Annotated in this window: 42 protein-coding genes, 8 tRNA genes and 2 pseudogenes (1 of these 52 running past the window's edge); 33 read left to right on the top strand and 19 right to left on the bottom strand. The window is 39.9% G+C overall.

Translation table 11 applies throughout. The features are described 5' to 3' along the window. Both E0H79_RS15305 and E0H79_RS15300 read left to right on the top strand, forming a co-directional pair. Positions 1-158: the 3' portion of a hypothetical protein gene (locus E0H79_RS15305; protein WP_165492534.1), read on the top strand. The gene continues 13 nt to the left of window position 1, outside the view; 158 of the gene's 171 nt are visible here — the last part of the coding sequence; its start codon lies off the left edge, out of view; the stop codon is at positions 156-158. Positions 159-326: 168 nt separating this feature from the next. Beyond that, a complete protein-coding gene (locus E0H79_RS15300; protein WP_004975492.1) occupies positions 327-494 on the top strand; it encodes a hypothetical protein in 168 nt (55 codons plus the stop codon). 183 nt (positions 495-677) lie between these two features. On the opposite strand, the gene E0H79_RS09935 is transcribed toward E0H79_RS15300, so the two are convergent. The 5 genes and pseudogenes from E0H79_RS09935 to E0H79_RS09920 form a co-directional block, all read right to left on the bottom strand. Next, on the bottom strand, positions 678-1,874 hold the full coding sequence (locus E0H79_RS09935) for an NAD(P)/FAD-dependent oxidoreductase (RefSeq protein ID WP_131261523.1): 1,197 nt from the start codon (positions 1,872-1,874) through the stop codon (positions 678-680). Between the two features lie 53 nt (positions 1,875-1,927). Beyond that, a complete protein-coding gene (locus tag E0H79_RS09930) occupies positions 1,928-2,800 on the bottom strand; it encodes a 1-aminocyclopropane-1-carboxylate deaminase/D-cysteine desulfhydrase (RefSeq protein WP_131261522.1) in 873 nt (290 codons plus the stop codon). Positions 2,801-2,867: 67 nt separating this feature from the next. Next, positions 2,868-3,060, bottom strand: a pseudogene (locus E0H79_RS15295) (HlyD family secretion protein); the annotation flags it as partial. Then, positions 3,055-3,440 (bottom strand): annotated as a pseudogene (locus tag E0H79_RS09925) (IS4 family transposase); the annotation flags it as partial. The pseudogenes E0H79_RS09925 and E0H79_RS15295, both read right to left, overlap by 6 nt. Positions 3,441-3,575: 135 nt before the next feature. Continuing rightward, a complete protein-coding gene (locus E0H79_RS09920; protein ID WP_131261521.1) occupies positions 3,576-5,198 on the bottom strand; it encodes an oleate hydratase in 1,623 nt (540 codons plus the stop codon). Positions 5,199-5,554: 356 nt separating this feature from the next. On the opposite strand from E0H79_RS09920, the gene E0H79_RS09915 reads away from it, so the two are divergent. Then, a complete protein-coding gene (locus tag E0H79_RS09915) occupies positions 5,555-6,178 on the top strand; it encodes a LysE family translocator (protein ID WP_131261520.1) in 624 nt (207 codons plus the stop codon). 61 nt (positions 6,179-6,239) lie between these two features. On the opposite strand, the gene E0H79_RS09910 is transcribed toward E0H79_RS09915, so the two are convergent. After that, complete coding sequence (locus E0H79_RS09910) at positions 6,240-7,217, bottom strand: MBL fold metallo-hydrolase (protein WP_131261519.1); 978 nt, start codon at positions 7,215-7,217, stop codon at positions 6,240-6,242. A 126-nt stretch (positions 7,218-7,343) separates the two neighbouring features. Here E0H79_RS09910 and E0H79_RS09905 point away from each other — a divergent pair, with 126 nt between their 5' ends. Both E0H79_RS09905 and E0H79_RS09900 read left to right on the top strand, forming a co-directional pair. Beyond that, complete coding sequence (locus tag E0H79_RS09905; protein ID WP_131261518.1) at positions 7,344-9,053, top strand: ATP-binding protein; 1,710 nt, start codon at positions 7,344-7,346, stop codon at positions 9,051-9,053. Beyond that, complete coding sequence (locus E0H79_RS09900; RefSeq protein ID WP_131261517.1) at positions 9,043-9,891, top strand: hypothetical protein; 849 nt, start codon at positions 9,043-9,045, stop codon at positions 9,889-9,891. Before E0H79_RS09905 ends, E0H79_RS09900 begins: the two co-directional genes overlap by 11 nt. 34 nt (positions 9,892-9,925) lie before the next feature. Here E0H79_RS09900 and metG read toward each other — a convergent pair whose 3' ends face one another. Then, positions 9,926-11,983, bottom strand: a complete 2,058-nt coding sequence (gene metG / locus E0H79_RS09895; RefSeq protein WP_131261516.1) for a methionine--tRNA ligase — start codon at positions 11,981-11,983, stop codon at positions 9,926-9,928. 278 nt (positions 11,984-12,261) lie between these two features. On the opposite strand from metG, the gene apbC reads away from it, so the two are divergent. From apbC to E0H79_RS09860, 7 genes are all read left to right on the top strand, one after another. After that, positions 12,262-13,515: an iron-sulfur cluster carrier protein ApbC gene (apbC, locus tag E0H79_RS09890; RefSeq protein WP_131261515.1), complete on the top strand. Its 1,254-nt coding sequence runs from the start codon at positions 12,262-12,264 to the stop codon at positions 13,513-13,515. Between the two features lie 372 nt (positions 13,516-13,887). After that, positions 13,888-14,481, top strand: coding sequence for a LysE family translocator (locus E0H79_RS09885; protein ID WP_004975506.1), 594 nt, complete (start codon positions 13,888-13,890; stop codon positions 14,479-14,481). A 134-nt stretch (positions 14,482-14,615) separates the two neighbouring features. Next, positions 14,616-15,185 carry a dCTP deaminase gene (gene dcd / locus E0H79_RS09880; RefSeq protein ID WP_004975507.1) on the top strand — a complete coding sequence of 190 codons (570 nt, stop codon included), beginning with the start codon at positions 14,616-14,618 and terminating at the stop codon, positions 15,183-15,185. Between the two features lie 243 nt (positions 15,186-15,428). Further along, positions 15,429-17,501, top strand: a complete 2,073-nt coding sequence (locus E0H79_RS09875) for a hypothetical protein (protein WP_131261514.1) — start codon at positions 15,429-15,431, stop codon at positions 17,499-17,501. A 13-nt stretch (positions 17,502-17,514) separates the two neighbouring features. Continuing rightward, positions 17,515-18,231: a hypothetical protein gene (locus E0H79_RS09870; RefSeq protein ID WP_004975509.1), complete on the top strand. Its 717-nt coding sequence runs from the start codon at positions 17,515-17,517 to the stop codon at positions 18,229-18,231. 33 nt (positions 18,232-18,264) lie between these two features. After that, positions 18,265-20,511 carry a DUF6160 family protein gene (locus E0H79_RS09865; protein WP_131261513.1) on the top strand — a complete coding sequence of 749 codons (2,247 nt, stop codon included), beginning with the start codon at positions 18,265-18,267 and terminating at the stop codon, positions 20,509-20,511. 14 nt (positions 20,512-20,525) lie between these two features. Continuing rightward, the gene (locus tag E0H79_RS09860) at positions 20,526-21,932 is read left to right on the top strand and encodes a hypothetical protein (RefSeq protein ID WP_131261512.1); all 1,407 of its coding nucleotides are present in this window, start codon (positions 20,526-20,528) and stop codon (positions 21,930-21,932) included. A gap of 57 nt (positions 21,933-21,989) precedes the next feature. On the opposite strand, the gene E0H79_RS09855 is transcribed toward E0H79_RS09860, so the two are convergent. From E0H79_RS09855 to E0H79_RS09840, 4 genes are all read right to left on the bottom strand, one after another. Beyond that, complete coding sequence (locus E0H79_RS09855) at positions 21,990-23,705, bottom strand: proline--tRNA ligase (protein ID WP_131261511.1); 1,716 nt, start codon at positions 23,703-23,705, stop codon at positions 21,990-21,992. A 123-nt stretch (positions 23,706-23,828) separates the two neighbouring features. Next, positions 23,829-26,933, bottom strand: a complete 3,105-nt coding sequence (locus tag E0H79_RS09850; protein ID WP_131261510.1) for an efflux RND transporter permease subunit — start codon at positions 26,931-26,933, stop codon at positions 23,829-23,831. Between the two features lie 63 nt (positions 26,934-26,996). Further along, the gene (locus E0H79_RS09845; protein WP_131261509.1) at positions 26,997-28,130 is read right to left on the bottom strand and encodes an efflux RND transporter periplasmic adaptor subunit; all 1,134 of its coding nucleotides are present in this window, start codon (positions 28,128-28,130) and stop codon (positions 26,997-26,999) included. Between the two features lie 49 nt (positions 28,131-28,179). Then, complete coding sequence (locus E0H79_RS09840; protein WP_131261508.1) at positions 28,180-28,824, bottom strand: hypothetical protein; 645 nt, start codon at positions 28,822-28,824, stop codon at positions 28,180-28,182. A gap of 276 nt (positions 28,825-29,100) precedes the next feature. Between E0H79_RS09840 and pilG the strand changes: the two genes are divergently transcribed. The 6 genes from pilG to E0H79_RS09810 all read left to right on the top strand — a co-directional run bounded on the left by pilG (position 29,101) and on the right by E0H79_RS09810 (position 37,753). Further along, positions 29,101-29,484 (top strand): twitching motility response regulator PilG, encoded by a 384-nt coding sequence (gene pilG, locus E0H79_RS09835; RefSeq protein WP_004975524.1) that lies wholly within the window; start codon positions 29,101-29,103, stop codon positions 29,482-29,484. Positions 29,485-29,516: 32 nt separating this feature from the next. Next, positions 29,517-29,885: a response regulator gene (locus E0H79_RS09830; protein WP_004975526.1), complete on the top strand. Its 369-nt coding sequence runs from the start codon at positions 29,517-29,519 to the stop codon at positions 29,883-29,885. A gap of 3 nt (positions 29,886-29,888) precedes the next feature. Beyond that, positions 29,889-30,425 carry a chemotaxis protein CheW gene (locus E0H79_RS09825; RefSeq protein ID WP_004975527.1) on the top strand — a complete coding sequence of 179 codons (537 nt, stop codon included), beginning with the start codon at positions 29,889-29,891 and terminating at the stop codon, positions 30,423-30,425. Positions 30,426-30,471: 46 nt separating this feature from the next. Then, on the top strand, positions 30,472-32,547 hold the full coding sequence (locus tag E0H79_RS09820) for a methyl-accepting chemotaxis protein (RefSeq protein WP_131261507.1): 2,076 nt from the start codon (positions 30,472-30,474) through the stop codon (positions 32,545-32,547). Positions 32,548-32,716: 169 nt separating this feature from the next. Beyond that, positions 32,717-37,291: an Hpt domain-containing protein gene (locus E0H79_RS09815; RefSeq protein WP_131261506.1), complete on the top strand. Its 4,575-nt coding sequence runs from the start codon at positions 32,717-32,719 to the stop codon at positions 37,289-37,291. A gap of 3 nt (positions 37,292-37,294) precedes the next feature. Further along, positions 37,295-37,753 (top strand): hypothetical protein, encoded by a 459-nt coding sequence (locus tag E0H79_RS09810; RefSeq protein WP_131261505.1) that lies wholly within the window; start codon positions 37,295-37,297, stop codon positions 37,751-37,753. Between the two features lie 81 nt (positions 37,754-37,834). Here E0H79_RS09810 and dapE read toward each other — a convergent pair whose 3' ends face one another. The 3 genes from dapE to E0H79_RS09795 all read right to left on the bottom strand — a co-directional run bounded on the left by dapE (position 37,835) and on the right by E0H79_RS09795 (position 40,262). Next, entirely contained in the window at positions 37,835-38,968 is a 1,134-nt protein-coding gene (dapE, locus tag E0H79_RS09805; protein WP_131261504.1) for a succinyl-diaminopimelate desuccinylase, read from the bottom strand. A 142-nt stretch (positions 38,969-39,110) separates the two neighbouring features. After that, a complete protein-coding gene (locus E0H79_RS09800) occupies positions 39,111-39,257 on the bottom strand; it encodes an entericidin A/B family lipoprotein (RefSeq protein ID WP_131261503.1) in 147 nt (48 codons plus the stop codon). Between the two features lie 120 nt (positions 39,258-39,377). Further along, positions 39,378-40,262 carry a DUF1853 family protein gene (locus E0H79_RS09795; RefSeq protein ID WP_131261502.1) on the bottom strand — a complete coding sequence of 295 codons (885 nt, stop codon included), beginning with the start codon at positions 40,260-40,262 and terminating at the stop codon, positions 39,378-39,380. 87 nt (positions 40,263-40,349) lie between these two features. Between E0H79_RS09795 and E0H79_RS09790 the strand changes: the two genes are divergently transcribed. The 11 genes from E0H79_RS09790 (at position 40,350) to E0H79_RS09740 (ending at position 43,083) form a co-directional block, all read left to right on the top strand. Beyond that, entirely contained in the window at positions 40,350-40,730 is a 381-nt protein-coding gene (locus tag E0H79_RS09790) for a YbaN family protein (protein WP_004968265.1), read from the top strand. Between the two features lie 9 nt (positions 40,731-40,739). Beyond that, positions 40,740-41,264 (top strand): cell wall-recycling L,D-carboxypeptidase ElsL, encoded by a 525-nt coding sequence (gene elsL / locus E0H79_RS09785; protein WP_131261501.1) that lies wholly within the window; start codon positions 40,740-40,742, stop codon positions 41,262-41,264. A gap of 273 nt (positions 41,265-41,537) precedes the next feature. After that, positions 41,538-41,613, top strand: a tRNA-Val gene (locus E0H79_RS09780). Positions 41,614-41,639: 26 nt separating this feature from the next. After that, positions 41,640-41,716: transfer RNA gene (locus E0H79_RS09775), tRNA-Asp, on the top strand. A gap of 51 nt (positions 41,717-41,767) precedes the next feature. Then, positions 41,768-41,844, top strand: a tRNA-Asp gene (locus tag E0H79_RS09770). A 20-nt stretch (positions 41,845-41,864) separates the two neighbouring features. Further along, positions 41,865-41,940, top strand: a tRNA-Val gene (locus E0H79_RS09765). A 14-nt stretch (positions 41,941-41,954) separates the two neighbouring features. Beyond that, a tRNA-Asp gene (locus E0H79_RS09760) sits at positions 41,955-42,031 on the top strand. A gap of 101 nt (positions 42,032-42,132) precedes the next feature. Continuing rightward, a tRNA-Val gene (locus tag E0H79_RS09755) sits at positions 42,133-42,208 on the top strand. Between the two features lie 65 nt (positions 42,209-42,273). Beyond that, positions 42,274-42,350 (top strand) — tRNA-Asp (locus tag E0H79_RS09750). A 101-nt stretch (positions 42,351-42,451) separates the two neighbouring features. Further along, positions 42,452-42,527, top strand: a tRNA-Val gene (locus E0H79_RS09745). A 94-nt stretch (positions 42,528-42,621) separates the two neighbouring features. Next, a complete protein-coding gene (locus tag E0H79_RS09740) occupies positions 42,622-43,083 on the top strand; it encodes a DUF2750 domain-containing protein (RefSeq protein WP_004977378.1) in 462 nt (153 codons plus the stop codon). Positions 43,084-43,108: 25 nt separating this feature from the next. On the opposite strand, the gene E0H79_RS09735 is transcribed toward E0H79_RS09740, so the two are convergent. The 4 genes from E0H79_RS09735 to yccS all read right to left on the bottom strand — a co-directional run bounded on the left by E0H79_RS09735 (position 43,109) and on the right by yccS (position 49,751). Then, on the bottom strand, positions 43,109-43,927 hold the full coding sequence (locus E0H79_RS09735; RefSeq protein ID WP_131261500.1) for a YdcF family protein: 819 nt from the start codon (positions 43,925-43,927) through the stop codon (positions 43,109-43,111). A 167-nt stretch (positions 43,928-44,094) separates the two neighbouring features. After that, a complete protein-coding gene (locus E0H79_RS09730; protein ID WP_131261499.1) occupies positions 44,095-46,713 on the bottom strand; it encodes a PepSY domain-containing protein in 2,619 nt (872 codons plus the stop codon). 155 nt (positions 46,714-46,868) lie between these two features. Further along, the gene (locus E0H79_RS09725; RefSeq protein WP_131261498.1) at positions 46,869-47,429 is read right to left on the bottom strand and encodes a YcxB family protein; all 561 of its coding nucleotides are present in this window, start codon (positions 47,427-47,429) and stop codon (positions 46,869-46,871) included. 147 nt (positions 47,430-47,576) lie between these two features. Then, the gene (yccS, locus tag E0H79_RS09720) at positions 47,577-49,751 is read right to left on the bottom strand and encodes a YccS family putative transporter (protein ID WP_131261543.1); all 2,175 of its coding nucleotides are present in this window, start codon (positions 49,749-49,751) and stop codon (positions 47,577-47,579) included. Positions 49,752-50,002: 251 nt separating this feature from the next. On the opposite strand from yccS, the gene E0H79_RS09715 reads away from it, so the two are divergent. The 3 genes from E0H79_RS09715 (at position 50,003) to gltS (ending at position 54,692) form a co-directional block, all read left to right on the top strand. Continuing rightward, on the top strand, positions 50,003-51,187 hold the full coding sequence (locus E0H79_RS09715) for a multidrug effflux MFS transporter (RefSeq protein WP_131261542.1): 1,185 nt from the start codon (positions 50,003-50,005) through the stop codon (positions 51,185-51,187). A 391-nt stretch (positions 51,188-51,578) separates the two neighbouring features. Continuing rightward, positions 51,579-52,835 carry a DcaP family trimeric outer membrane transporter gene (locus tag E0H79_RS09710; RefSeq protein ID WP_131261497.1) on the top strand — a complete coding sequence of 419 codons (1,257 nt, stop codon included), beginning with the start codon at positions 51,579-51,581 and terminating at the stop codon, positions 52,833-52,835. Between the two features lie 615 nt (positions 52,836-53,450). Continuing rightward, positions 53,451-54,692, top strand: a complete 1,242-nt coding sequence (gene gltS, locus E0H79_RS09705) for a sodium/glutamate symporter (RefSeq protein WP_131261496.1) — start codon at positions 53,451-53,453, stop codon at positions 54,690-54,692. A gap of 91 nt (positions 54,693-54,783) precedes the next feature. Here the strand turns inward: gltS and chrA are convergent, their stop codons facing one another. Then, entirely contained in the window at positions 54,784-56,010 is a 1,227-nt protein-coding gene (gene chrA, locus E0H79_RS09700; protein WP_131261495.1) for a chromate efflux transporter, read from the bottom strand. A gap of 269 nt (positions 56,011-56,279) precedes the next feature. Between chrA and E0H79_RS09695 the strand changes: the two genes are divergently transcribed. Further along, positions 56,280-57,254, top strand: coding sequence for a patatin-like phospholipase family protein (locus E0H79_RS09695; RefSeq protein ID WP_165492535.1), 975 nt, complete (start codon positions 56,280-56,282; stop codon positions 57,252-57,254). Positions 57,255-57,671: the final 417 nt, after the last annotated feature.

Below are 57,671 nucleotides of genomic sequence, written 5' to 3'. Positions count from 1 at the left end.
CACCTAATAAATTCTTTGCACCGATTGTGATTGCAGGTATTACCATAGGCTTTTTTGTTGCAGCCTATAAATTTGTTTTTGCCAAGCCAGAAGCCACCGCAAAACCAACTGAAAATGTTGAGAAAAATCATCCAAAAGAGGATAGACCAAGTTCTTAAATTATGTTAAAAATTAATCAACTTTGGCAGGAATGAGCCAAAGACTGATTTGGATAAATCAGATTAATCGCTTGGAAAGCTTGATGAGGGTTTAAGGGAAAAATAAAAACTTGGGTTTTAACCAAGCTGAAATATTTGAGTCTTAAAATTCGCGCAAGGATGACAATAATGAGAGAAATCAATATGCTAAACAAATTACGTATCAGTTTAAAAGTTCAAGTGGCAAATTCGTTACCTATGCATCAACAAAATGCGGTGCTTAAAATGCAGCAAACTGAATCACGTTTGGCAAATACGCCAAAATTGGTATTATTTCGTACCGATTATTTAGAATAAAATAACAGGATTCACGTATTGCTAAGTCTTTATAGTACGTGACGGTGTTAAAGAAAAAGCCAGTTTAGAAAAAACTGGCTTTTGTCATTTTGCAATTTGATCGGCAAGATCAATATTATTCTGTTTAGACTAGAATCATTTTTATCACATTCATTTGTTTGCATGTTTCATCTAAAAGCAAACTTAAACATACTCCGATGCTGCATGTGCAGATGACCACGCCCATTGGAAATTATAGCCGCCCAAATGTCCCGTTACATCTAAAACTTCCCCAACAAAATACAAGCCTTTTTGTTTTTTACTTTCCATAGTTTTAGAGGAAACTTCTTGGGTATCGACTCCGCCTAAAGTGACTTCGGCAGTACGATAACCTTCTGTGCCTGATGGTTTGACTTCAAAGGCATTTAAACGTGCTGCAATCTGTTCTAGCTTTTCATCACTGATATTGCCAATTGCCGTTTCAGAGAGTGCAGGCCAAATCAGTTGCTGTAATTCAGCCACTACACTTTTTGGCAGATGCTCGCTGAGTAAGGTGCGCAGTAAAACTTTAGGACTGCTTTGCTTTTTATTTTTAAAAAAGTCATAGAGTTCTAAGTAAGGTAAAAAGTTAATTTTAAAACTTTGTCCGACATCCCAATAATTAGAAAGCTGTAAGGCACTCGGCCCACTCAAACCGCGATGGGTGAATAGCAATGCTTCGGTAAAACTAGTCAATGAATTTGATAAAGTCGCATCCACCGCATTACCGCTTAAACGTGTAGTGACTTCTTTAAAGCTGTCTGAGAAGGTAAAAGGCACTAAACCTGCACGGGTCGGGTAAACACGATGACCAAATTGTTTGGCAATTTCATAGCCAATTCCAGAGCCACCTAAAGTTGGAATAGATAAACCGCCAGTTGCTACGACCACAGCGCTTGCTTGGAAATAACCCAAAGTCGTTGCAATTTGAAAACCTTGATCATCTACCGCATTCACGGCTTTGACTTCACAATTGGTTTGAATATCGACCAATTTGGTTTTTTCACATTCGGCTAAGAGCATGGCTAAAATTTCTTTAGCGCCGTTTAAAGTGAATAATTGTCCGTGTTTGCGTTCTTCATATTCAATGCCGTATTCGCAGACTAAACCAATAAAATCCCAATTGGTATAACGGGTGAGTGCAGAAATGACAAAGTGTGGATTATGTGAAATATAATGGTTTGGCTCGACTTCTAAGTTGGTAAAGTTACATTTACCACCACCCGACATCAGAATTTTTTTGCCCACTTTATTGGCTTTTTCTAGCACCAATACTTTACGACCACGTTGTGCTGCCATGTAAGCAGTCATCAGCCCCGATGCACCCGCACCTAAAACAACAACATCAACCTGATGAACCATGAGTATTACTCGGTAGACGAAAAGCGAACAATTATAAAAGATTTGTGGGGGTTTTAATATGCTTTAAGCTTTCCTTGCAAGCCACCTGTATGAATGGCCAGGATTCGAGTGTGGGCAGGGAAATGATTGTGCTGGATTAAATCAAGAAGTCCCATCATCATTTTACCTGTATAAATGTGTTCGAGTGGAATTTGATATTTTTGCTCAAAATTTTGAATAAATTTCAATAATTCAGGTGTAGTTTTGGCATAGCCGCCACCACAATAGGCATCGGTTAAAGACCAATTGCTTTTATCGGTCCATTGTTGAATGTCCTGTTTGAGAAAATCACCTTTCAAGGCTGAAAATCCTAAAACTTGCTGTTGTTCCGAGCTACTTTCAATGATGCCCACAATTGTTCCACCAGTACCCACAGCACAACAAATTACGTCATAATTTTCTAAATCATCAGGGGAGAGGATTTCCTGTGTCCCTTGAATGGCAAGGGAATTGCTTCCACCCTCTGGAATAATAAAGGCTTGAGGATATTGCTGTTGAAGTTGTTGTAAATATTCCACTTCATGGCGCAGACGATATTCGGCTCGGCTAACAAAATGCAGTTGCATGCCAAAATCTTGCGCTGTTTGTAGGGTAGGATTTAAGTCTTGGGTCGCAAGTTCTTGACCACGAATGATGCCAATACTTTGAAAGCCAAAGCGTTGAGCTGCATAAGCCGTTGCTGCAATATGATTGGAAAATGCACCGCCAAAAGTGAGGACTTGAGAAAAACCTTGCTGTTGTGCTGCCAAGAGGTTGTATTTAAGTTTAAAAAACTTGTTGCCCGAAATCTGGGGATGAATCTGATCAAGGCGTTTGATGGTTAGTTGAACAGGCTGGGGAAGTTCTAATGTTTGATAAGGGGTAGGAAAAGCAATGTGATCAAACATTTTTTGCGAACGAGAAATGAATTTGACCACATTGTAAATGTATTTGATTGAGAATGTCAGTGTAGGTTTATGAGTCGGTATCCACCGACGTGATCACCGACATACCAGGGCGTAGATTTTCGATCCCTTTTTGATTCGGATCAATGGTGATACGTACCGCTATACGTTGAACGACTTTGGTAAAATTTCCTGTGGGATTGTCAGGTTTAAGTACACTGAACTCTGAACCCGCAGCGGGGGGAAATCTGTTCCACATGGCCTGGCTCATTGAGCAATGTCCAAACAATAGGTATCGCTATTCCACGATAGACGATAGCTAACATCAAGATATTGATAACTCGTTTTCCCCATTTCCAGTTGGTTCTATCCAAAGTTAATTGGACTTTATCGAATAAAATATATTGAAAATTAACTGAGAAATTTGACGATAATCGAAATACTGATCTGCAAAGAAGCGTTGTATACGTCGATAAAATGATTGTGGTAAGCACGTGATGGGTAAGGCTTTAGATGCAGAAGAAAGATTACATTTCTGTTTTACAATTAATGCAAGCATAATCAGTGTAAAACATTTTACATGTGACTTGTTTCACTTTAGATATTTGTTTAAGATGAGATGTAACTCATTGAAATGTGTCATCATATTCGTCGTTAGAAAACAAGTATTATGCCATTATTTCAATGAGTTATCTTTTTTTGTCGTGTACAAAGATCGTTTTATCAAAATAAGTTGAATAACCATAGGGCAGCAATTTACCCTATGGCTTTTTAAAATTTAATGAAAAACTGCTTCCAAAGCATTTAAGCCAACTTTAGGATCGAGTAAACCATTGTAAATCTCTGGAATTTCACGTTCGACACCTAAGAGCTGATAAATGGCAATCATGGCACAACGTACGGAATATTCCACAGTGAAAACCACATCATCTTCAAGCTCTACGAATTGACCTAAGAAAGCAAAGTTGACCGCATTTTCTGGAATGACCAATGGACGATCACCTGCTTTACGACATGCAAATAGGGCAGAAGCATAAGGCATCATTACTGTGGTAATGTCGGTATGTGCCAACACATGATCCAAGATGTCATCGAAACCAAGTTGATGAATCAACTCAATTAAAATCTCTTGACCCGTCGCTTCACTCATCGGTTTTTTAATGTAATCGCCAATATGGTCAATTTCAAAACCATAACCCCATAAGGTGAATTTACCTTCTGGTAAGTCAGCAAAATGCGGTTGAGCTGGAACGACCACAGATAGATGCCAACCAGATTCAAACCAAGTCATGAGTGCACCAGTACCCGGTTCATTTCCTGTGTAATCAATAATCCGTTTTAGCAGCACATCATCATGCATGGTGAGCGTAAAGGATTTCCATTTATGCTCATCAATGTTGCCATAGAAGGTCATTGGACGACCAAAATCAGGAGCTTTTTGAGCCAATGTTTCCCACAAACGCCAGCCATGATCTTGTCGATCACGAATCAGCTCAGGAACATCGAATTTATCGCCATAACGTGAATCAGCCGTAATCGAACCTAAAGTAAAGAGCGCTAGATCATGTTCGCCCAGTTGAATTTGTTCAGTGCCTTCTGGAATGTTGACATAAAGTTGGGTTGCCTTACGTTCCTTCGTTTGGTCATCTTCGACAAAGTCTGCATCTGTGACATAACTACCGAAACGAACATCAACGCCTTGTTCCACCAACCAGCGTTGTAGAGGATGAATCATTGAATCATATTGATTGTATTTAGTTCGTTTCACACCTGCTAAGGTATGGATGCGTGGTAATTCTTGAATGAAACGTAGAAAATAACGGCGTAATTCCGCTGCGCTATGCCATTTTTGAAAGGCAAACGTGGTTCGCCACATCCGCCAAAAATTACTTTGGAAAAATGCATCATCAAAAAATTCATCAATACGGCGACTACCGATACGATCTTCTTTTAATGCCAGTAGACGTAACATTTGAGCACGGTTGAGCGTTGATAATCCCAATTTTTGAGCTTCTGCAATAATATGATTTGAGTCGATCAAACGTGCTTGAGCATTGGTTTTAACTTGTTCGTTAAATTCACGACATTCTTCACGAACAGAAATGTCTGGATTTTCTAAAGATGGGATGCTTGAAAATAAATCCCAAGTACACAAATAAGTTTCATCAGTTAGCATACGTCCACCACGTGTGACCCATGCTTGGTTCGGATTAAGTGGATTATGTCCACCATCCATCGAACCACCAGAAACATTCAATTCTTCTAAAATATGGATATGTTCAGCTGGCACTTTAGCATCACGAATCGCAAAAGCAGCAGCAGCCATACCAGCTATGCCTCCACCTACAATCCAAAGATGTGATTTAGAGTGGTCTAATGTTTTCAGTCTTTTATTTTGCATCTGATGTGCCTCGATTGTAATTCTAAAGAAAATTAAAGCCGTAATTTTATTATGGGATTATGTGTTTTAAAAATATATGAAAGTTCTGCTAAAAATCGATGATAAATTATTATCAGAAAAAAACTTTAATAGAAAAAATGGATGCACAATAAAATTTTACTGTTCATATGCTATGTTTTAACTGTTTGATATTAAAATTAAATTGAGTTTTTACTCTATTTTTGGTTTTTTACTAAATATCAAATTGCTTGAAAAATCCTTAAATTTATAAACATAAATCAAAAAAATTATATCTTCTATTATGGTTTTTTAAGTAAAATAAATAGTTGAAAATTATTCTAATCTTGAGGTCTATCTTGGAATCATTATTGATTTTAGGCTCTATTGCTTTGGCATTAATGTTGGGGGCAATTAGTCCTGGGCCTACCTTTATTTATGTGGCAAAAAATTCGATAGCCATTTCACGTAAGCATGGTTTATTTACGGCTTTAGGCACGGGTATGGGTGCCGCAATTTTTGGTTTATTGGCGGTGATGGGGTTGCAGGCTATTTTATTGGCTGTGCCTTCGGCATATTTGCTGCTTAAAATTTGCGGTGGTTTATATCTGTTATTTTTGGCTTATAAAATTGTGAAGCATGCCAAAGAGCCTATTCAAACTAATCTTGCAGATGGACAGCAAATGTCACTGCGCCGTGCGTTTACCACAGGTTTAATTACACAGTTATCTAACCCTAAAATTGCAATTGTCTTGGCGAGTATTTTTACAGCTTTGTTGCCTAAAGAAATTCCGAACTATTTTTATGTGGTGCTGCCAATTCTGTGTTTTTTTATTGATGCAGGTTGGTGTTCATTGGTTGCTGTGGCTTTGTCTTCAGAAAAACCACGTCAGGCTTATATTAAGTTTAAGGTAGTTTTTGACCGTGCAGCAGGGGCGGTAATGACCTTGCTGGGATTAAAACTGATCTTTGGAATGAAATGATGCAGAAAAAAAAAGCGACCGAGAAGGTCGCTTTTTATTGCCTAGAATCAGCTTGTTCAGCTTAATCTTTAAAATGTACAGGAATCCATTGATAGCTTTTTTCATCCGCAGAGTAAATATGTCCAATGCCGGGGAACGGTAAATGTGGAGCGGCAATGGTTTGTCCATTTTTAGCGAAATTAGTAAATTGCTTTAAACGTGTTTGAACCGCTTTTTTCGGGTCTATGTCGTATTCAATTGCCGTTTCAGGTTTATCAAATTGCACAGTATGTGAATGTACGATATCTCCAATAAAGACCACATTTTCACCTTTGGTTTTTAGTGCATAACTAAAATGTCCCGGTGTATGTCCCGCCGTGTTAATGACTTTAAAGCCCTGAATGTCATCTCCGAGTTTATACGTTTTAAAGCGTTGCTTGGTTTGGTAAGGCGCAATCGCTTGTTTAATTTTTTCCACTGTTCCTTGATAGTTAGCTTGCTTGTCTTTTGGAAGTTTCGCTGCTTGTTTGGGATCTAGCCAATATTTTGCTTCATCATCAGATACATAGACTGTCGCATTAGGGAAATTGGCAACGCCATCTTTACTGATTCCACAGACATGATCGGGATGTAGATGTGTGAGTAGAATGGTATCGACTTGTTCAGGTTGATAGCCTGATGCTTTTAGGTTCGTTAAAACTGAACCTAAATGAGCACCAAAACAACTCGCTGCACCGCTATCCACTAATACTAGAGATTTTCCTGTATTAACGAGGAAGGCATTGACGGAGGTTTGTACGCCTTTCTCTTGATCTGCATAGTATTTCTTTAAAATCTCGTGAACTTCTTGTTGTGGAATGTCTTTAAACAAGCTTGGTGACATAAAGTTTGTACCATCGAGCAGGGCTGTGATTTGTACATCACCTGCTTGGTATTGGTAATAGCCAGAGACTTGTTTTTGTTGTTCAATGACTGGTAGGGTTTTGCTAGTTTCTGCGTGGGCGAGTAAAGGAACGCTGCTCAAGAATGAGATGGAAAGGAGTAGTGCTGTTTTTATCATGGCGGTACTTATAAATTTCAAGATGATTATTGTTTTAACATTTTAAGGTCAAATTATCATTCAAAATGATGAAAAAAGTATATACAAATATTATGATGTAGAAAAATTCTGTCTAAAGTTTTTTCTATGATTTTAATAAAGTATATTCCAAAACAGTATTGGAGAAATCATCCATCAAAGGTGGATGGTTATAAAAACCAAATCCTCTTAAGTAGTAATAATTGGGATGACTATGGCTCAAAAACCTCATTTAATATGCTTGTTGTATTGAATGAAAAAGAGTATAGAGAGTGGTCTGTTAGAATTAAGATAGAGAATCAAGGTTATAGCGCAGAGTATTTAGATGGTTTATGTGATAAAGGATGGAGTGGTGAATTCCCAATACCAAATGAAGAATATATTAGTCAATTTTCGGATTTAGATTTTTATAAGACCTTAATTGGTAGTGTGGGAATTACAGAAACTAGAGAAGTTCTAAAGATTTTCAATGATGCTGGCTATATGAAAAACATAGAAAAAATACCAAAATTTCAAGATTTGAGTAAGGATATTATTTTTACTAATTCACTTATTAGAGATACAGGAGCACATAAAGCTTATGAAGAAGCTTGGAAATTATTCGAAGATAGAGTGGAAAATGAAATTAAAGATTTTGTGTTAAACTATTTTGATAAAGATAATCGAGTTCAGAGCATAAAATTTAATTTTTTTGATAATATTTTGCCAACTGATATTAATGTTTTAATCGGCTCAAATGGAATTGGAAAAAGCTATACATTGAAAATAATAACAGACTATATACTTAAAATTGGATTAGGGGATATTAGAGACTTAGAGAGAAAAGAAATTTTACCATTTGATATGAGGCCAAATTTTTCTAACTTAATTCTAGTGTCATATAGTGTTTTTGAGGAATTTTATGTTGATGTATTGGATAAAAGTGTAAAAAATAAAGATAGTTATAAGTATTTTGGTTTGCGAGAAAGAAGATCAAAAGATGAGAACATAGATGATTTTCATAAAATAAGTATAGGTAAGCAAATTCCTAGAATTGACGCTACTAAAGCAATTTTTAAAATGCTGTATGAAAATTATCAGTTTGGAGATCAAGTTTGGTGGGTTAACAAATTTTTGCTGGCGCAAGAAACTTTAAAGAAGGCTTTTCAGTTTGAGTATATCGCTATTGAAAAACCTCAAATTGAAATTGAAGGAGACTATGATATATTAGAAATAAACAATAAAAATTATATTTTAATAAATAAAAAATTAGAACGATCTTATAATCTTAGTAACTTGGATTTTATTAATGATAAGTGCACTATTGAGTTCATTAAAGAAAATAAAATTATCGAGTTGAGTTCGGGGCAGAAACTATTTTCATATATTGTTCTAAATATTTTAGGGGAACTTAAAAAAGAAAGTCTCATTTTAATTGATGAGCCGGAGTTATTTTTACATCCAAATTTAGAAATTGAATTTATTGGGTTGCTTAAATCAATTTTGAAACCATTTAATTCAAAAGCTATTTTAGCCACTCACTCTTTATCGATAGTGAGAGAGATACCTTCTAGGTGTGTTCATATTTATAAAGATAGTAATGAATGGGGGCTGCAAATTTCAAATCCACCATTCCAAACTTTCGGTGCAGATATGCAAAGAATTTCTACTTATGTTTTTGGTGATAAGTCTTTAACAAAACCATTTGAAGAGTGGTTAGAAGCCTACTTTCAGAAGGAAGATGTAAGTGCAGAATATTTTCTTGAGCATCTTAAAGGGCAAATAAACGAAGAAATGATTATGGATATTTTGAGATTAGGTAAAAAGTATGGTTACTAAAATATCATTACCATATTATGATTCTATTGCTGTAGTTTCGGACGTTGTTGATGAAAGAGAGAGGTATAAGCCTTTCTATGCATTACTGAAACCCCAATTAATTAACCATTTGAGAAATTATATAAAATATAAAGGTAATCCAGAATTTATTAATCCATTGGAATTATCAATGTTTACAACAGATGTTGATAGTAGAAAAAAATCGTTAATTAATTTATATAAACCTAAAGAAGATCAAATTCTTTATCAAATTTTAAGAAATATGAGATCAAATCATGGTCTCAACTTTTGTCCTTCATGCGGTGAAGAAGGAGCCCCTGACACTTTAGATCATTATTTACCTAAAGATTCATTTCCTGAATTATCTTTCTCACCCATAAATTTAGTGCCAATGTGTAGTAAATGTCAAACTAAAAAGGGAGAAGATTATTTATCAGTAAATAAATCTAAAGTTTTTCTACATCCCTATTATGATGACTGTAAAAATACCGTATTTAAGATTGAATTTATAGGTGATCCTAGAAACCCTTATTTTGAGTTGGATGTAACTAAGGATATTGATAGAGAGTTAAGAGATATTATTATTGCTCATACTATAAGTCTAAATTTGGTCGAGAGAATGCAAAGTAAGTTTAAGGACTTACATATAAGTTTAATGAGGACAATAGCTAGAAATAGACAAGCAACAGATCCTTGTAGTGCTAGACAAATACTACGTTTGTTTATTGATAACCAAAATCATGATAATTCTTGGTTAAAAATTTATTATTTATCAGTGTTAGAAGATGCCGTGATGATAGATTTTCTTGAAAATGGACAGTTACCAAACAATATATGAGCCTTAATTTAAGGCTCATATATTTCTAAAAGATTTAAGACACTTTATCGCCTGCTTTAGCGCCTGATTCAGGTGAAATCACCCAAACACCTTCGCCATTACCCGCTGCAAGTACCATACCGTTAGAAATACCAAAACGCATTTTACGTGGTGCAAGGTTAGCCACCATTACTACCAATTTGCCTTTTAAGTCTTCTGGCTGATAAAACTCACGAATACCACTAAACACATTACGTGGTTCAGCTTCACCCACATTTAAGGTCAATTGAAGCAGCTTGTCAGAACCCTCAACGGTTGCAGCCTCTAAAACTTCTGCAACACGTAAATCAATTTTGACAAAGTCATCAATCGTGATAATTTCCGCTTCGCCCACTTTAGGTTCTGCTTTTTTCTCTTTGGCTTTTTCTTTTTTCTTTTCCACTTTTGGTGCTTCAGCAGGGGCGGCTAAAGAATCTTTAGATGCATCCACCATTGCAGCTACCGCTTTGGGATCAACACGTTGCATGAGTGGTTGGAACAACGCAATTTCATGACCGACCAGAATTGTTTCACGAGAAGCGAAATCGAAAGCATCTAACTGTAAGAACGCTTGGACCTGTTCAGCCAAAGTCGGCAATACAGGAGCCAAGTAAACCGCCAATTGACGGAACAGGTTAATCCCCACAGAACATACATCGTGAACCTGTTGTTCTTCACCTTCAATTTTGGCTAAAGCCCAAGGCTTTTTCTCATCAATAAATTGGTTGGCTTTGTCGGCAAGCGCCATGATTTCACGAATCGCCGCAGAGAATTCACGCGCTTCATACTGAGATGCAATTGAGGCACCCGCATCAATAAAGCTTTGCACCAGTTCAGGCTCTGCACAGGTTGCAGATAATTTGTTGTCAAACTTGGTGTTGATAAATTTCGCACAGCGGCTGGCAATGTTGACCACTTTACCGACCAGGTCAGAGTTTACTTTCTGAACGAAATCATCAAGATTCAAGTCAGAATCTTCAACTTTATCCGAAAGTTTTGAGGCAAAGTAATAGCGTAAATATTCAGGGTTTAAATGCTGTAAATATGTTTCTGCTTTAATAAATGTGCCGCGAGATTTCGACATTTTTTGACCATTTACAGTCAAGAAGCCATTTACAAATAAACCTGTAGGTGTGCGATAACCCGCACCATCTAACATCGCAGGCCAGAATAAAGCGTGGAAATAGACGATGTCTTTACCAATGAAGTGATAGACTTCTTTGTCTGAATCTTTTTTCCAATAATCGTCAAAATTCAGGTCGGGGCGTTTGTTTTTTACGTAGTTTTCAAAACTCGACATATAACCAATTGGCGCATCAACCCAGACATAAAAATATTTATTTGGTGCATCTGGAATTTCAAAACCAAAATATGGTGCATCACGTGAAATATCCCAGTCATTTAAACCGTTTTCAAACCATTCATCCAATTTGTTGGCAATTGAAACTGGCAAACGACCTTCATCGCGCGTCCATTTTTGTAAATATTCACCAAAATTAGGCAATTTAAAGAAGTAATGATCTGATGATTTTTCTACAGGTGTTGCGCCGCTCAAAGTCGATTTTGGATTAATCAGCTCAGTCGCATTATAGGTTGTGCCGCAAACTTCGCAAGAATCGCCATATTGATCTTCCGCTTTACATTTTGGGCAAGTGCCTTTAATAAAACGATCTGATAAGAACATGCCTTTTTCAGGGTCAAATAATTGCGTAACAGGACGCACGGCAATATTGCCTGCATCTCGATTTTTGACATAAATTTCACTGGCACGTGCGCGGTTGGTGTCGCTATGCGTTGAATCATAATGATCAAAATGCACGCCAAAACCGTCAAAATCACGAATGTGTTCTTGTTGCACATTGGCAATTTGCTGTTCAGGGCTAATTCCATTGGCTTCGGCACGCAGCATGATTGCTGTACCATGCGCATCATCCGCACAGACATAAGTCACGTCATGTCCCATTGCACGCATGGCGCGAACCCAGATATCTGCCTGGATATAACCGAGTAAGTGACCCATATGGATCGGACCATTGGCGTATGGTAGGGCGTTAGTGACTAAAATTTGACGCACGGATATAACTCTCTCAAATAGGGACGATGCAATTCGGGCAATTTTACCTTAGATAGCACATAGATGCACAAGGGATTCCATGAATTCTTTTCAAATCCGCCTAGAAGGCTAAATACAATATCTAAACAAGGAGTTGGTCTGCATTTGACGATAAATCATATCAAAAACCAAGCAATACACTCAGAATTAAGTATTTCGGTGAAAGCACGACTTAACCTTATACTGAATTATCGTTACACTATCAAAATCGCGGTATTTCCAAACTTTGGAGTAAATCTATGTCTTGGCTTTCTTCACTTAAATCAGTTTTTTCACCTTCGCATACGGTGAATGAGGAAGCTATTCAGCACGTACTACAAAGTTATGTCTTGCCTGAATCTGAACATGCCTTAAAAGATCGTATTTCTCAAGTGAATGTGCAAGGTGATATTCTGCAAATCACCATCAATACTTATCCTGAAGAAAAATCACATTTACAACAAATTCATGATGAACTGGCAGATGCTTTAGAAAAATGCGGCATTAAAGAACTGAATATGCATGTGATTCAGCAGAAAACGGGACAGAAAAAAGAAAGTTGTGGGCATCAACATGCTGAAGGTGAAAGCTGCTCAACATCGACCACACAGACCGTAGCATCTCATTTACCGCCAGTAGTCGATGCTGCAGGTCAAAGTTCAATGCAAGAAGCCGATCCGAATAATCCACCGATTCAAAAAGCTGCGCCACAACAGCGCGATGTGCCGAAACATCCGCGTATTCAAAACGTAATTTTGGTATCTTCAGGCAAAGGCGGGGTTGGAAAATCTACCACTACTGTAAATTTGGCTTTGGCATTACAAAAGCTAGGCTTAAAAGTTGGCGTATTAGATGCTGATATTTATGGTCCAAGTATTCCGACCATGCTCGGCAATGCTGGCAAAACTCCTATGATTGAAGCCGAGCAGTTTGTACCGTTGGATGCTTTTGGGATGCCTGTGTTATCCATCGGACATTTAACAGGTGACCACAATACACCTGTAGCGTGGCGTGGACCAAAAGCCACAGGTGCATTAATGCAGCTCTTTAATCAAACCTTATGGCCAGATTTAGATGTGTTGATGATTGATATGCCACCAGGAACGGGGGATATTCAACTGACCCTTGCACAGCGTATTCCTGTAACGGGAGCGGTGATTGTGACTACACCACAAAATGTTGCCTTAATGGATGCTGTGAAAGGCATCGAGCTGTTTAATCGTGTGCAAATTCCTGTGATGGGCGTAATTGAGAATATGTCGACGCATATCTGCTCAAACTGCGGCTACGAAGAACAAATTTTTGGTCAAGGTGGTGGCGATAAACTGGCAGAACAATATGACATTCCGTTACTTGGGCGTTTACCATTGAATGTCAGTATTCGTGAAAATGTCGATGCAGGTACGCCGTCAGTGATTGCAGGCGATGATGCTGCCGATAGTTACATTGCGATTGCTCAGCAAATTGCAAAAAAACTGCCTAAAGCTGAAAAAGATCAGAATCGTATTTTCTAGTGAGGGATCTCAGCTTGGAATGATCGCGGTTTTCGTCATTCAGTTGTTGTTCTTCAAATTTTGAGTGATTCATCTTTAAAAGCTAAGTCACAATATTTTGAAAATTTGGCTCACTTCGGTGAGCTATTTTTTTTGATTAAAAAATACACAAGCATCTGATTTAATGGTGTTTAATCTCTAAATACCTTAAAAATGTTAAGATAAAATGACTTATAAGTTACCATTTAATTAAAAAATATTTTTTATATAAGTGATTGAATAAAATAATAAATTTAAAATGTTAAACTGATCAAGAATTTGTCTTACAAAATACTTTTTGCCAATTGCAATGAACTATTTTAATCTGCGCTCATTCAGTAGTGAGGTCAATGCATGATTTCATGGTTTTTTATCGGTTTGGTGATCACAATTTTATTGACACCAGGGCCAACCAATACCTTGCTTGCATCATCAGGTATTCAGGTTGGTATCCGCAAATCTTTCCGATTAATTCCAGCAGAAGCATTGGGTTATTTGATTTCTATTACACTTTGGGGCGCCTTAATTGGTACGGTGTCTACTCATCTCCCGTTGTTGCCCACCATTCTAAAATTATTCAGTGCAGGCTATATTATTTTCTTGGCGATTAAATTATGGCGCACGGCTAAAGTCGAGCAAAGCTTTAATCAACCTACGATCCGTGCGAGTGAGCTATTTTTAGCGACTTTACTGAATCCTAAAGCATTGTTGTTTGCCTCTGCAATTTTCCCAACGATTGCATGGGTAAAAGCAGACTATTATGTGGCACACATGTTGGCATTTTTATGTTTAATCGTGCCGATTGCTTTTTTCTGGACATTTATTGGTTCGGTGCTCGCTAAAAATAAAATTAGCTGGCTCAATCAGTGCAATCTACAAAAAACAGCTTCTATTGTGTTGCTGAGCTTTTCAATTCCTTTAAGTTATTCGGCTTTGTTGAGTCTATAAAGCCAAAGTTGTGTCCACCACAAATAATCATTGCACTTAAAAAAGCGATGTGAGGGAAACGGCTGGTTTTCATTAACTTAGATTTCAGTTAAAGTACAGCACAGTTAAACATTCATATTTTGGATAGAAAATAAATGGCAATTAAGTCTGATCGTTGGATTCGCGAAATGAGCGAAAAACACGGCATGATTGAACCGTATGCAGAAAACCAAGTTCGCTTTGATGAAAATGGCGAAAAACTCATTTCTTATGGTGTTTCTAGCTATGGTTATGACGTACGTTGTGCACGTGAATTTAAAGTCTTTACCAATGTTCACTCAGCAATTGTCGATCCAAAAAACTTTGATGAAAAAAGTTTTATCGATATTGAGTCAGATGTGTGCATCATTCCGCCAAACTCGTTTGCCTTGGCGCGTACCGTTGAATATTTCCGTATTCCGCGCAATGTATTGACAGTATGCTTAGGTAAATCGACCTATGCGCGTTGCGGTATTATTGTGAATGTCACGCCACTGGAACCCGAGTGGGAAGGTCATGTAACTTTAGAGTTTTCTAATACCACGAACTTACCTGCGCGTATTTATGCGGGTGAAGGTGTGGCACAAATGCTGTTCTTTGAATCAGATGAAGTCTGTGAAACTTCGTACAAAGACCGTGGTGGAAAATATCAAGGGCAGACAGGCGTGACTTTGCCTAAAGCATAAGCAATAACTATCTATCATATTTTTCTGTTGAAGAAGCGAGCCAATCTGCTCGCTTTTTTTCATTCATCGGAAAGCTGTGCAGTTTAGCCAGTTTGTTTTGCATTTGCATAAATATTCAGCATAATTAAATATGAGAATGCTTTGGCATAATCACGTTTTTAAGGATAAAAACACTCAAATAAATAGCCAAGCTATAGATAAATAAAAGAAAGATGCGGAGCATCAGATAAAAGGAAGGTCGAGATGACTGAACACGCAATTACTTACCCTTTTCGTAAGCATTGCTTAGCCACTGCTATAGGCTTACTTTTGGCGAATCCGAGTTATGCTTTACAAGCACTCTCCGATGACTCTTTGTCAAATACCACAGGCGAAGGGGTTGCTTTAGTCCTTGATGACTTCAAAATGGTGTTTCAGCAACCGAATGATCTATCTACAGGGTCGAGCTATACACGTGGGTTAGAAAACCCTAGTCAATATGATACCGGCTTTATTCGTATTATCCCGACGGGGGAGAATTATGTGCAGTTGGCAGAAAGTGCATACCATACGGTTTATAACAATACTTATAATCAAAGTGTTTTAAAAGGTAAGGCTGAGCATAAATATAACGAAACTTACCGTTCAACTTATGAACAAACCTATACAAATCAATATTCAACTTTGTATCAAGAATATACTAAAAATATTGAAGCTGATGTTGACGCGAAAAAAGAAACATTTACATTTGATGTTCGTGAAGGTTTTTTTAATAATGAGACGCTCAAGAATTATTACAATCAGCGTCTTGCGGATTATATGGATGGTACTTGGGGAAAGATTGGAGCTAGTTTAGCAAAAGATGGGACAACAGCATATGATATGAATGCTTTTTTTGTGAATGAGAAAAAAGCAAAAGAATATGCTATTACAAACACTTATGAGATGCTTGATCTTTTATATGGAAGACGGTCGGCAGAAGCTAATAATGATTTATTGAATTCTGATTTTTATAAAGGGCTTGGCAACTTTACTCGAGCAGACCAAGTTGGCTCACAAGTAGACACATTAATACAGGCTGAAATAATCAAAGAAACAGCATCGGCTGATATTCGGGCTAAATATAATGCGAGTCAACTTGCAGAAGATACAGCCAAGTCTGCTGTGGCAGAAATTTATGCTCAAATTATACAATCGGCTGAACAGGCAGCGGCAATTGCTGCATCGGGTTCTCCTGTGCAATCATTAAGAACCAAAGCAGATGTCTTTATTTATGGTTTAGCCTTATCTAAAAGTGATAACTCATTAAGCAGTCGTTATAGCAATCAAGGCTTTAACTGGGGTTCAGCAGATAACCCATGGTTATTCCGTGCAGGCACAGAAAAAGTTAAACAATTTAAAAATGTAGAAAAAGATGTCGGTTATTTGGCACTAGAGGCACCACTCGCAACTACTACGCCAACTGAAAGTGATAATAATATTAAACTGGGCTTTTGGACTGATATTTTTTCACGTCAGTTGAACTCAAGTGCAGAGGTGGATCCAAGCACTGGGGCGCCAAAATCTGGTTTAGATAAAGAGCACCGTTTACGTACTCAGTTTGTTGCCAATGGTTTAAGCCTAAATGGTTCACAGACCCGAATATTTCAGACTTTAGACTCGGATAACCCAAATCATCATCAAACCTTGGGTATGGCAAGTGTATTGCGTTTAAATACCAATGATAATCCTGCGAATTTAAGTTTCACAGATTCAAACTTAGACAGTAAAGGGATCCGCATTAGTACAGCAGCGAAATCAGATACTTTGGATGGAACGGCGGTCACACCAGCAATAGATGGTTCATTGGCACCAGTTTTTCATGATACAGAGGGTTTGTATTTATACAGTCCGAATATCAATTTAGTTTTAGGGAATATGTATCAGCCTTTTGTGGTTGGTTCTGAGGGCAATAATATTGTGCTAGAAGTAACACGTATTCCGAATGTTCCTGAAATTTACAATAAAATTTATCAAAATTATGAAGATGGAAAGGGTGGGTATTTAGGTTCTACAGCATTTACAGGTTCTACCTGTAATGTGGTGAGTTGTGGCACACCGCTAAAAGCCAATGTCAATGACAGTGCTGCGATGTATCAAGGACGTAATGCGACGCATAGTAGTATTGCAATTGGTACTGTAGAACGCTTGCCAAATAATATGTTGCGTGCCAAAGATCATACGGATGCCACAGGTGTTGTATTTAAGGGTGTAGATGGTACTGCTAAGAATCTAGGTTCAGTTGCAATAGATGGTGTGCTGATTCAGCACCTTAAATTTAAAACAACAGGTCTATAAAAGGAGAATCATCATGTTGAAAAAACTGTCTTGTATTGCATTGATGTGTAGTCCTTTGACCCATGCCAATTTAATTGCACTGGAAAATCATGAATTAACGCAGGCTACTGGTCAAGGTGGAGCAGACCTCAGTTGGACGTTATCGTTAAACCATGAATATGCCGAAAATTTAGAACTCAGCAATATTTCTAAATTTAATGGTGGGACTAAACCTACAGAAGTTTATTATCGCTATAGTAAAAATTGTGCTGACAATAATGTGCTTTGTCGTTTAGCCATTGCACCCAATAACCATGAAGATAATAACGGCAATAAAAAATGGCTGGTATTTAAACAAATTCAGGGCACCATACAAATAGATAAATTTTCTTTAGATGGCACGACTATTATTAATCATAAAAATGACCCACAAACGGCAATGCAGCTTAAGTTTTATGATGATAAGCCATTAAAAATAAGAAATTTGGGTTTTGCAACCATGGCGATCGAAACAGGTACAGGGCAGGGAGCAAATGAAGGTTATGCAAATTCAGAGGTATATACCAAATTTCAAGGAAGAAATTATCAACAAGATGGTAGTTATAACTTAGTTCAGCAAGATGTACCTTTGTTTGATCAGGGCGCTGAAAAAGGATTTATGGGCTTAAATATTCACGGCAATATGCACATGTCTGGCAATGTGAAAATATTTAGCTACAACTGTACAGGTTCAGCAGCAAGTCGTTGTTGAATATAGGATTAAGTACAGTATAGGGAAATAACAATGAAAAAAATAATGCAGTTGAATTTATTAACATTGAGCGTACTTTGTGCGCAACAAGTGTATGCTTTAGAGCTGATTGCAGACCAGCATTTGTCTGATGTAAGTGGGCAAGATGGTATTGTAATCACCCATGAAATGTCTAAAGCCACGATTAATCAAGTCAATTGGTATGATCCTGATTTAGTGGCTGGAACTCAACAGGGTTTAGGCTTACATAATGTAGAAATTAAAGGACAGAATAACCAGCCTATTATCAGTAAGCTTGCTTTAGATGTGGGGAAAACTGATGTTGGCGCAGGTGTGCGTATCGATGCGAGTATTGATGCTTTTCAATCGACTGCAGATTTAAACTTGGTCAAAAAAAACTGTGTCGGAAATAGTTGTACTAAAGAAACACAAAGCTTGGGTCAGTTCGGCTTAGAAACTAAATCACCTTTAAAAGTTTTATTAGAAACCAAAGCAGGTTTATTCAATCAAAATGAAACGGCACATTTAAACTTCCAGTTACAGAATGCCAAAATTAGTCATGGTTTAGGTAAGCATGAATTATCTATGCATGATTTTAACTTTAATTTTGCGACTGACGGCTATATGTACATTGATGCCGATGAGGGATTGGTCTTTACCACTAAAAATGGCACCACCGACCATTTTGTGAATCTTGGACGAGTGAAAGACCTGAGTGATGTTGCTAGTAGCCGACAAAATGCAACTAACCCTGGGGTCAATATTGACTTGCGTTATGATGATAAAAATTTAATTCGCTTTGGTGCATCAGGTGCGGTAAGCAATGCGAAATTGTTTTTTAATGGGCATCAAAAAAATGTTGCCAATTTTGACGTTTCGAATAAGGTCAATGGTGTAATTGAAACTAAAAATACCGCAGTTACAGGCTACGATACTGTGGTGGGGCAAGGTGGTTTGCATTTGGGCTTATCTGCTGATTTTACCAATCAAAATACGGCAGGCTTGGCTGCAGGGCAATTACCAACAACCTTAGAAATTGGGCACACAGGAAAAGGCAGTTATGCGGTTGAGTTTTCGAATTTAAGACCGCTAACCACACGTGATGCACAAGGTAATTTACACAATAAAAATGCCTCTATCGATTTTGGCGATATTTATATTAATACCGTACAAGCGAAAAACCTCAATTTTTTAGTCAATGAAAATATTAAAAATACCATTGGTGCAACCAGTCCTATTTTAAACCAGTTGCTATCGAGTAAGCTTGAAGGTGACCAGTTCTCACTGATCGCTGTTCGTGGTATGGACTTTCAGTCTATTGCAGCCAAAGCTAGAATTATTTCTGACAACTCTTTAAATGAATTGACAGGAGATGGTGGTTCTTGGGGTATTGGGATTCCAATTTATAATTTAAATGCCAATGTGGCCTTGTCGGGTAAACAATATCTGTCACCTTATGATGGAACGAACAAAACTGGAATTGGTTATAACGCTATTGTTTCTACCGAAGGTTATGGCATTGATTCAAAAACAGGCTTACCAAGTACCACTTCTATTATCTTAATTGACGGGCAAGACAGCCTGCATGCTGGTGAAGCTGTCAACTATTATGCTGGTTTAAGAAATATTGATGCATTAATTCAGTCCGACGGTGTGATTGGTTATGAAGATGAAGGGATTTATATTCGTGCAGATCATTTATTAGTTGCAGCAAAAGCAGAGTTAGCGATTGGACAATTACCAGGTTCGAAATACAACTGCGTCACAGGATCAACTAAATGCGGTGGCTTTGTACCTTACGATAATTTCTCTAAGAAAGATGATGTGTTGACCACAATTGCTTTTAAATTAGATGGCAATGGTGAATTGTTGGTAATTCCTGGAGTGGATCCTACCGATACTAATCCGAACTCAAACTTTTTGTCTTTTGATGCGAACTTTAAGTTTAGAAGTTTAGATAGCACAGAAAAGTCGAATCCGAAGAACTTAGGTAGTTATTTTAGTTTAATTAATGAAGATCAAGTGAATAATGAAACTGTTCAAACTTCTTCAACAAACTTGAATCGAATGGAAGGTCATTTAGGTGTTAAAGGAAAAGTTGTTGTCAGTGCAGATACGGTCACTTTAGACAATCAAGTTAAATTTAATTATAAAAATGATATTGCTCAACCCTTTAAAACAGACTTTGCAATGTCTACCAATGGCAATATGCAGAAAATCGCATCTGTCGTGCTTACAGGTGGAACCATGCGCAGCACATTGGGCATTACGCCACGCTAAAGGATAGAAATAAAATGAAAAAAACAATTTTAGTTGCATCTATTTTAAGTACAGCTTTTTCATTCAATTCTGCTCAAGCGATGCAGGCTTTAAATGATGATCAGTTATCTCATGTACAAGGTCAGGCACTTTTGAACCTGATGACTGCGACAGATCAATCACAAGGGTTGAACTTTTATAAGCTGAGTGTTGATGCACTCATGGAGCTTAATGCCAACATTAAAACGCTACAATTAGGTTGTGGCGGTGTAAATAATGCGATTGGTGGTAAAGCGGGATGTGATATTGATATTTCTAATATTTCGTTAAGTGGTTTGAATGAATCCTATGATTCAACAGGTAGTCCCAAGTTTAATGGTGAACGTGCGGGTACCAGTGCACAAATTACCAATCCATTTATTGAATTTGCGATTAGTGGAAATAGTGCGTCAACACGTGAAGTGGTTGGTTTTCGCTTAGGTGCAGAAGAAATTTTAGGTCTACTGACTTTGGGTACAGATAACGTGCAAAACCCAAATGACGGGATTAAAAGTTTCAGTGGTTATATGAAAATGGCACAAACGCAAGGGCATTCATTTACTAAAGAAGCTAAATTTGGTAATGCCTCTGACCAAAAAATTAGTGGGATACTGACTGCGTTGGGGCAGGATCGTGTCTATACAAGTAAACCTGGCGCAGAAGGACATACTGGGATTACCGTTCCATCGATGCGAGCTGATTTTACGATGCCTGAAACAGTAGTGACTGGTCAGCGTATGGAGTCCGCTATAGTTACGGGTATCCGTTCAACATTAGCTTCTATTCCGCTAGCGGCAACAGAGTCTGGGACATATACTGGTGATGTAAATGGAACACCTGACTTTTCAAAAGACCAGTTATATGTCACATTTCCTCCTTTATTGTTTGGTTCTGTTGGTGATCACTCATTCTTTAAAATGAGTAAGGGTTCTACATTAGAAAATTTGAATATGGATATTACTTTTGTCCAAGCCCTAAATATGATTCACAATATTCCTCTGACAGGAACAGGTGGATATTTATCTTTACAAAGCAAGCCAGTGCAGTGGATGGGTGCAGATGAAAAAGATATTGCACAACAAGGTTGGTGGATGTCGTTTAAGGAACCAGTGCAATTAGGTTATTTGGCAACTGCGGATTTGGTAGATGTTTCTGCAGTACTACCACAGGTCGCAAAAGCATTAACTTCTGAGTTAATGCAAGATAAGCATAATGTAGATGTAAGTTTGTTAGAAGCATTAGGTTCATTGGCTGGTACACCAATCGAGCGTAAAATGAATATCGATGTTGGTAGTTACACAGGATATTACACGGGTCAACCGGCCAGATTAACACTTAATAATCAGGTTTTACAAAACCAAAATGTTACCCCTAACTGTTATGGCGGTATGAAATTCTGTTAATCCCAAATGAAAAAAATCCCGCAACTTGTGCGGGATTTTTTTACTCAGTCTTCAATCTTATTTGGCAATTTTGATGAGTAATTCTTCTTTCGTTAGGTTGCTAGATTCAGCATCACGACGACCTTTATATTCAAAAGTACCTGCATCTAAACCTTTCTCACCAATCACAATACGGTGCGGAATACCTGTAAGCTCAAGGTCAGAGAATTTCACCCCAGGACGTTCATTACGGTCATCCAGTAATACATCATAACCCGCAGCTTGAAGTTCAGCATAAAGTGCTTCTGCTGCTTCTAATGTGCGAGGTGATTTATGTGCGTTCATTGGTACAATCGCAATTTCAAATGGTGCGATGGCTGCAGGCCAAATAATCCCTTTATCATCAAAATTTTGTTCAATGGCAGAGGCAACGACACGTGTGACTCCAATCCCATAGCATCCCATGGTAACAGTAAACGGTTTGCCATCTTCACCTAATACTTTGCAGCCCAGCGCTTCAGAGTATTTAGTACCGAGTTGGAAGATATGACCGACTTCAATACCGCGTTTAATTTGTAGAGTTCCTTTGCCATCTGGAGATGGATCGCCCTCAACGACGTTACGTAAATCGTAAACTTCAGTATATTGTGCATCGCGTTCCCAGTTCACACCTGTTGCGTGTTGATCAACTTGGTTTGCACCTGCAACGAAGTCAGACAATATCGATGCAGCACGGTCTACAATCACTGTTATGCCTTTTTCAACCAAACCTTGTGGACCAACAAAGCCAGCAGTTAAACCTAACGCTGCAATTTGTGCATCGGTTGCAAAAGTAAGTGGTGCTGCAATCTGTGGATGCTTTTCTGCTTTAATTTCATTAAGTTCATGGTCACCGCGCAGGAATAATGCAATCACAGGCACTTGACCTGTTTCATCTGCAACACCTTGAACCAAGAGCGCTTTGACTGATTGGTTACTATTTGTGCCTAAAAATGCAGAAACTTCCGCAATGGTTTTTTGGTTTGGTGTATCCACAATTTTGAGTTCTTGCGTTGCAGCAGCACGTTCACCCACCAAAATAGCTTCAGCCATTTCAATATTGGCTGCATAATCAGATTCGGTAGAGAAGGCGATATCATCTTCACCACTTGAAGCTAGAACGTGGAATTCATGTGAACCTGAACCACCAATAGAACCTGTATCTGCCTGTACTGGGCGGAAGTCTAAACCTAAGCGCGAGAAAATACGGCAGTAGGTGTCGTACATCACATCATAGGTTTCTTGTAAAGAAGCTTGATCGGTATGGAAAGAATAAGCATCTTTCATAATAAATTCGCGTGAACGCATTACCCCAAAACGTGGGCGAATTTCGTCACGGAATTTGGTTTGAATTTGATAGAAGTTGATTGGTAATTGCTTATAGCTTTTTAATTCATTACGCGCCAAATCGGTAATGACTTCTTCATGTGTTGGGCCAAGTACAAAAGGATTGTCGTGGCGGTCTTTAAAGCGCAGTAATTCAGGACCGTATTGCACATAACGACCTGATTCTTCCCAAAGTGAGGCAGGCTGAGTGACAGGCATAAATGTTTCTAAAGCACCTGCGCGATTCATTTCTTCACGAACAATGGCTTCAACTTTATTTAGCACACGTACACCCATTGGCAGCCAAGTATATAAACCTGAAGCCAATTTACGAATCATACCCGCACGTAACATCAGCTGGTGAGAAATCACCTCGGCATCGTTTGGGGTTTCTCTTAACGTAGCAAATAAAAAGCGACTCGCGCGCATGGAAACTGTCCTAAAAAATGAAGCGTTAAATGGATTTTTTTCAAAGCCAGATTATACAATAAAAATCGGGCTAAACTTGTGTTAAAATTTAGCCCGAGCGATTGTGTGATTTTACGTGAGATTTTAAGAAATGAGTTTACGTGTTTGGCGTAACATAAAATTCTTAAAATCGTCTAAATAAGTGAAAATGACAGGTACGACCACCAAGGTGAGTAGGGTAGATGTAATTACACCGCCAATGACTGCATGTGCCATAGGCGCACTTTGTTCGCCGCCTTCACCCAAGCCAAGTGCGAGTGGCACCATCCCCATCACCATTGCACTGGTGGTCATTAAAATAGGGCGTAAACGGGTTTTCCCTGCAGCTATAATTGCATCATAACGTGAATCGCCCTGATCCATGGCTTTTTTAATAAAATCAATTAGTAAAATCGCATTTTTGGTGACCAATCCCATCAGCATAATAATACCGATAATAGAAAACAGGTTCATGGTCGAGTTAAAAATAAACAGTGCCAAGAATACTCCAATCAACGATAAAGGTAGGGAAGCCATAATTGCTGCGGGGTGAATGAAACTGTTGAATTGCGAACCTAAAACAATATAAATAAACACAATAGACAGGGTAATTGCAGTCAGTGCATAACCTGCAGATTCAGCCATGTCAGCATTGGCGCCTTGAGTGTCGAAGCTATAACCTGCGGGTAATTTAAAGTTATCCTGAATTTTTTGAATGTCGGCACCAATGTCCCCTGCAGGACGTCCAGCAGTGTTAGCTTCGACCAAAACTTCACGGGCCAAATCACGGCGGTTGATTTGCGCTGCACCTAAACTTTCTTCAAACTTCGCCACACTTGCTAGAGGCACTAAAATATTTTGTCCATTGGCATCGGTTTTTTGTGAAGTTAAATACATATTTTGCACATCGCTCGGCAAGCTGCGATGGTTTTCTGTAAGGCGAACATTGACATCGTAGGTTTCGCCACGTTCATCTTGCCAAGTGGTGACATCATCCCCCGCAATCAGTGGGCGGATAATATTGGCAATTTGATTTACCGATAGCCCTAAATCGCTGGCAAGGACACGGTTAATATGAACACCTAATGTAGGTTTAGGAGCTTTTAGCGAGCTTTCTAAATCGACAATACCATTCACCTGAGCAATTTCGGTCATAAAGCGGTCAGAGATTTTTTGTAATTCTGCTAAATCAGGGCCTTTAATAGACACCATCACAGGTTTTTGCCCACCAGAAACCGTTTCATCGGCAGATGCGACAGAGGTAATGGTGATGCCTGCAATACTTTGTAGACGCTGGCGAAATTCGTTATTGAGTTCGGTCAGCGTTTGTTGACGTTCATTACGCGGGCTGACAGTTACACGCAAGTTAACATGATTTTTCCCGCGATCTGTCACGCTGTTAATGGCTCCGTAAGTCGCGCGAACTTCAGGGTGTTGACGGATGATTTGATCTACTTGTTTTAATTTTGCTTGTGAATATTCAAGTGAGGCATCCACAGGTGTTTCAAATTTAATCCGAATCTCACCTTTGTCGGGTACAGGTACAAACTCCGTACCAATCAGTTTGGATAATCCGAGTGCTGCAAATAATGAGCCCACTGCAATCAATAAGGTGATAACGCGAAATCGTAGTGCTAATTTTAAAAGTTTTTCATAATGATGGCTTAAATTGTCGAGTTTGTTAGAAATCCAGTTTAAGAAGCGTTTTACCCGTCCAGTTTTTTTATTCGGATTTGCTTTTTCTGCCCAGTGTGCAGAAAGCATTGGATCCAGCGTAAAACTGACAAACATGGAAATCAGTACGGCAGTACTGACTGTGACACCAAATTGATAGAAAAAGCGTCCGATAATTCCGCCCATAAATGCCACAGGTAAAAATACCGCCACAATGGTTAGGGTGGTTGCTAAAACTGCCAAGCCAATTTCTTTAGTACCATCCAAAGCAGCCCTGACATGGTCTTTGCCCATATCGGCATGACGCACAATATTTTCACGAACCACAATTGCATCATCAATCAATAAGCCAATACTGAGCGAGAGTGCCAGTAAGGTCATCATGTTGATGGTAAAGCCAAATGCCCAAATAAAGGTGAGTGTGCCGAGTAGGGCGATTGGCAGGGTCAATCCTGTAATAGCGGTAGAACGGAATGAACCAAGAAACAACAGTACAATCAGGACTGCCAGAATCGCACCCTCAATAATGGTGCGCGCTACATCACGGATACTGCCACGAATCCCTTTAGAAGAATCCACCACGACCTTTGCAGTCATGCCTACAGGTAGTTGGGTCTGAATACGTTCTAAGGTTTTGTAGGTGTTATCAACCACTTCAATAACATTAGAGTCTGAACTACGCAAGATATCGACAGCAACCGCAGTTTGCCCATTTAAAAATGCACTGGTTTCCAGCTCTGCCTGACTGTCTTGAATTGTGGCAACTTGTTTTAAAAAGATTGGCGCACCATTTTTATTGGCAATAATTAAATCGCCAAAAGCCAGAGGATGAATGACTTTGGATTGGATTTCGACCACCAATTCACTATTGGCTTGTTTGAGTGTGCCGCCAGGTACTTCAATATTTTCAGCTTTGAGCGTGTTGATGACCTGATCCACACCCAGTCCAAAACTCATTAACTTTTGTGGATCTACCTCAATCCGAATTTGTCGCTGTGCATCACCCAATAAATTAACAGTTCCGACACCAGACACAGTGCGCAGTTGCGGTACAACTTGTTGATCTAAATAGGAACTTAAATCACGCAAAGACATTTGTGAGGATTCAAACACAATCGACATGACTGCATTGGCAGTTGGGTCGTAGCGCTCCACCACAGGGTCTTGAATTTCATCTCGAAAGCCTGCACTGACAGACGAAATTTTATCGCGTACATCTTGTGCCGCCACTGCCGAAGGAACATCTAAATTAAACTCGGCAATAATAGTAGATAACCCTTCACTGGATTGTGAAACCAGTTGTTTGAGTCCAGAAATGGTGTTGATCTGATCTTCCATTTTCTTGGTGATTTCAGATTCAACTGTTTCAGGTGATGCACCCGGATAACTGGTATAAACCACTACAAACGGAAAATCGACGTCAGGAAATTCTTCCACGCCCATACGTTGCCATGAAGCCAAGCCAAGCACCATTAGACAAAACATCATCATGATGGTAAAAACGGGATACTTGACGCTAACTCGGGTAAACCACATAACAACGATCCTGATTTTTTATTTATTGGACATCTGCACTACTGCATTGAGATGAAATTCAATTTATTGAGGGTTATTTTGAATGATTACCTGCTGCTGAATTTGATCGGGGTTGAACACCACTCGACTGACTAGATCACTGCTCTGTAAGCCTTGAATCACAGCAGTATTGTCACTATAGCGCTGTTCTAAAACTGTGATATCCACGCGGGCAATTTTTTGATCTCGAATCACCCAAACATAAGGTTTGTTTTGGATATCGTGAATGGTATTGAGTGGGATGATTTGCCCTGAAATTGTCGTGTTCGCTAAAATATAACCATCCACAAATGCCCCAATACTTAAAGAGGGAAGACGATCAAGCGGGGTTGCAAAAAACTCAATTTGACGACTGGCTAAATCTGCCACTGGGGAAACGCGGCTAATTTGTGCATTAAATGTGTTTGCTTGCCCTTGGAGTTGATATTCAATTTTTTGACCAATTTTGAGTGCGGCTTGTAAGTCGCTTGGTAATTTCGCTTGAATTTCTAATTGGTTCGGATCGACGACTTCAAATAAGGTTTGTCCTGCAGCCACAGTTTGCCCAGGCTCAACTTGACGTTGGGTAATGACACCATGAATTGGACTGGTAATCGTGCCATCTTGATCGGCTTTTAGTGCAATATCGACATTGGCTTGTTGGGCGCGTACATTTTCCATTTGCGCACGATAATCTAACTGACTTTGCTCATATTCCACTTGTGAAATAAAACCCTGATCGAGCAAACGTTTTTTTCGTTGCATCATGTTGCGGGCTTGGTTGGCTTGCGCTTGCGTTGCAGCTAAATTGGCGCGAGCTTGTGCTAAACGCGCAGCATTATCCTGATTATTTAAGCGTAGCAAGGTTTGACCACGTTGTACGCTATCTCCCACTTTGACATAGACTGAGGTTGCTGTGGCAGTCACCTGTGCTTGAATACTGCTTTGATTCACAGCACGCACTGTGCCTGTAAAGGCAGTTTTACTGATTGCGCTGCCTTGTTGTGGTGTCACTAAATCTTGCTGAATGAGTTCAATTTTTTCTGATACTGTTGTTTTATTTTCAGTTTCTGTTTTTTGGCAGGCACTCAGCAAAATACATAAACCGATTGCACCGATACGAAAAATGGGTAAATGCTGCCGATTAAACCTAACTGCGATACGCTGTGCAATGTGCATGCATATTTGTCCTTATTGATTGCCAAAATGACAAGGTAATTCAAATCAACTATTCAAGTGCTTTTAAGCGAGTAATAATTCTGTCGTATTCTGCTTGTGTATTTCGATAGCTTGTTTGTAAAGATTGAATCATATCTTTTTTAAGCTCGATGTTTTTTAAGTTATTGTCCAAATTGGTTTTTAGTTGTGCAGGCACAGGTTTGACCTTGCGTAAATATTCCATTTCTTGACGTTTAAAAGTAATACGGTCGTTTTGCAACTGTTTGAGTTGTTCTTGTTGGAAAATAATTTGCTTTTTAATATGCGCTAAAGCGTTATTACGTTTGGTGATTGCAGTTTGACTATTGGTATAGGCGTTTTTCAAACGCTGATCAGATTCCATTTGATACGCTTGAGCAGCACGTTGTGGGGCTTTTTTAATATCCGTTTCGGTGTTGTATGGACGTGCGCGCTGAATTACTTGCATGTTACGGTCTAATGCTTCATAACCATGACGAATATGATTAGGTGTCACATTACTACTAATATTTGCAACGCCATGTTGATCATAATAGCGATACCACACCGCTTTGTTCTGGCTGTCAGCCATGAGTGGGGCAGAGGGCAATAGCAGTAACGCAAGCATGCCCAATTTGAGTGACTGCTTATTTTGTTTTAATTTTACAGCGAGTGATTTTGCAAAAAAAGTGCTCACGTTGTCCCCCACAATAAAGTTGACTAAATTACTTAAATTACACGTAATAATAGTGTTATATTAGATCAAAATTAGGAATTAAAAAAATACAACCGATAAAAAAATATCAATGGTCACACGAAAGTGTGAGCGGTTTGGTGATAATGGTGTAAAAGTGTAGCTTTACACTAAATATGTTCATTGAAACTACAAGTAAAGATATGTTAAAAATACGACCAATGTGTAAAATTTTTCTACTCAGTTGCTTGTACAAACAAAAATGGGAAGGGTCATTGAATGGACGATAAATTCCAAAATCTAAAAGTCATGGTGATTGATGATTCAAAAACCATTCGCCGTACAGCTGAAACACTTCTACAGCGTGAAGGTTGTGAAGTGGTTACCGCAGTTGATGGATTTGAAGCTTTATCCAAAATTGCAGAATCAAATCCAGATATCGTATTCGTAGATATTATGATGCCACGCCTAGATGGTTACCAAACGTGTGCCTTAATTAAAAACTCGCAAAACTACCAAAACATTCCTGTCATTATGCTATCAAGTAAAGATGGTTTATTTGACCAAGCTAAAGGACGTGTCGTGGGTTCTGATGAGTATCTGACTAAACCATTTAGTAAAGATGAATTATTAAACGCCATTCGTAACCACGTGACAGCATAATTATTAGTTAGTTAGATTTATTGGGGAAAATAATGGCTCGTATTCTTATTGTAGATGATTCACCTACAGAAACATTCCGCTTCAGAGAAATCTTGACCAAGCATGGTTTTGAAGTCATTGAAGCAGCGAATGGTGCAGATGGCGTGACCATGGCGCAAGCTGAATTACCAGATTTAGTATTAATGGATGTGGTTATGCCAGGCGTGAATGGCTTTCAGGCAACACGTCAAATTTCGCGTGGTGACACCACCAAACACATTCCAATTGTAATTGTGAGTACCAAAGATCAGGCAACTGATCGTGTTTGGGGAAAACGCCAAGGTGCAAGCGATTACTTAACTAAGCCTGTTGACGAAAAACAATTAATTGATGTGATTAATCAACACCTTAATGCAGGATAAGCTATGGCTGCAAATGGTTTTATTGAATTGCTTCGGTTATCTAAACGTGGAAACAAAAACTACGTTAGTACCGAAAATGAGGTAAACCGCTGGTCAGGCATTGCTTTTGAGATGATGGGGCAATATTTCGTTGCTCCATTAGGAGAAGTTTCTGAGGTTATTTATCCACCGAAATATACGCCAGTGCCAAATACCCAACCTTGGGTAGTAGGTTTAGCGAATATTCGCGGAAGATTACTTTCAGTTTCAGATTTGGCACATTATGTTTCTGGGCAAAGCAGCCAATATTCACCTACTCAAAAAGTAATGTGTATTAGTCATAATGACCATTATGTCGGTTTAGTTGTAGATCAAGTTTTGGGTATACAGCACTTTAATAAGAAAAGTTTCTTTTCTAAACACAATGATTTAGATAGTAATTTACAAGAATATTGTCAGGGGTATTTTCACCAACATAACCAACAATGGCATGTTTTCTTATTTAGTCGTTTATTGCAAAACCCAAAATACATGAACGCATCTATAAAATTTATAAATTAACTGTCGCGCACCTAAAAAATGAAGGCGTCAATCGGGGAGAAGCTGCATGGGCTTTAAACTTAAAAAGAAAAATTCAGGCGAAGAAACCGTCCGTAAAGCAAGTGGTCCAGGTTTTTTTGCAAAATTACAGGCGCGAACAGAAGAGTTTGCGAGTGTATTTGGCGAAACAGAAAAATCTAAGCCACTTATTTTAGGCGCAGCTTTTTGTATCATCTTATCGCTTTTCCTGTTGTTATACCTTTTTTATAGCGTGCCGCGTAATAACGATTTTACCCGTAGTTTGGGTGATTTACGTCTGTTGTCACAAACCATTTCACGTCAAGCAACCGAAGCGACTGCATCAGGTACGCCTGAATCTATTAAAAACTTAACAGATTCACAAAAAGCCTTTGCTGCAAACTTAGAAACAGTGAAGGATATTCATGCCAGCACAGATACACTGCGTGAAGTGGAAACACAGTGGAAATCGGTTTCTGAAAATATTGATTTGATTGCTTCGCAACAAAAAATCATTAACCAACTCTATGACACCAACATTGCAATTGGTGAAACCATTCCGGGTATTCAGGCTGAATATAACTTGATGGTTGACCAAATGGCACGTCAAGACATGCCAAGTAGCCAGGTGGTTATTGCAAAGAACCAAGTATTCATTGCAGAACGTATTTTACGTTCAATCAGTTCTGTATTAACAGGTACAGACAGTTCACGTGAATCTGCAGATGACTTTAGTGCCGATACCGAAACGTTTGGTGCTTACTTGGCAGCACAGTTAAATGGTAGTGTGGAACTTGGTGTACAACGTATTACTCAAGAAGATTTACGTAGTTCATTAGAAGGTATTCAAGCAGAATATGAAGATGTATTGAAATCTGCTGCTGCAACAGTTTTAAATAACTCAACACAAATTGTAAAAGTACGTCAGGCATCATCTTCTATTTTTGATCAGTCAGATAAGCTTTTAACCAATTTAAATAAATTGTCTAGCGGTTCAGGTTGGTCTATTGCAATTCCTGCAATTGGCTTAATTGCAGCATTACTTGCGTTCTTATTCTGTGTATTCAAACTCTTGAACTTACGTGGTGAAGCCGATAAAACTCGCGTGGTTCGTCTACAAGATGAATATGACCGTAACCAGAACGCGATTTTACGTTTACTTGATGAGATTGCCGACCTTGCGGATGGTGACTTACGTTCATACGCAACAGTATCGGAAGACTTCACGGGTGCCATTGCCGACTCGATTAACTTCGCAATTGACCAATTACGTGACCTTGTATCGCGTATTCACGAAACATCGCACGAAGTTGCACAATATACGGCAACCACACAGAACATTACCAACCAGCTTGCTGAAGCATCTGAGCATCAGGCGCAAGAAATTGCAGGTGCATCTGCCGCAATTAACGAAATGGCAATGTCAATTGACCAAGTATCTGCCAACGCTGAAGAATCAGCAGCGGTAGCAGAACGTTCAGTACATATTGCATCGAATGGTGCAGACGTTGTAAACCGTTCAATTGAAGGTATGGATATCATTCGTGAGCAGATTCAAGAAACCTCTAAGCGTATTAAGCGTTTGGGTGAATCTTCACAAGAGATTGGTAACATCGTTGCCTTGATTAACGATATTGCCGACCAAACTAACATTTTGGCATTAAACGCAGCAATTCAGGCGTCTATGGCGGGTGAAGCAGGTCGTGGTTTCGCAGTCGTAGCCGACGAGGTACAGCGTCTAGCGGAACGTTCAGCATCTGCAACTAAACAGATTGAAACACTGGTTAAAACCATTCAGACTGATACCAACGAAGCCGTAATTTCGATGGAACAAACCACATCGGAAGTTGTACGTGGTGCGAACTTATCTAAGGATGCGGGTGTTGCACTGGATGAAATTCAAACGGTATCAACCAACCTTGCGAAATTGATTTCTAACATTTCGGACGCTGCAAAACTTCAGTCTGCTTCTGCAGGTCACATTGCAACCACGATGAACGTTGTACAGGAAATTACCTCGCAAACGACCAGTGCAACTTTCGATACTGCACGTTCGGTATCTGAGTTGGCCAACATGGCAGAATCATTACGTGAATCTGTAACTGACTTTAAACTACCTGAATAAGCGGGATTCCAGCTTGAGGAAAGGTGTACCTATACACTGTTATGGGTACACCATCATTCAGAGATAAAGCATCGCAAAGATGAACTTAACTTTTGGGTTAGGGGCATTCAGGATGGTTACAATTAAGTTGAAGTGCCTTTTGGTGCTGAAAACGTAAGAAGCCTTAGCTATGAAAGAAATATTAAAAAATTTAGTCGAAACAATGACGCTTCCTGAAGATAGTTATCTTGAGCAAGATGCGGAAATTCTTGAAATTTTTGTCGAAGAAATTGAAGAAATCTTCGAAGAATTAAATCCATTATTTACAACTTGGTTTGCGAACCCAACAGATCAAGAAACTTTAGTAACTATTCGTCGTCACTTTCACACTTTAAAAGGCTCGGGTCGCATGGTGGGTGCGAAGTCTGCGGGCGAGTTGGCATGGACGGTTGAAGATACTTTAAACCGTGTGCTTTCGGGTGCGGTAACACTCAATACTGATATTCAAAAATACGCAAAAACTGTTTTAAATATTTATCAATACAAGCTTTATCCAATTTTTAAGCAAGTCGGTTTAATTGATCTTGATTTACGCCCATTGGTGCTTTTAGGACAACAATTACAGCAAAACCAAAGTCCTGAACCTGCACTGGAAGAGTTGCTAGTTCTAGCGGATCAACTGACTGCAACTGATATACTGACAGGGCTAGAATTGGCGGATGCTGCAGTTGAAACAGCAGCTGTCGCAGCAGTTGAATCATCTGAAGATGTAATAACTGCTGAAGAAATGCCGCAGACAGAAGTTGCACAAGAAGAGGCTGCTGATGCAAGCCTATTGGCTGAAACTCTGGCTATTTTTGTGGAAGAAGCTGAAGAGCATTTAGCAACAATTGATCAGTTCTTGGCGCAAGATCAGATTCACTCACATGACTATAATGGCTTAATTCGTGCTTTACATACACTGCGCGGCAGTTCGTCTATGGCGCAAATTGATCAAGTTTTTCAAGCCAGTTCTAAAGTTGAAAACTTGTTTAAAACATTTGTGCAAGATGAAATTGAATCCACCTCTAAAGAAACTGCGCTGTTGGTGCAATATGCAGAATTTGTCCGTGATTATCTGCATGTGCTTCGTCAAGGTCACTGTGATGGTTTAGATGTTATCTACGCAACTTTTAATAAAGCATGGGATAGCTATGGGTTTAGCACCAGCGATACGGAAGACTCTAATCCTCAAGGTTTAGTATCGAAGCTAATCGAACTGAATATTGATCGTTTACTTGATGCCGAATTTGAATTTGATAAATTGGCGCAAGCGCAATTCCCAAGCTATTTAGAAGAACTCAGCGCACAAGCACAATTATTGGTAGAGCATACCGATAACCGTGCGTCTGTGGGTATCCATCAATTTACTGAAGAACTTAAAGCCGCTTACGACAGTGTTTTAGCCAAGCCAATCTTGCTTAACTCTGAATATGGTTATGAGTTATTTGCACAGGCGCACCAAGAGTTTATTCATTTATTCGATACCTTGGCTGCGGGACAGCGTGTTACGGTTACAGAAGACATTCAGAAAACCTTAAATGACTTAACTGCATTTGTGCAGCAAGACATTGATGCAATTGCACTTGAAGATGCTGAAACATCAGAGAGCAACAATGCTGTGGAAACAACAGTTGTTGCAGAACCTGAAGCGGCACCAGTTGCAGTTACTGGCGAAAGTTCGGGCACTGTGAATTTGGCACAATTGTCACAACGTATTGCATCAGATCAACAAAACATGCATGCCGATGATGCCAACAAAGACTTCGATCCTGACTTGCTGGATATCTTCTTGGAAGAAGCAGAAGAGCTTTTGGTGGGTATGGATGAAGATGTTAATACTTGGTCAAAAGACGCCAGCGATACTTCGGCGTTAAATAACTTAATGCGTTATTTGCACACTTTAAAAGGTGGTGCAAATATGATTTCTGCGACGCATATTGGTTTAATTGCACACAACCTTGAGTCGATTTACGAGCGTATCATTAACAACCAAATTGTTGTTTCACCTGCGTTAATTCAAATTATTCGTTTGGTGCAAGATGATATTGCAGACCGTATTCAGACCATTCGTGATGAGCGTGTGGACTATGCTGCGCCAGAGTCGATTGCAATTTTAGGCAACATTGTTAGCTTGGCACAAGGCGATGCAGATGTGTCAGTTGCAAGTGCGACAACCGCAGCGCAGCCTGAACAGACTATTGAGGCAGTAGAAGAGGTTGATGCACAGCCTGAGTTGGCGGTAGAAGCGTTGCAAGATACAACTGCAGATTTAGCTGAAGATGACGCAGTTATTGCTGATGATGCACATTTTGAAGACGCTGCTGCTGCGGCATTTGAGCCGATCACAGAAACTGTAAGTCTTGAAGCAAGTGCTGAATCTGAAGATGAGCAATTACATTCAATTGTGGTTGAGACTTTCAGAGAAGAAGCGGAAGAAATTTTGGATGCTGCAGATCAGCGCTTGAAACAATGGTTTGAACAGCGTAGTGACCGAAGTATCTTGCTTCAATTACAACGTGCGGCGCACAGCTTAAAAGGCGGTGCACGTATGGCTGAAATTGAGTCTGTTGCGCAAATCGCCTATCAACTTGAAAGTGCCTTTGAACAGTTTGCAGTGCATCAATTTAACTCAAATGTTTATGATGCCTTGTTGCAAACCACGTTGGCATGGTTGCGTGATGCAATTTTCAAAGCAGATTACAGCAATTATGACAGCTTAAAATCTAGCTTGTCGGCGATGCAGTTTGTAGATGTATCTGCGCAATTGCCCGAGCGTTTAACGCATACCGACTTGTTATCGCCAAGCCGTAGTTATGAGTTTGTTCAGGGTGATGGTACAGAGCCACCTGCAATGTCGGGTGAGTGGGGCGAAACCACACAGCTTGATAATAGCAATGAGATGATTCGTATCTCTGCCGATTTAGTCGAGAAGATGATTGACTTGTCAGGCGAGAACTCGATTAACCGTTCACGTATTGAAATGGAGCTTGGGCAACTGGGCGGTACGTTGAATGAGATGGAATTGGCGATTAAACGTCTTGCCGATCAGTTACGTCGAATGGAAGGCGAGCTGGAATCGCAAATTATTGCCAAGCACGGTTCTGAAAACTCACGTTATGCAGACTTTGACCCATTAGAGATGGACCAATATTCATCGTTGAATCAGTTGTCTAAATCTCTGGCGGAATCTGCATCGGACTTGGTGGACTTTAAGAGCACCTTGGCTGAAAAAATTCGTGATGCTGAAGGTTTGTTATTACAACAATCACGTATTCAGGCCGAAATTCAAGAAAGCTTGATGCGCACACGCCTTGTACCATTCTCACGTTTATTGCCACGTTTACAACGTATTGTGCGTCAGACTTCATCGACCTTAAACCGTCCAACAGAATTGGTGGTTTATAACACTGAAGGTGAATTAGACCGTACCATTCTAGAGCGTTTGGTGACACCGTTTGAACACATGCTGCGTAATGCGGTCGACCATGGTATTGAAGACCCTGCACAACGTGCTGCAGCCAATAAACCTGAAGTTGGTAAAATTGAACTGAACATTACTCGCCAAGGCACAGATGTTATGGTGACTTTTGTGGATGATGGTAAGGGTATTGATGATGCCAAGATTAAAGAAAAAGCATTGAGCTTAGGTTTAATCAAAGCCGATCAGAATTTAGATAAAAACGAAATTCTGCAATACATTTTCCACCCAGGCTTTACAACAGCACAATCGGTTACACAAATTTCAGGTCGTGGCGTTGGTTTAGACGTGGTGCAAAGTGAGATTAAGGCGCTCGGCGGTCACGTTTCTGTAGATTCAACATTAGGTCAAGGCACAACCTTTAGTATTCGTGTACCAACGACGGTTGCGGTATCCGATGCCTTAATGGTTAAAGTTGGTGATCAACAATTTGCTGTACCGTTGGCGCAAATTGACCGTATTGTACGTATTGCACCAACCACTTTGGAATCTTACTTCAACAGCAATGAAGATTTCTTCCAAATTGACAACCAGAACTACAAGTTACGTTACTTATCTGAGTTCGTTGGCAATCAGCCATTACCGCGTTTAAGCCATGTGGGTCATTCACTACCTGTTCTGTTAATTAAAGGCAGCACAGGTCAAACCATTGCTTTACTAGTCGATCAGTTGATTGGTTCGCGTGGTCAAATTGTTGTGAAACCAATTGGACAACAGTTCTCAAGCATTGGTGCAATTGCAGGCGCAACTATTTTGGGTGATGGTCAAGTTTGTTTGATTTTGGATGGTCAGAACATTGCCCGTCAAATTCTTGCAACGCAACGTACTAAACAAGCCAGCGATCAACGTGATAGCCAACGTCGTGATACACGCCGCTTAATTATGATTGTGGATGACTCAGTCACCGTACGTAAAGTAACTTCACGTCTGCTTGAGCGTCAAGGTTATGATATCGTGACTGCTAAAGATGGTGTCGATGCCATGGAGCAGCTTGAAAACGTCAAACCTGACTTGATGTTACTGGATATTGAAATGCCACGTATGGATGGTTTTGAGGTGACTAACCTTGTGCGCCACCACGACATGCATAGCAATCTGCCGATCATCATGATTACGTCACGTACAGGTGAAAAACACCGCGAACGAGCGTTTAGCTTGGGTGTGACGCACTACATGGGGAAACCGTTCCAAGAGGCAGAATTGCTTGCCAATATTGAACAATTATTAGCAGTCAGTCAGGGGTAAACGATGAGTCAGACGAATAGTCCAAATTTACTCGGGCAAATCAGTCAGCAAGAGCTGCAACATTTAATTACCGTATCTACCGGTTTTATTGATGCTTATATTGTTGAATGTCATGGTAAACAACCGATGCTGATACCTCAAAATATTGTGTTGTCAGCGCTGGATAACGGCACTCAAGTTAAAACTGTGGAATGGCACGAATCGCAATTGCCTGTTTATGCAGTCAATGACCCAGAGAAAAAAATGGGCGTGGCACTGGTCATTGAAGGTGATGAAATGGAGCAGCGTTTTGCTTTGATGTGCAATGAAATGCCTAAAACACTGCGCTTGCGTATTTCTGAAGTAGTGGATGATGACCAACAAACCACGACTGATCCTGCGGTATTCCAATATGTCCGTATGGGTGAGCAGGTCTTTCATGTGCCTAATTTGCAATACATTCAAGAAAATTTGACGATCTAAACGCAATTTTCTCCGTTGTAAAATAGAAAAGGAACTCAAATAGAGTTCCTTTTCTGCTTCATGCAACTAATCTTATTGGATTTAAGTTAGTAATCCTTCCAAAATCTGTTCATAAATTTCTGCCAATGGCTCTAAATCAGCCACATCAACATGCTCGTTAATTTGGTGAATGGTGGCATTGAGTACGCCTAACTCCAACACTTGTGCACCTGTCGGCGCAATAAAGCGACCATCAGATGTACCGCCACTGGTCGATAATTCTGTTTCAACACCTGTGACATTGCGAATGGCTTGACGTGCAGCATTAACCAATTCGCCCACAGGGGTTAAAAATGGCAAACCTGAAAGCGTCCACTCGATTTCATAATCCACTTGATGGCGATCTAAAATTTCCAAGACACGTGCTTTTAGCTCATCTGCAGTCACTTCAGTCGAATAACGGAAGTTAAAGGTCACCGTCATGTTACCTGGGACAACATTGGTCGCACCTGTTCCTGCTTGAATATTTGAAATTTGAAATGAGGTGGCAGGGAAGTATTCATTGCCATGATCCCACACCGTTTCACACAGTTCCGAAATCGCTTTAGACGCGGTATGAATCGGGTTAATTGCCAAGTGTGGATAAGCCACATGACCTTGTTTGCCTTTTACAGTCAAGACACCATTGAGCGAACCGCGACGCCCATTTTTAATAATATCGCCTAATTTATGGGTACTTGAAGGTTCACCTACCAAACACCAAGTCATTTTTTCCTGACGTGCTTCTAAAGTTTCAACGACTTTGACGGTGCCGTTAATAGAGGGGCCTTCTTCATCAGAAGTGATCAAAAAGGCAATTGAGCCTTTGTGATCAGGATGTTTGGCGACAAAGCGTTCAGAGGCAACCACCATGGCTGCCAATGCGGTTTTCATGTCGGCACTGCCACGACCATAAAGTTTGCCATCACGAATTTCAGGTACGAATGGATCGGTATTCCATGCGTCTAAATTGCCAGTTGGTACAACATCGGTATGACCTGCAAAGCAAAAGACTGGTGTTTCCGTACCTTTACGCGCCCAGAGGTTATCTACATCGTCAAAACGCATAGATTCAATCTTAAATCCAATTTTTTCTAAGCGTTCTGCCATGAGGTTTTGACAGTTGTGATCGACAGGAGTGACAGACGGTTGGCGTAAAAGCTGAAGGCTTAAATCCAGAGTAGCAGAAGAGGTCATGAGAGTTTCAGACGTTTATCAAGAGTAAGTGCTAATAATAGGGGAATAATGCAACAAAAGTGAAATTTTAGCGTGAAAAAAACCTTGTCCGAGAACAAGGTTTTTTGTGGTTTTTGTGAAGATATTCGTGAAATACTCAGAATTATTTGCGAATTTCTTGTTGGGTTTTTTCAGCAGTATTACTCACCGCATGACCTGCAGAAGACACGTCTTCGCCCACGCCTTTAATTGTATTACAACCCGTTAAAACAAAGGCTAATAGTAGTGAAGTCGCTAGAAGTTTTTTCATGATCATCTCCAATATGCTCTAGATAGATTATTTTGATGTGTTTTTTAGCTTAGGAAATAAACAGAATAATAAATAGGCAACTTTTATGGTGCTTACGTAATAAAATGTTGAAACAGTTATTCAGCGTGTTAAAGGGGGATAGCTAATCAGCGGTGCAGCGCGATACATATAAAATTGTGAATGTGCCTCTTGATAATACAAACCATCGCCCCACCATTGATTCGGTAGGCTACTGGCTTGAGCATTTTGACAAATCCATTCATGACGTTGTAGGCGATAAAACCGTTCTGCTTGGGCAGGAATATCACTCCCCCAAAGACCTAAACGACGAGCGCGATTAACCCAGTATGGCACAAGTGTTGTAGATGATTGTGCCAAGTGATGTATGGCGAAATACAATTGTCCTTTGAGTACAGCAAAACGGCGTTGAATCGGCACATCCAAGGCTTGTTTAAATTGAAATTGCTTTTGACTAAAATGATTCAGTTTACGCGCTAAAGTATCGGAGCGGTTTAAACCATACCAGTGTGCCAAAGAGCAATCCGCTTCGGCTAAGTAGTATTTTAATGCGACTTCCCAGTGTTCAACCTGCTGCGTGTCATGGTTGTGCAGTAAAAAATCCAGTTCACCCACAGTTTTAGCACCATCAATAATTTGAATACTGTGCCCCAATAATTCGAAGGGATGATAGTCACGATCACGCAGCCAAAACCACATCAACATTTCAAAGCGTAAGCCTAAACGGGTACTTTTCAGTTGATTTAAAAAATCGTACACTGCTTCTGGATGTGAATCTAAATAGGCTAAACGTGATTGATAAGCGTGATAATGCTGCTGCCAAAAAGTATCTGAATGGAATTCAAAAGCATGTTGAATGGGCAATTGCTCAGGCACAGCACATAAAATATTCGGACTTGCCACACTAAAAGCCAACTGACGGATGAGTGGGGTTTTGTAGGTCAGCCATACTTCGGGCAGAAGCTCGGGTTGATACAACTCAATCATTATGAATCCATGCTGAAAAATGCAGAATTACAACGGAAAATTAAAAAACGCTTTATACTACCGCAATTCGTAGTTTAGGACAGTGGTATGCAAAGCTTGTTATGGCGAAGTTTAGTGGTGATCTTTGTCATCCTCGGCTTTATTGGTGCATTGTTGCCGGGTATGCCTACTACTGTTTTCTTGATTTTAGCAGCTTGGGCATCGTCACGCGGTTGGCCGCAAATGGACAACTGGTTACTGAATCATCCTAAATATGGCAGTACACTCAGAGATTGGCGCGCCAATGGTACTGTACCGCGTAAAGCCAAATGGTTTGCAACGATCATGATGAGTATTAGTGCCGTGATCATGCTGTTCACAACTGCGCCCGTTGCGGTCAAAATTTTTACCAATACCACCATGTTGGTGGTGTGTATTTGGTTGTGGTTACGTCCTGAACCACAGCCGCCCACGAAAGAAGAAGAATAGGGTAGCGCAATGTCTTTTTTATACACACAAGCAGATATTTTGATTGATTTAGCCGAGCAAACTTTATATTTGCCGAAGCATCAGAAACTCTACGTCATCTCGAGTGGTGTGAATGGCATTGGTGAAACTGAAAATAGTGGTAAAACACCACGTGGCTGGCATGAAGTCGCTTTAAAATTTGGTGAAAATGAACCTGAAAATGCAGTATTTATTGCGCGTCAACCGACAGGTGAAATTTACAATTTAGATTTAGCTGAACAATTTCCTGAACGGGACTGGATTTTAAGCCGCATTTTATGGCTCAGTGGTTTGCAAGAAGGTTTTAATCAAGGCATTGGCTGCGATACTTTTCAGCGCTATATCTATATACATGGCACACCAGACACAGAACCGATGGGAATTCCTGCATCGCATGGCTGTATTCGGATGCGTAACCACGATATTTTAGAATTGTTTGAACTGATTCCAGAAAAAGCCTTGGTTTATATTTCTGAACACAAGCTAGATTTAAATAGCTTAGGGTTGCTTGGTTGATGGTGCGTTGATGGTGCGAGTCAATTGAATAAAGTTGTATTCATCGCAACATAAAAAACCAATACATTGAGCAGGTAGAGTGCAACGCTAACAAGTTGAAAAGCACATTAATTTTGCTTGAAAACTAAAATAACTTGCAGAATTTGTTTGTTTTTATAGCGGATCACCTATTTTTTAATCACTCAGTCACAAAAAACTGAAAACAAGCCGAAAAGCGTTTGACAGGCGGTAAAGATTCTCTATAATGCACCTCACAAACGATAAAGACGTTAAGGGCGCTTAGCTCAGTTGGTAGAGCGTCTGCCTTACAAGCAGAATGTCGGCGGTTCGATCCCGTCAGCGCCCACCAAGCCTTTACGTTATAGATTCTTACGTGCAGCGGTAGTTCAGTTGGTTAGAATACCGGCCTGTCACGCCGGGGGTCGCGGGTTCGAGCCCCGTCCGCTGCGCCACTTAAGATTCTTTAACCATTGTTTGTACCACAATAGTGACTTTGTGTAAGTGCAGCGGTAGTTCAGTTGGTTAGAATACCGGCCTGTCACGCCGGGGGTCGCGGGTTCGAGCCCCGTCCGCTGCGCCATTTACATAAATTGCTTTTGAGGGCGCTTAGCTCAGTTGGTAGAGCGTCTGCCTTACAAGCAGAATGTCGGCGGTTCGATCCCGTCAGCGCCCACCAGATTCTTTTGCGATGCAGCGGTAGTTCAGTTGGTTAGAATACCGGCCTGTCACGCCGGGGGTCGCGGGTTCGAGCCCCGTCCGCTGCGCCATTCAAAAGAAAAGTTTAGGTTGCCTGATAGACTTAAACTGAAATAATGCAAAGTTTGACAGTTTTGCAAAATCAGAACAAAATATTGTTTTGATCTTATCAGGGCGCTTAGCTCAGTTGGTAGAGCGTCTGCCTTACAAGCAGAATGTCGGCGGTTCGATCCCGTCAGCGCCCACCATATTTTAGTATCTATGCTTGTCATATATACAAAAAAGACCTTAATTGCTTAACGCAATTACCGTTGCAGCGGTAGTTCAGTTGGTTAGAATACCGGCCTGTCACGCCGGGGGTCGCGGGTTCGAGCCCCGTCCGCTGCGCCATTTTTCATTCCCTGATGTGAAAAATGTATTTCAAAGTTCAAGACGACGTGCTTCGCTTGTCTTGCATCATAAAAAATAACGATGTTATTTTTTAATATTCAGGGCGCTTAGCTCAGTTGGTAGAGCGTCTGCCTTACAAGCAGAATGTCGGCGGTTCGATCCCGTCAGCGCCCACCATATCCTTTCATCCTCCTTTATCTTATATTACTTGCGTATTGCAATAAATTCGCCTAAAATTTTTATTTAATAATAATACTAATATCCGTGACTTATGCGAAATCCTTATCAACGTAAAGCTGCATCTAAGCAAGCAACGCAAACTTATAATGCACAAGATATTTACAAGCAATTTATTGAGACCATTGTGTCTCAGGGGCATGTTTTTGCATTGTATGAAGATGGCTGGGCGCTCTGTGCCACGCCTACAGGGCAACGTGCTTTTGCAATGTGGCAAAATAAAAGTCTGGCAAAACTGTTAATTAAAGACAATTGGGCCAATTATCAAGTCGAAGAAATTTCACTGAAAGATTTTATTGAAAAAGTGATTCCATTTTTACGTCAGGAAGCCACCAATATTTCGATGAATCTAAGCCCAGAAGGGCAGAATGTATTGGTTGCCCCTGAAAAGTTATTGCTTGATCTAAAAAATTATTTGTATCAGGTGTATATGCAAAAACCTGAATTTTTTAAAGATATGCAAATTCCTTTACCACGCTCGATACGTTTGAATTAAGCGATCTGCTTGCTAGATTTTATTTTTAATACTCATTCAGCAGCCAACCACTGATATAAGCAAAATACTCGCGTAACCATGCGTTATAGCGGGTATAGAGTGGTGTCGTTGCACTGAGCATGCTGAACTGTGTGTATCCTTGTCGTTTGGCAATGGCTGCTGCACGTGGTGTGTGAAAGTCGCTGGTGACAATTATAATCGGTTGGGTTTTATCTGTGCCTAATGTATGCAGCAAGGGCTGACTGTTTTTCAAATTAAGTGCCGTACTGGTGCTTTGGGTTTCCAAGATAATGTGTGATGCTGCAATTGCATAACGTTGTTGCAAATAATTAGACATCACCTGTGCTTCAGTGAGTTGTTCCGCAAATGCAGGGCCACCACTAACAATGAAATAACTTTGAGGATGCTCCAAGGCATACGCGGCTGCAGTATCCAGTCGTTTGGCGAGCGTGGGCGATGGTTGTCCATTTTCAATGCCACTGCCGAGTACAATCACCACTTTAGCATTGTTGGTTACAGTATTTTGCTGCTGTGTACTGAAATGAATATAAGTAAAAAAGATCAGCAGGCTGATGCACCACAGCCAAAATACGCCCCAACCGAATTTCCACAGCCAATCTAAGCGTGTATGTTGTTTTAAGTAGCTTTGAATCCAAGTATAGAAAATGGCATAACACAGCAGCATCATGCCTATTAAAACAGGTAAAACGGTGCCGAAATGAATTTTCTTTAAGCTGATGAGATAGGCACCATCCAATACTAAAATTAATCCAATTAGGCTACTCAATATTCTTTTAAATAGACTAAATTGTGTTTGTACGTGACTTGCTTGCATGCCTTGCATAATTTTATTGTACTGTGATGCTGTACAAACAGTATAGCCGAAGCTGCTGAAAAATTTTGCCTCAACTGAATTATGTTTCGGCTGAGGCTATGGATAAAACTTGGGTGAATTGCCAAGTTTTAGCTATAGAGCTACAGCGCAAGCCATTTAAAAAGTGTCAACAAATCCTAATACACATCTCGGCGATAACGTCCTTGCTGACGTAATTGTTCCAGTTGAGTCTCACCCAAAATATCTTTTAAGGCTTGGTCGACATCACTGGCCATGCCTTGAATGCTACCGCAGACATAAATCACGGCATTTTGTTCAATCCAGCGTTTTAATTCTTCAGCCTGTTCGCGTAACTTATGGTGTACATAGACTTTTTCGGCTTGATCACGGGAAAAGGCCAAATCAAGGCGTTGTAGCATACCTGTGCTTTGCCAAGCCTCGATGGTGTGCTGATAAAAGTAATCGTGCGCTTGCTGACGTTCACCAAAAAACAACCAGTTTTGGGTGTAATTCAGGCGGGTACGTGCATGCAATAAGCTCATTAATCCTGCAAGCCCTGTACCGTTGCCAATACAAATAATTGGGCGGTCATCATCAATTAAATGGAAAGATGGATTATTGCGAATGCGTAATGCGATATTTTGCCCAAGTGCAGCATGTACAGTTAACCAACCTGAACCTAAGCCAAGCTCGCCTTGAGCATCGAATTTTTGACGCACCACAAGTCTTAAAACCTGTTGTGAAGGAATACTGGCAATTGAATATTCACGACTAGGCAAGGGTGAAAGTTGTGCCAATAATTCATCCGCAGTTTTAAATGTCTGAATTGGCGCGGTGAGGTCTTTATCTGCCAAAGCCTGTACTAAGGTTTGCTGACCATCAGCAAGAATTGTATTGGCATCGAGTTGATGCTGTTTTAAAAAGGCGTGAATCCGTGCAGTGCTGTTTTCAGGCTGAATTTCTGCAATATCACCTGCAGACCAATGCACATCATGTTGTGCTAACAGTTCAATATTGAAGGCGGGTGCGCCTAAACTGTTGGGATTTAGCAAGTCACGTTGCTGTAAGGTCCATGTATCAAAAGTTTTTTCGATATGCATACTTGGTAAGTCAAGTTGTGTGACCTGTACCAAAGCCTGATTCCAACGCTGTATGTCTGCAGGATTGGCATTATTTACTTCAATGGTATTGAACAAGGCATGTGCTTGATTACGTTGCAGCCATGCAGCAATCGTATGTCCAAAACGGCAGTAATGATCTGCATATTCACGTGAACCTAAAGCCAGTACTGCATAACGCAAATGACTCAGGTCACAGGTTTGCGGTAGGATTTTTTTCACAAAACTTGAGGTCAAATCGGGTGCATCACCTGTGCCATAAGTGCTAGCAATACATAACAGTTGGGTGGTGTTTTTAAGGTCTTCAAGGCTGAGATGTTGCAGAGCTTTGACTATGACAGGTTGATGTGCCTCTTGCAGACTAGTTGCAGTACGCCATGCCAATTGTTCGGCAGTACCTGTTTGGCTGGCATAGACGATGAGCCAGTGTTCAGCATTTGGGTCGATCTGAAATTGAGTGTGGATTTGACGTGCAGCAAGAGTCAAACGCTTTTGTTTACGACGTTTTAAATACAACATCCAGCCTGTGATGAAAAATAGTGGCATCATCAAGGCAGAAAGCATTGCCAAAAATTGATAAACAGGCCCAAAGAAACTACCGCGATGCACAGGCAGCATACTACTCATGATTTTTTCATTGAGCTGTTTGTCTGCATATAATTCAAGTTGAGTAATACGTGCCTGTTGATAATCAAAAGTTGCCCTATTGCGGGCACGTTCATGTTGTGGAATGGCATCGACAAAGTTGATTTCAATTTCACTATTGGCATGTTTAGGCACATTAAAAGTGATGCTGGAATAATCCTGTCCCAATTGCTGCGGGAAATGCTGCCATGCCTGAGTCAATGCAAGATTGATTTGTGCCTGATCCAGTGTATTTTGTTTGGCTGGTTTTGTGGTATTTGGGCGATGTTCCGCAGTTTGCATTTGCGCAGCTTGATGGAGTGCTTGAGCATTTGGATTTACAGTTTTATTGCGTCCATCTGCTTGCAATTGCGCTTGTGGTCTTTCCACACCCATGACTTTAAACATGCCATTGCGCCACCACTCATACGACCAATACAGTCCTGTGCATGCCAAAACTAGATAGAAAATCACCACCCACGTGCCCACTACCGCATGTAAATCCCAAATAAAATTACGTCCTTTTAATTGAGGTTTGAGCGCAAACCATTGTTTAAATGAATGGCGTTTCGGCCAGCGTAGGTAAATGCCACTTAACACAAAGAACAACAACATGAGGGTACATGCGGCTGTAATTTGTTTACCAATAGGCCCTACGGTTAAGTTGCGGTGTAATTGCTGAATAAACTGGAAAAATTCACGTCCCCGAATTTCAGGCAACACTGCTGCCGAGTAAGGATTAATCAGGATATTTTGTCCACGTTTTGCACCTTCTTTCGCAATATTGATGGTTGAAGATGCAGCCGGGTCTTTTGCAACGGTGATGCTATTAATTTTATAGTCAGGTTGGGTACGCTGAAAATGTTGATAAATTTCTGCAGGGCTTAGTTTGGCTTTCTGCTCAACTTGTACCTGATAACTGTTCGGATTCATCCATTTTAGAATTTCTTGTTCGTAGGAATAAATCGCACCTGTCACGCCCATGAGTGACAAGATCAGTCCTGCAGTAATACCAAGGAACCAGTGAATTTGGAAAAAGGCTTTCTTCAGCATAAGCGTTGGTTGTTGAGTATGAATTGTGATGCAGAATAATGCAGAGATGAAGTTAATGCAAATGCTATTTATTCTCATTATCGTTCATTGTTTTAATTTTAAGCAAAAAAAACCTCCATCACAGGGGATAGAGGTTTATTTTTAAATAGGGATATTTAGATTTGCTTGGCTTCGCCTGCAGCTTCAGTCAAATGCTTGCGAATGGTGTTGAACGAAAAGTTCTTGCTGTCCATACGCTTAGGCAGAATATAAGCACCTTGCTGACCTTTTACTTTGAAGTTCATCAAAATAAATTCAGGGGTATTGTACCATTCATACACATCTTTCCAGCCAATTGCACCCACGCCTTCTTGAGCGCCCATTTGCTGACGCATCACGATACCGTGCGGCTGTACGCCTAAACGAATCCCTTTAATTTCTTGAACAGGAAATTCATTCATTTTTCGCTTAACGTACCATTCCAAGCCGTATTTACGCACGAGCAGGTAGAGCACCACACAGACAATGGCAACCCAGCAGAAAATTGTCGAATAATTTTTTAATAGCAGAATGCCTAAAATGGAAAGGGCAACAATCACACCCATAATAATCCATGCTTTCATGCTAATTTTATTGGTACTGCGCCAAATTACCAGTTGTGCGTGACGTTGTTCTTCTTCAGAAACTTCGTAGATCACAGGCTGTAGGGTATAGGCGTATAAACTTTTCGCGGTCATAGTGAAACTAACAAATTTAAAACTATAAAAAGTTTAGCATTAATTGCTGTCATGCAGTGAGTATATTGTCGCAAAATCATGCTAAGGTCGGTGAATACTTGTGCAGCTTAGGGCGAATAAGTAGGCACTGACCGTTTGCAGGATTGTTTATAAAGACGCCAGTTCAGTTGCGTCCTGATCATGTTCGTGGCTTAAACTTTGTTTTAAGCGACTTAATTGCTGCAAGATACTCATCATCAAAGATAATTGCTGCAAAATAATTAATGATTTTTGATCTTCTTCTTTGTTTTGGCTTAAACGCTGACGAATGGTTTGCAACATGTTGTGTGCACTTAAATCTGGCGTTTCATCTTTCAGTAAAGCACCTTGAATATCGTCCATTGCTTGATCGAGCAGTTGCAAGACTTCCTGATCGTCAATTTTGTCACGATGCGCACCAAGTGCAGCAATATAGCTAATAAAGGTGTGATTTAGACACAAGAACTCAAAGGCTTGAGCTTTTTGATTGGGGTCAAAATCAGGTTCGGTGGCGAGTGTTGAAATCAGTGAAGCAACTTCTGCATCGGTATTATGAGCAGCACGGCGCACCACACGATAATTCAAACCGTTGTTGCGTCCATTTTTATATTGTTCAATCACTTCTGCCAAATAGCCACATTGCGCGGTGAGTGAGCGGCGAATCGTGCGTGATAGACGGCGGAATTTCCAATCGGGGAAGATAAAACTCACGCCAAACCATGCTAGCGCACAACCAATTAAGGTATCGACCATACGTGGCACAGCTGCGGCATAGCCCAAACCTTCTAGGTTAAAATTCATCAGCGCCAAAATGGTCATAAAGGCAGTGGCTTGTGCATATTGTTTACTGCGCAATTCAAAGAACAACATGCCACTAATCACTAAAACCAGTAATTGCCCTTCTACAGATGGTACAAAATATAAAATGGTGTAGCCGACTACAATCCCTGCCAACGTCCCAATAATACGCAAACGTAAACGTCGTTTGGTGGTGTTAAAGTTGGGCTGCATCACAAACAGGGCGGTCAGTAAAATCCAGTAGCCATATTGAATATTGGTGACTTGCACAAAAATATAGCCAATCAATAGTACAATCGACAAACGAATGGCGTGGCGGAACAAGACCGATTCTGGGGTTAAATGCTGCTTGATCCGAATGACAATATCATCCCAACTTTTTAAGTCGTCATCTTTCAGTTGTTGTTCAATATGTTTTGATTTATCCAGTTTAATATTGCGTTCGGTTTCAAGGTTACGCAATTGAGCATCAATAGATTTCAGGTTTTGGTATAGGGCAAACAATGCATTAATCCAGACTTGGTCATATTGCTGTTCACTGCGCAGTTTTTCTAAAGACTGTTTAAGATTTTCAAAAGCATGTTTAAAACGCTTGTTATGCACATAAGGTTTACGGTGCAAAATGCTTTCGCTTAAATCTTTACAGGCTTTGCCCTGAATCGACAAAATGCGTTGGAAGCGAAATAAAATATCGCTGTGCTGAAATATTTTCGCCAGTTTTTGATAATCAATATGTGCAGAGTCGGCACGTTCGTGAATGTCTTGTGCGACAAAGTAATACTGTAAGCTACGTCGGGTATCTTTTTGCCCGCGGTCACCTTTTAAACGGGTCAGTAAAGCGGTTTTTAAGTCGTTAAAAATCGCAATTAATTTGCCATTTTCAAGTGATAAATCAATGATACTTTGTTGATAACTCGGTGCAGTCATATCCACATCAAATAGATTTGATTTGGCAAATAAAAAATCACCCAAAGAAGAATAACTGAGTGAAAGTTTGTCTTGTAAGGCACGAACAGGGAACAGTAAAAAGCTGATGGTCGAAATTAAGCCGTACCAAATTGCGCCCGAAACCAAAAGCAGCGGCTGCATGTACCAGTCATCAAATAGGTTGACGCCAAGCATGGAATAGACTGACACCACCAAACAGCCATAAGAAATGGTGGCATAACGTCGTCCGAGCGAACCGAGCAAAATTAAGACAATACACGACAGGATTAAGCCTGTAGCAAATAAAATAGGATGCGGAAATAAAAACTGAATTGATGTGGCGGTAACAAAGAAACCAATATAGGTATAGAGCTGATTGACAATACGCACCGAAAAACGGTCATCAATATCACTCAAACCTGCGGCAAGCACACCTAAAGTTAAAGGAATAGTGGCAAGCTGCATCCCCATAAAATAGGGAACAAAAGCAGTTCCCGCAAATGCAATGAGCATGCGGATGTTATACATAAATGTGGTGTTATAGGTCGCTTGTTTGAGCTTTATCAGCCAAGGTTTCAACATCATTCCTTTAAGTAAACTTTTCTGTCTAAACAGAGATTTATGCTGCAAGATGAAGGTTTGCGTACATTGTAACTGTAGATGAGATGTTTAGAGTACCTAATATGTGAAAATTCATCTTTGATCACAACAAATCATACTATGGAGCGTGTAAGCTTGTCTGTACATCTGTCATTTCATCATAAAATATGAGCATATCGAAAACGCTGCCAAGTTCAAGCAGTACGCCACCATCTAGGCAACAACCCAACATGCGGCAATATTCGACTGCGTGGATTTTATTGTTGGCGTTATTGACTTCGCTTGGGCCTTTATCGATTGATATGTATTTGCCTGCCTTGCCCGTTATGGCAAGCGAGTTTGGCGTATCGACCCAAATGGTCGCAAACAGTTTGCCTGCCTACTTTTTAGGTTTGGCATTGGGTCAACTGATTTACGGGCCGCTGAGTGATCGGATTGGACGTAAGCCGCCTTTATATTTTGGCTTGGCACTATTTTCACTCGCCAGTATGTTGTGTGTGTTTGCACAAAATGAATGGGGACTGATTGCTGCACGTATTTTGCAGGCTTTGGGTGGTTGTGTAGGTGTGGTAATTGCACGTGCAGCCATTCGTGATCGCTTGGATTTGCAAACATCCGCTCAAGCTTTTTCGAGCATGATGATTGTGATGACCATTGCGCCCATTATTGCACCTACGCTGGGTGCATGGGTACTTAGATGGATGAATTGGCAAGCTATTTTTGTAGTGCTGACCTGCGTTGGAATTATTTGCTGTTTATGTGTGCACTTCTTTTTTAAAGAAACTTTGGCGAAAGAACGTCGTTTAAATTTGAACTTTCAGCAAGTACTGACCTTATATTTTGCCATTTTAAAAGATCGTGATTTTCGTTTTCCAATGTTGGCAGGCTGTCTGACTGGTGGGGCATTGTTTTGCTATATCAGCGGTTCAAGTGCAGTCATGATGGATCAATATGGCTTGAGTGAAACAGCTTTTGCTTATGTGTTTGGTGCCAATGCGATTGGTATTATGCTGTTTTCGACCCTGAATAAAAAAATCAGTGGCAAATTGGGTGTGTTACAACGCTTAAAATTGGGCAGCATGATTCAACTGAGTGGTGCGGTCATTCTACTGCTTGCAGGTAGTTTGGGGTATGCACCTTTGGCATTGGTGATGGTCGGTTTATTTCTTGCCGTGTCTGGGATTGGTTTTACAGGCCCGAATGCCATGGCACTAGCTATGGCAAAACAAGGCGCACGTGCAGGAACAGCCAGTGCGGTCATGGGCAGTGTGCAATTCTTTTGTGGCTTGATTGGTGGAGTGTTACTCAACTTTTTAACAGGCAGTGCTTTGCTGAATATGGCTGTATTAATGCTGCTATTTATTGGGTTTGGGATGTTTGCCGTTTTTCATATTTTGCAACCTCAATCAGATTGAGTTGGGGTCAATACTTTTTCAAATGGTGATTTTTTTCGAAAAAATCGGGCTTTTTAACAGAACTGAAATATATACAATAGTCTAATGGTGGTGTAAATACTTGAATAATCAACCTATTTAAGGTGTTGAATTTTATATGGTTTAATTGTTTAAATCTGTAATTATGATTAATTGTGATTTCTTATTCGGGAAAACTGATTTTAATAAACGTCATAACTTGATAGATTGAAGTCTGTAATAAATGACACAATTTGAAATATTTGAGTGTCTTGGACTATTTGGCAAAAGTGTTTTGATTTTTAAGCCATTTTTATAATTCGATGTGAAATCGATAGATGACGAACAAAATCATCATGCACGGATGCAGCGTTGTTTTATTTTGGAGAGATAAATGAGTCAATTACTCAACGGTCAATTTATGATCAAAGGTTTAGCTATTGCTGTTACAACTTTAATGGTAGGTACTGCACACGCAGCAAAAACTGAGCAACAACAAATTCAAGAACTTCGTCAAGAAGTTGAAGCATTAAAATCATTAATTCAGCAACAACAGCAAGTACAACAACAGCAGCAAACTCAAATTGCCCAAGTACAACAGGCGAAGCCTGCTGCACCTGCAAGTGCATTAAGCAGCTTAAAGTCTAAATCAGGCGCAGATGTTTCTATTTATGGTTTTGTACGTGGTGATGCAAACTATATTATTAAAGGTGCTGATAATGACTTTAACTCGGCAAGTACGAGTAAAGAAGAAGCAAGTGACAAATTACGTGCTACTGCCAAAGTAACTCGTTTAGGTTTAGACTTTAATACACCTGTTGGTGACAACAAAGTAGGTGGTAAAGTTGAGGTTGACTTTGCGAGTGCCGCAGAGAATTTACGTATTCGCCATGCTTATTTAACTTTAAATAATTGGTTATTCGGTCAAACTACATCGAACTTCTTGTCTAATCATGCACCAGAAATGATCGACTTTAATACAAATATTGGTGGTGGTACAGCACGTGTACCGCAAGTTCGTTACAACTATAAATTAGCCCCTGCAACACAATTATTTGTTTCTGCCGAAGAAGGTAATAGTTCAGCTACAGATAGTGATGTAACTTATCGTGCCCCGGTGTTAACAGCTAAAGTGACTCAAGGTTTTGCTGATGGTAAAGGTTTAGCTTCTGCACGTGCATTGGTTGAACATTACAAATCAGAAGCAGCAAATGATGATAAAACTGGTTGGGGTGCTGCTGTAGGTACGAATTATCAAGTTGCAGAACCTTTAAAAGTATCTGCTGATGTCTCTTATGTTAAGGGCAACAGTAACTACTTATATGGTAATAACTCAGCATTTGTAGTTGATGGTAATAGCATTGAGCAAAATGAAACGATTGGTGTACAAGTGGGTGCAACCTATAAGTTCTCACCACAACTACGTTCAACTTTAGCCTACGGTGCTTTATTTGCGGATGATGGTACAGACTATGCGCGTATAAATGATGATGCTAACGAGAAAGTACAACAAGCGTGGATTAACTTTATCTATTCACCTGTAAAACCAGTCGATTTAGGTATTGAGTATATTAATGGTGAACGTGAAACATTTGCTGGTGAAAAATTCAGTGATGACCGTGTAGGCTTTATGGCGCGTTATAGCTTCTAAGTCGCTACTTTTGAGCAAAATCCAAAACAGAGCTTAATTTTAAGCTCTGTTTTTTTATGTATGAAGTTTATACCACTAATTCAGTAACTTAAATTTTATCCATTTTCAAAGAATGCTGTAACTTTCACTTATAGCTTAAAACAATCATTAAAAATTATAGAAAAAACGCAGAAAATAGCAGCTTTTTATCAAAAAAAATGCATAATGATCGACCTTTAATCTTGCTGTTTTTTGTCAAGTGGTTGAATATCTTTATCGGAAGGTATTTATCCACCTCAGATATTTTGGAGCTTATATGAGATTACCTCTCAGTGTTAAGCCGATTCAGTTGTTTGCACTCGAAGTCACCCCGAAAGTGAAAATGCTGTCTTTTGTCTGTCTTTTCTTCTGTTCTAGGCAAACGCAGATGATAACGCTTGAGTGAAACCAAAGGATGGGTTGGCTGAGCGAAATGCATACCTCTTAAACTTCGGTCAAATACGATACTGTTTACATACTTTGTATTGCGGCATTTTTTAGTTGATTTAGAGTCATAGTGATGCAAATGCTTTGGTTTGCATAGACAGCTCTTCATCATATTAAAAAATAATCTGCAATCACTATATGGATATTGCCATGGAATTTACTTTTAACGCGTTTTATACGCTGATTGCTGCGGTCATCGTCCTGCTCTTAGGGCGACTTTTAGTCAATAAAATTGATTTTTTAAAACGCTATAATATTCCTGAACCTGTTGCAGGTGGTTTGGTTGCCGCTATTGTTTCATTGTTGGTGAATCAATTTTGGGGTTATAGCATTACCACCAGTAGCGCATTGCAAACCAGCTTTATGCTTATTTTCTTCGCCTCGATTGGTTTAAGCGCGAACTTCACAAAATTGCGTCAGGGCGGAATCGGTTTAATTATTTTCTTGATTGCAATTTCCACATTTATTGTGTTGCAAAACATTGTCGGCATTAGTCTTGCAACATTGTTAGGTATTGATCCACTAATTGGTTTAATTGCAGGATCGATTACTTTAACTGGCGGTCATGGTACAGCAGGTGCGTGGGGTGAAATTTTAGAAACCCAATATGGTATTCAAGGTGCTTTGGCACTGGGCATGGCAAGTGCGACCTTTGGTTTAATTATTGGTGGTTTAATTGGTGGTCCACTGGCTAAAACTTTAATCAACCGTCATCAATTGGCTGTACCACGTACCGACGAACAAATTGAAAAACGCGATAATACGCCTGCGGATCAAGATTCCAATGAGTTTATTCCATTTGAATATCCGCATCAGGTTCGTTTAATTACAGCAGATAATGCAATTACTACTTTGGGTTTATTTGCTGGATGTTTGGCATTTGCCGAATTTATGACAGGCGCTGCCAAAGGCACGATGTTTGAATTACCAACTTTCGTTTGGGCATTGGCGGGCGGTGTGGTTCTGCGTAATGTCTTAGAAAGTATTTTTAAAGTTAATATTTTTGACCGTGCGATTGATGTGTTTGGGAATGCATCTTTATCGTTATATTTGGCGATGGCGTTGTTGTCACTCAAACTATGGCAATTGGCCGATTTGGCAGGTCCGTTGATGGTGATTTTAGGTGCGCAAGCACTCACAATGGCGTTATATGCAGCTTTTGTGACCTTCCGTCTTATGGGGAAAAACTACGATGCAGCCGTGTTGGCAGCAGGACACTGTGGTTTTGGGATGGGGGCAACGCCAACAGCAGTCGCCAATATGCAGGCCATTACCAATATGTATGGTCCATCTTATAAAGCGTTCTTGATTGTGCCGCTGTGTGGTGCATTCTTTGTCGATTTAATTAACGTTGCGGTGATTCAATCTATTCTAAAATTCTTTGGTGGCTAAGCTCCAAAGCATTCAGGCTTGATTCAGTCATCCACAAAAAATGCCAGTTCAATTGAACTGGCATTTTTATTTGATCTGTAGCATTTTTAATTTAAGCCATGAAATGCAAAAATGCTGTATAGACCAGAAAACTACCAATTAAACTGAGCCAAACAGGTAGTTTGGATTTTAATAATCCAATCACCAAAACAATAAACAGCAGATCAGCAATACTCAAAATATGACGCTGTGCCATTGCGAGCACCATATACAGCAGCAAACCGACTACCGCTGCATTAATCCCTGTAACCGCATGACGAATATAGGCTTGCTGCATCAACCAAGACCAATAAGGCAAAGTCGAAAATACTAAAAAGAAAGATGGCAGAAAAATCGCCAACGTGGCTAAAGTCGCATTCAGCAGCATTGATTCTGTCATTGGAATCAAACTGCCCAAATATGTTGCAAAGCTGAACAGTGGACCAGGCACCAATTGCGCTATGGCATAACCCAAATCGAACTGTTCTGCACTGACTAAGCCTGTGCTAACAAAATCTTGATGCAATAAAGGCAAAATGACATGCCCTCCGCCAAAGACCAAAGATGCGGCTTGATAGAAACTTAAATTGGCTGCATAGAGTAATTGAGGTTGCAGCCAGTTTAGACCTGACAGCACAATAAAGGGTGCAACAAAAAGTACTGCCCAAAATACAGCATAACGACGATGTTTGAGTAAATGTGCCGCAGTAAAATGAGTATCTGTCGCCGTTGTATTGGTGGATGCTGGTGCAGCAGTCGGTGCTGCGCGTTTCGCCATCCAAATGCCAAAACAAGCGGCAATCAGAATCACCAAAACTTGATTGAAGCTCAATGGCACCAGATAAATAAATAGGGCAGAAGCAAACATTAAGGCATATTGCCAAACCGTTTTACAAAAACTACGCAGCATTTGCCAAAATGCCCAAGCCACCACGGCCAATACGATCAGTTGAATACTGTGAAAGCTATTTGACGACAGTACATCAAAATATTGATGTCCCAAAACTGCAACCAAAACCATAAACAACGCTGAAGGTAGGGTAAAACCCAACCAAGCTAGGACTGCACCCCAATAGCCTTTTTGCAAATAACCAATCGCTAACCCCACCTGACTACTAGTTGGGCCAGGTAAGAGTTGTGCAAGTGCGACAATTTGTGAATACTGGGATTCATCTAGCCATTTGAGTTGATGCACAAAACGCTGATGGAAAAATACCAAATGCGCTGCAGGCCCGCCAAAAGACAGACAGCCTAATTGCAGAAAAATCCAGAATAATAAGGAATAAGAAGGTGTTGGCATATAATTTTAGACAGATTCGACTTGTGCGCCACTGTAGTGGCTAGACGTGACAGTTTAACGAATTACTACAAGGATCGGTTAAAATAATAGATAGACTATGGGCGGTCATGTAAGGCGAAACAAATAGCATCAGTGGCATGGTTAAGATGGTTGCTGTATCAAGTTAGCTGATCAACCTTGTCACGATTGGCGGTGAAATATCGACTGAAACCTATGGATTCAAGAAGGTCATTATGAAAATTGGGTATGTATCTCTTACAGCATTATTGATGGTGGGATGTCAGGCAGTGCCATCACAGCAGCAATTTTCGACTCAAACTTTACTTGAGTCGCAGCCCGTGGTTGAAGCAGAGTCACGCCTGAATCAAATTGATTTTCGTCAGTTAAAACAACAAAAAAAACGTCCAGTTGTCGCCTTGGTTTTGGGCAGTGGTGGCGCACGTGGTTATGCACATATTGGGGTGATTGAAGTACTTGAGCAGTACGGTATTCATCCTGATTTTATTGTGGGCAGCAGCGCAGGCAGCATTGTCGGTTCAATTTATGCCAGTGGTAAAAATGCACAGCAATTACGTGAAATTGCCATGAATATGAAAGCCAATGATGTGCGGGATGTGACTTTAGATTTAAAAGGCTTTTTTGATGGTAAAAAAGTTGAAAATTATGTCAATGCACAAGTCGATCAACTCCGTTTGGAGCAATTTAAAATCCCGATGTACGTGGTGGCGACTGAATTAAAAGAAGGCAAAAAAGTCGTATTTAATTATGGCAATACGGGGCAGGCAGTGCGTGCGTCAGTGTCTATCCCAAGTATGTTTGTACCTACTAAAATTGCAGAACATGAATATGTCGATGGTGGTTTAGTGAGCCCTGTACCTGTCAAGGTTGCACGCGATTTAGGGGCAGATATTGTGATTGCCGTGAATATTTTGGCGCAGCCTATTCATACTGAAACCAGTAATGTGTGGGGATTGTTTAACCAAAATATTAATATTATGCAAAAGCATTTGGCCAATGAAGAATTGAAACTGGCAGATGTGGTCATTCAACCCGATTTACGTGAAAAAGCCCATATTTTTGATGTGAAAGGGCGCGAAGCGACTATGCTGGCAGGTGCAGAAGCAACCGCAGCGCAATTAAATAAAATTGATCAGGTCTATCAACAGCATCATTATGCGCATGGGCATAGAATTGTAGACTATAAAGTGAGTAATACTTTTGGGCTTTATGGACAGTTTAAATAGCTGTCCAGATCCTTCATTTAGGTCAATTCAATGAAATCAACAGATTTAACTTAAGTCTAATTAGGTGCTTGATAAAAATAACTTTAATGTTAGATTACTTAGATTTATTCTTTGTAAGTATTTGATATTATAGTTTAAAAATAAAGATACCCTAAAGATATCTAAATACTGAGATGAGGTATTTAGACTTAAAATCAATTTTTTAGCGTGTTCTTTCGCACCGTTTCCATTTATTCTATTTAACCCGAATTACGGATAAGAAAAGCCCTTGAAAAAAAGGTAGTTAGAGCCATTTAGAAAGTTACGACACAACCCAAAGGCTCTAACTACCATGTACGATTTTACAGAAATTTTTTGTATTGTTGATGATTTTTTCAAAAAATTTGAACCCATCTATTGGCAATTTCTCAAGCAAGA

This window comes from Acinetobacter sp. ANC 5045, from assembly GCF_004331005.1.
Classification (GTDB): Bacteria; Pseudomonadota; Gammaproteobacteria; order Pseudomonadales; family Moraxellaceae; genus Acinetobacter; species Acinetobacter towneri.
Note: the sequence above shows the minus strand (reverse complement) of the source record. Positions and strands in the feature narration are given on the sequence as shown.

What these genes read in the sequence shown, in the direction of transcription:
- E0H79_RS15300 (WP_004975492.1), top strand. Translation starts at nt 327, where the DNA reads ATGAGAGAAATCAATATGCTAAACAAATTACGTATCAGTTTAAAAGTT.
- E0H79_RS09935 (WP_131261523.1), bottom strand. Translation starts at nt 1,874, where the DNA reads ATGGTTCATCAGGTTGATGTTGTTGTTTTAGGTGCGGGTGCATCGGGG.
- E0H79_RS09930 (WP_131261522.1), bottom strand. Translation starts at nt 2,800, where the DNA reads ATGTTTGATCACATTGCTTTTCCTACCCCTTATCAAACATTAGAACTT.
- E0H79_RS09920 (WP_131261521.1), bottom strand. Translation starts at nt 5,198, where the DNA reads ATGCAAAATAAAAGACTGAAAACATTAGACCACTCTAAATCACATCTT.
- E0H79_RS09910 (WP_131261519.1), bottom strand. Translation starts at nt 7,217, where the DNA reads ATGATAAAAACAGCACTACTCCTTTCCATCTCATTCTTGAGCAGCGTT.
- E0H79_RS09905 (WP_131261518.1), top strand. Translation starts at nt 7,344, where the DNA reads ATGATTTTAATAAAGTATATTCCAAAACAGTATTGGAGAAATCATCCA.
- E0H79_RS09900 (WP_131261517.1), top strand. Translation starts at nt 9,043, where the DNA reads ATGGTTACTAAAATATCATTACCATATTATGATTCTATTGCTGTAGTT.
- apbC (WP_131261515.1), top strand. Translation starts at nt 12,262, where the DNA reads ATGTCTTGGCTTTCTTCACTTAAATCAGTTTTTTCACCTTCGCATACG.
- E0H79_RS09885 (WP_004975506.1), top strand. Translation starts at nt 13,888, where the DNA reads ATGATTTCATGGTTTTTTATCGGTTTGGTGATCACAATTTTATTGACA.
- dcd (WP_004975507.1), top strand. Translation starts at nt 14,616, where the DNA reads ATGGCAATTAAGTCTGATCGTTGGATTCGCGAAATGAGCGAAAAACAC.
- E0H79_RS09875 (WP_131261514.1), top strand. Translation starts at nt 15,429, where the DNA reads ATGACTGAACACGCAATTACTTACCCTTTTCGTAAGCATTGCTTAGCC.
- E0H79_RS09870 (WP_004975509.1), top strand. Translation starts at nt 17,515, where the DNA reads ATGTTGAAAAAACTGTCTTGTATTGCATTGATGTGTAGTCCTTTGACC.
- E0H79_RS09865 (WP_131261513.1), top strand. Translation starts at nt 18,265, where the DNA reads ATGAAAAAAATAATGCAGTTGAATTTATTAACATTGAGCGTACTTTGT.
- E0H79_RS09860 (WP_131261512.1), top strand. Translation starts at nt 20,526, where the DNA reads ATGAAAAAAACAATTTTAGTTGCATCTATTTTAAGTACAGCTTTTTCA.
- E0H79_RS09855 (WP_131261511.1), bottom strand. Translation starts at nt 23,705, where the DNA reads ATGCGCGCGAGTCGCTTTTTATTTGCTACGTTAAGAGAAACCCCAAAC.
- E0H79_RS09850 (WP_131261510.1), bottom strand. Translation starts at nt 26,933, where the DNA reads ATGTGGTTTACCCGAGTTAGCGTCAAGTATCCCGTTTTTACCATCATG.
- E0H79_RS09845 (WP_131261509.1), bottom strand. Translation starts at nt 28,130, where the DNA reads ATGCACATTGCACAGCGTATCGCAGTTAGGTTTAATCGGCAGCATTTA.
- pilG (WP_004975524.1), top strand. Translation starts at nt 29,101, where the DNA reads ATGGACGATAAATTCCAAAATCTAAAAGTCATGGTGATTGATGATTCA.
- E0H79_RS09830 (WP_004975526.1), top strand. Translation starts at nt 29,517, where the DNA reads ATGGCTCGTATTCTTATTGTAGATGATTCACCTACAGAAACATTCCGC.
- E0H79_RS09825 (WP_004975527.1), top strand. Translation starts at nt 29,889, where the DNA reads ATGGCTGCAAATGGTTTTATTGAATTGCTTCGGTTATCTAAACGTGGA.
- E0H79_RS09820 (WP_131261507.1), top strand. Translation starts at nt 30,472, where the DNA reads ATGGGCTTTAAACTTAAAAAGAAAAATTCAGGCGAAGAAACCGTCCGT.
- E0H79_RS09815 (WP_131261506.1), top strand. Translation starts at nt 32,717, where the DNA reads ATGAAAGAAATATTAAAAAATTTAGTCGAAACAATGACGCTTCCTGAA.
- E0H79_RS09810 (WP_131261505.1), top strand. Translation starts at nt 37,295, where the DNA reads ATGAGTCAGACGAATAGTCCAAATTTACTCGGGCAAATCAGTCAGCAA.
- dapE (WP_131261504.1), bottom strand. Translation starts at nt 38,968, where the DNA reads ATGACCTCTTCTGCTACTCTGGATTTAAGCCTTCAGCTTTTACGCCAA.
- E0H79_RS09800 (WP_131261503.1), bottom strand. Translation starts at nt 39,257, where the DNA reads ATGAAAAAACTTCTAGCGACTTCACTACTATTAGCCTTTGTTTTAACG.
- E0H79_RS09795 (WP_131261502.1), bottom strand. Translation starts at nt 40,262, where the DNA reads ATGATTGAGTTGTATCAACCCGAGCTTCTGCCCGAAGTATGGCTGACC.
- E0H79_RS09790 (WP_004968265.1), top strand. Translation starts at nt 40,350, where the DNA reads ATGCAAAGCTTGTTATGGCGAAGTTTAGTGGTGATCTTTGTCATCCTC.
- elsL (WP_131261501.1), top strand. Translation starts at nt 40,740, where the DNA reads ATGTCTTTTTTATACACACAAGCAGATATTTTGATTGATTTAGCCGAG.
- E0H79_RS09740 (WP_004977378.1), top strand. Translation starts at nt 42,622, where the DNA reads ATGCGAAATCCTTATCAACGTAAAGCTGCATCTAAGCAAGCAACGCAA.
- E0H79_RS09735 (WP_131261500.1), bottom strand. Translation starts at nt 43,927, where the DNA reads ATGCAAGGCATGCAAGCAAGTCACGTACAAACACAATTTAGTCTATTT.
- E0H79_RS09730 (WP_131261499.1), bottom strand. Translation starts at nt 46,713, where the DNA reads ATGCTGAAGAAAGCCTTTTTCCAAATTCACTGGTTCCTTGGTATTACT.
- E0H79_RS09725 (WP_131261498.1), bottom strand. Translation starts at nt 47,429, where the DNA reads ATGACCGCGAAAAGTTTATACGCCTATACCCTACAGCCTGTGATCTAC.
- E0H79_RS09715 (WP_131261542.1), top strand. Translation starts at nt 50,003, where the DNA reads ATGCGGCAATATTCGACTGCGTGGATTTTATTGTTGGCGTTATTGACT.
- E0H79_RS09710 (WP_131261497.1), top strand. Translation starts at nt 51,579, where the DNA reads ATGAGTCAATTACTCAACGGTCAATTTATGATCAAAGGTTTAGCTATT.
- gltS (WP_131261496.1), top strand. Translation starts at nt 53,451, where the DNA reads ATGGAATTTACTTTTAACGCGTTTTATACGCTGATTGCTGCGGTCATC.
- chrA (WP_131261495.1), bottom strand. Translation starts at nt 56,010, where the DNA reads ATGCCAACACCTTCTTATTCCTTATTATTCTGGATTTTTCTGCAATTA.
- E0H79_RS09695 (WP_165492535.1), top strand. Translation starts at nt 56,280, where the DNA reads ATGGTGGGATGTCAGGCAGTGCCATCACAGCAGCAATTTTCGACTCAA.